The following is a 54,363-nucleotide window of genomic DNA, read 5'->3' as shown; positions in this document are numbered from 1 at the left end:
GACGGCGAGCGGCAGGCCACCATCGGCGGCGAGGGCTCTGCGCCCGGACGCGCGCCATCCCGCTCGCGCGGCAAGGTGCGGGAAGGGGCTGCTCCCTCCATGCAGCAGGGCTCGCTCTTCGACCCTTGAAGCTTCCGCCCGCATCGCGCCTTGAACCTGACCCGTTCAGTCCTTAATGACGGGGCGAGGGGCCATCCCCCGCGAGAAGGTGAGTGCCATGAACCGCCACGATCCGCGCCTGCCCATGGGCGGCGAAGCCGTCGTGCAATATCTCGATGCCGACTTTCGCGTGCTCAAGCCCGGCGCCTTCGTGCGCTGCGCCGTGACGGGCAAGCCCATCCCGCTCGACGAGCTGCGCTACTGGAGCGTCGACCTGCAGGAGGCGTATTCCTCCCCCGAGGCGGTGTTGCAGCGAATCCGGCAGCAACAGCAGCAGGGCTGAACGTCAGGTTCCGTCCCGCTGTGCCCGCCAGTGGCTGATGGCCGCCTGCAGGAGCTGGGCCACCGTCTCGGGTGCCTCGAACTGCAGCGTGACCGGCAGGGTGCCGATGCGCGACAGGACGCCGGTGCGGCTGCCGAGCGCCAGGAGGCGCACCGCATCCTTCTCCGTCGTGATCGGCATCAGCCCCTTCGCCTCCGCCTCCCTGACGAGCCCCTCGACAGTTGCGACGTCGAAGGGCTGGTGATCGGCAAAGGCATGCGCCACGGCGACCTCCGCGCCGAGGCCGCGCAGGGTGGCAAAGAACTTCTCCGGCATGCCGATGCCTGCGAAGGCGAGGACGCGCTGGCCGGCGAGGCTCGCCGCGACTGCCGGATCGGGCACGAGGCGGGCGTTGAGCACCGGCCGTCCGCGGGCAGCGGCGGCGCGTGCGATCCTGACGCCGCGCTCCCCCTCGCCGATGAGGATGACCGCATGGGCGTGGGCGAGCTGGCGGTCGAGCGGCGCACGCAGCGGCCCCGCCGGAACGCACAGGCCGTTGCCGAGGCCGAAGGCCGCATCGACGACCGCGAAGGTGAGATCCTTGGCGAGGGCGGGGTTCTGCAGCCCGTCGTCCATGACGACGACGGTGGCGCCGCGCCTGTCGGCCTCCTGCGCGCCGGCCGGCCTGTCCGCGGCGACGATGGTGAGGAAATGGCGGGCAAGGAGCAGCGGCTCGTCACCCACCTCGGTGGCCGTATGCTCGGGGCTCACGGCGACGGGACCCGTGAGGCTGCCGCCATAGCCGCGCGTGAGGAAGGCAGGATGCTCGCCGAGCCCGGCGAGAATCCGGGCGACGGCGATGGCGCTGGGCGTCTTGCCGGCGCCGCCGGCCGTGAAGTTGCCGATGCAGATGACAGGCAGGGGGGCAGGCTCACCGTCCTGCGCCATGCGGCGCACCGTGACCGCCCCATAGAGCGAACCGAAGGGGCTCAGGGCCATGGCCGCGAGCGACGGGCGCGCCTGCCACCAGAATGCCGGTGCCTTCATTGCCTCCCCCGCGATTCCGCTCGGCGCAGGATTGCCCCCCAATCGTGGCGACGCAATGGAGACCCTGCGCAGATCAGCCGTTGCTGCGCAGATCCATGTGGAGGATGTAGGGTTCTATGGCGCGCATGGTGCGCTCCAGCGCGCCGCTCAGGCTCTCGACGGTCTGCGCTGCCGCACGCGCCATCGCCCTGGTACGCGCCGTGTCCTTCAGCAGCATGGCGAGCGCATGGGCGAGGCTCTCGGCGTCGGCCACGGGCAGGGCGCCGTTGGCCCGGTCGATGGCCGCATAGATGTCGGCGAAGTTGTAGACATGCGGCCCGTGCAGGATCGCCGCGCCCAATTTCGCCGGCTCGATCGGATTCTGTCCGCCGAGCGGCACCAGCGAGCGGCCGATGAAGGCGATGGGCGCCAGGCGATAGAAGAGGCCCAGCTCGCCGATGGTGTCGGCAACGTAAACGTCGACGTCGCGCGTCGGCAGGGCGCCCTGCGAGCGCAGGGCGACGTTGAGCCCCGCCCGCTGGGCGATGTCGGCCACAGCCGGGCCGCGCTCGGGATGGCGCGGGGCAATGATGGTCAGAAGGCCCGGGCGCCTCTCCATCAGCGCCCGGTGGACAAGGGAGATGATCTCCTCCTCGCCGCCATGGGTGCTGGCGGCCACCCAGACGGGGCGGCCCGCGATTATCCCCGAAAGACTGGCCACCGCGCGCGCGTCGGCCGGCGGCGCAGGCACGTCGAACTTGAGGTTGCCGGCGATGCCGACGCGCGGCGCGCCGAGGCGCGCGAGCCGCTCGCCGTCCGCCTGCGACTGGGCGAGGCACAGGTCGAACTGCTCGAGCAGCGCCCGCGCGCTCTTGGGCGCCTGCCGCCAGCGCCGGAAGGAGCGCTCGGACATGCGCGCATTGACGAGAAGAAGCGGGATGGACCGCTCGCGCACCGCGAAGACCGCATTCGGCCAGATCTCGGATTCGGCGAAGAGCACGAGGTCCGGCTGCCAGTGGTCGAGAAAGCGGCGCAGGTAGCGCGGCACGTCGAGCGGCATGAACTGGTGCGCCGCCCCCGGCGGCAGGCGCTGGGCGAGCACGGCCGCCGAGGTGCGCGTGCCGGAGGTGACGAGGACGCGGAAGCCGCGTCGCGTCAGCCGCTCCACAATCGGCATCAGCGAGACGACCTCGCCCACGCTCGCCCCATGCACCCAGGCGAGACGCCCGGCCGGGCGCGGCAGGCCGGGGATACCGCGGCGCTCGCCGATGCGCTCGGGATCCTCCTTGCCCTTCCTGCGGCGCGAGACGAGGAGGGCCGCAGCCGCAGGCTCCAGCAGGGAGGTGCCTATGCGGTAGAGCTTCAGAGGCAGCGTCATGCGGCCGCCCATCCCTGTGCCGGCGCCGGCAGGCCCCGGCGTTCGGTGGGCCGCGCGGGGCACTTGGCCGGTCGAAGCGTGGACAACGTCTTCATCAGGCCGCCTCCGCCCGCTTGGCGCCGGGGTCGCGGGAGCCCACGAGGGCATAGGCCCGTTCGTGGACGGCATCGAGGCTGCGCTCGACCGCGAGGCGCGCCTGCTCCATGGCGCCCGGATCGGCGTCGGGCGCAACATGTATCGGCTCGCCGATGACGATGGCGCCGCGGCCGAAGGGCAGGCCGATGGAGGCATGGTCCCAGCTGTTGAAATCGATGCGGCGACTGGTGACAACGGCAACGGGCACCACCGGGCGGCCTGACAGCTTGGCCAGCAGGATGATGCCCTCGCCGCAGACGCGCGAGACCTTCGGCACGTCCGCGGTCATCACCACCATCTCGCCGTCCTTGAGTGCACGCAGGAGGTGGCGCACGGCCGCGGCGCCTCCCTTCTCGCGCACCTTGGCCCCGCGCGCGCCGGAGCCGCGGATGGCCCGGATGCCGAGGTGCTGGAGCGCAATGGCGTTGAACTCGCCATCGCCGTGGCGCGAAACGAGCGCCGCGGCCCTGTCCTGCGGACGGCGTGCGAAAGGCACCATGAAATGCTGTCCATGCCACATCGCGACGATGACGGGCATCATCGGCCCGACGCGATCATAGATATCGGCAGGCTCCATGACGAAGCGGTTGGTGCGCTGGACGAGGCGCAGATAGCCGCAGAGCAGGCGCCCGAGGGCTGCCTGCACGGGGCGTGACCGGCTGATCCGCTTGAGAAGCGCCATGGAGCCCGGCCCCGTCTCAGGCCGATGTCCCCGTCGGGTCCAGCAGGCGGTGCAGGTGGACGATGAAGTAGCGCATGTGGGCGTTGTCCACGGTCGCCTGGGCCTTGGCCTTCCAGGCCGCGTAGGCGGTTGCGTAGTTCGGGTAGATGCCGACGATGTCGAGGTTGTCGAGATCGCGGAACGTGACGCCGTCGAGGCTTTCCAGCTCGCCGCCGAAGACGAGGTGCAGAAGCTGCTTGTTCGGTGTCGTCTCGCTCATGATCTCACAGATCCCGTGATGGTCGAGGTTGATGGACAGAGGGGCCCGGCCGGGCCACGCGCGCTCACGCCGTCGCTCCTTCGGCGAGCGCGTCGAGCACGCGTGGATGAAGTGCGCCGGGAGAGGCGACAAGCGGGCTGTGCACCGGGCTCGGCCGGTTGAAGCCGGGGCGCTCGCCCGTGAGACCTGTCAGGACCACGCCGGTCTCCGACAGGATGAGGTCGCTCGCGGCGATGTCCCAGTCGTGCGCGTTGGCGGAGGCAAGGCCCACGTCGAGGGCGCCATCCGCCACGCGCGCGAGGCGCAGCGCCAGCGAGGGGATCTTGGGCACCACGTCGATGGCGCCGAAGGAGGGCAGCAGGCGCTTCGTCAGCATGGCCGGGCCGGCGACGCGCATGGGGGCATGCGCCGCTCCCTCCGCAAGACGGCGGGGCAGAGGCTCGCCGTTGCGCAGCGCGCCGAGGCCACGGTGGGCCTCATAGGTCACGCCGAGCGCGGGCGCGTGAAGGATGGCAGCGAGCGGCTCCCCGTCCTGCAGGAGAGCGATTGAGATCGCCCAGTCGGGGCCGCCCTGCATGAAGGCGCGCGTGCCGTCGATGGGATCGACCACGAAAACGAGGGATTTCGAGAGCCGCGACGGGTCGTCCGCCGTCTCCTCCGAGAGCCACCCCGCCTCGGGCATGGCCTCGCGCAGCCGCTCGGCGATGAGCCGGTCGAGCGCGATGTCGGCCTCCGTTACTGGGGAGCCTCCGGCTTTCGACCACACGTCGGCCCGAGTCGTCTGCCCGGCGCGGAAATAGGAGAGCGCCGCAAGGCCAGCCTCGCGCGCCGTCTCGCGGAAGAGGACGCGCAGCTTGGCAGCCATGTCCGGATGGGAGGCGAGCATCGTCCCCGCAGGCTCTTTGGACGTTCCTGGATGGGCGGACTTGTAAAGGCCCCCCGCCACCGCTGCAATAGCCGGGCGGCGTGCTGTCGCACGCACTCTGTGCCCAGCCGCGAACGCGCTCGGCGAGCAGAAAGGTTTCGTTGAGCATCCCCATCGAAACGCCGGCGGCAAGAAGGTCTTAACCCAACCCGTTAAGGCCTTTTGGGCCGCTGGCGCGCAATATTGCCGGCACAAGGCGCGAGTGCTCCGACAAAAGAGAGCGCCGCGCGGGAGCGTCAGAACAAGAGGCGTCGACATGGCGGCAGGAAAGCACTCGGCCGCCGGGGCGGGTTGCCATGTGCAACCCGCCACCGGCGAAGCCATTTCCTTCAACGACATCGTGATGAAGCTTCCGGGCGCGCGGGTTGTCACCACGGCTGCGACAGGCACCTTTACGGGCGTGGCCGTACGCTTCGCGCAGGACGGGGGCGATGCCGAGATGTTCGAGCTCGTGCTCGTCGGACAGGACCGGCGGCAGGACCTCGTCATCGGCCGCTGGGACGACGGCGACATTGCTGCCGTCTGGCGCGCCGTCGCTGCGGCTTCGGGCCTGCCGCTGATGCTGGAGCGCGAGGACGGGGTGCTTGTCTGCCCCCGCCCGCAGGTCGGACGGCTGCTGCTGGGGCCGATCCGCATCCGCCGCCGTCACGGGCTGCTCAGCGGCCGCCGGCCACGCTTCCTCGTGCGGCGCAAGACCGGCAAGCCGCTGCTGCGCCCCGTCCGCGTTCACGGCCGGGACATGATGGCGCGGGACTGAATGCTCAGAACGAGGCGCGCAGCAGGGCGTCGGCGGCGAGTCCGAGCGCGAGGATCAGCCCGGCGTCGCGGTTCGACTTGAAGAGGCGCAGGGCCTTCTGGGGGGTGTCGAGCTCGATGGAGCGCACCTGCCAGGCAAGGTGCAGAGCGAACGCGCCCACAGCGACAAAGGCGAGGAGGCCGCCGCCGGCCATGTGCGCTGCCAGCCCGACGAGCACCACGGCCACCGCGTAGCACACCGCCACGCCTGTCGCAGCCTCGCTGCCGAAGAGCCGCGCCGAGGACTTGATGCCCGCGATGGGATCATCCTCGATGTCCTGCAGGGCGTAGATCGTGTCGTAGCCGATGGTCCAGAAGATCGCCGCCGCATAGGCGAGATAGGCCGGCGCCGCGAGGGTTTCCGTCACCACCGCCCAGCCGATGAGGCCACCCCATGCGAAGGCGAGGCCGAGCACGAGCTGCGGCATCGACATGAAGCGCTTCATGAAGGGGTAGATGGCAACCGGGACCAGCGACAGGAAGCCGACGAGAATCGCGAAGTCGTTGAACTGCAGCAGCACGGCGAGGCCGACGAGCGCCTGCAGCACGAGGAATGCGGCCGCGCCGGCCACCTTGACCTGGCCGGAGGGCAGGGGCCGCATGCGCGTGCGCGCCACCATGCCGTCGAGGTCGCGGTCGACGATGTCGTTGTAGGTCGAGCCGGCGCCGCGCATCGCCACCGCCCCGATGAAGAAGAGCAGGGCGTACCAGAGGTTGGGGACGGTGCCGGTGGCGATGGCCGCGAGCGCGAGCGACCACCAGCACGGCAGCAGCAGGAGCCACCACCCGATCGGGCGGTCCATGCGGGCGAGCCGCAGGTAGGGTCGCGATGCAGGTGGCGCGTAGCGGTCCACCCAGTTGCCGGCTGCAGCATCCGCGACCGGCTGGTCGAAGGGCTGCGGCGCGGCTGTCATAGCGCACCCTGCGGAATACGCATCGGCCCGGTGAGGATGTCACCCCCCCCGCCGCCGAGCAGGCCCTGCTCGCGCGCCTGTTTCTCCATCTGCGCCTGCTTGGCCGCGACGCTGCAGGCCTGGCCGCGCACCTTGGTGACCTTGGCGTGGTCGGCCTTCAGCCCGTCGATGAAGTCTTGCGGAATCTGGCACCAGTCCTTGTTGGCATCGACCCATTTCATGGTCTCGTTGCCGTTCTTGGACAGGCGGGTGAGCAGGGTGCAGGCATCGGAAGCCTTGGGCTGCTTGCCGAGCTTGTTGATGCGTTCGACGATCGACTTGCGTTCGTTGAGGAAGCCGGTGATCTGCTCGCAGCCCGAGGCCTGGGCGGACGCCGGTGTGGTGCCGAGGCCGAGCATGAGCGGGGCAACGAGGGCCGCGGCGGCCATCATGCCCATCGTGAGACGCGCCCGAAAGCTGCGTACCATGACTGTCTTCCTTCCATTGACGACGGGGCGACCGCATCGGGCCCGCCGCAACAATCCGGCCGTCACCCGAAGGGGCGAGCGGGCATCGCTGTCGCGCCCACCTTCCGCCCGCCGGCTGCTTGCCCCTAGCAGGCAAATGTGGCGGCTTTTCTCGCGGGTGGCGTGCAGGCCGACTTATCACGTATTGCTGGGGCATATCCAGCCGGTGGAGATCAAAATTGCCTGACATTTCCGCGCGTGCGCCGCGCCTGTTCGTTGATTTCCCGCTTGCCGAGGGCGCAACAGTGCCGCTCGACAAGGCGCAGGCCAACTACATCGGTAACGTGCTGAGGCTCGGGGCGGGTGCCGACGTCCTCGTCTTCAACGGGCGCGAGGGGGAGTGGCACGCAAAGGTCATCGCTGGCCGCCGCCGGCCGGAGGAGCTCTCGGTCGTCGCCCGGCTGCGGCCCCAGCCCGCACCCGGCGATCTGCACTATCTCTTCGCGCCTCTCAAGCATGCCCGGCTCGACTACATGGTGCAGAAGGCGGTGGAGATGGGCGCCTCCGCCATCCGGCCCGTGATCACGCGCCATACGCAGGTGAGCCGCGTCAACATCGAACGTATGCGCGCCAACGCCATCGAGGCGGCGGAGCAATGCGGTATCCTCACCCTGCCCGAGATCGGCGAGGAGCAGCCGCTCGCGGCGGCCGTGGCGGCCCTCGGGCCCGACCGTCTTCTCGTCTTCTGCGACGAGGCCGCACCGGTCGCCGACCCGCTCGCCGCGCTTTCAGCGGCACGGAGAGGGCCGCTCGCTGTGCTCATCGGCCCCGAAGGCGGCTTCAGCGAGGAGGAGCGCACCTTCCTGAAGCGGCGCGACAATGTGCTCGTCCTGTCGCTGGGGCCGCGCATCCTGCGGGCGGACACGGCAGCCGTCGCTGCGCTCGCTCTCGTCCAGGCGACGCTGGGCGACTGGGTGCCGGGGGCCTGACACCGGGATTGCGGGGACAGGTGCGGGAGCCAATTGGCGTTCCCGCGTGTTTCCCAATTTCGCGTCGACGATGGCGCGATTCGGCTATCTCGGAAGGATGGATGATGGATCGCAGCTATGGCTTCGGCATCGAAGAGGAATACTTTCTGTGCGACGCGCTTTCGCGCGGGCCCCGGCGCAAGTCGGCGCGCGCCTTCCTCGACGAGTGCCGGGCCAGGATGGGCGAGGCGGTGCGCACCGAGATGCTGCAGAGCCAGATCGAGGTTGCGACGCCGCCCTGCGAAACGATGGGTGAGGCCCGCGCAGTGCTCGCCGAGCTGCGGCAGGAGCTTGGCGCCCTCGCGCGCAACCACGGCCTCGTCATTGTCGCCTCCGGCACGCACCCCACGGCCGTCTGGGCGCACCAGCGACACACGGAGGCCGAGCGCTACGACCGGCTGATGCGCGACCTGCAGATGCTTGGCACGCGCAACATGCTGTGCGGCCTGCACGTACATGTGGCGGTCCCGTGCCCGGAGCGGCGCGTGAACCTCATGAGCCGGCTGCTGCCCTTCGTGCCGCTGCTGCTCGGGCTCTCGACCTCGTCCCCCTTCTGGCAGGGGCGGCGCACGGGGCTGCTCGGCTACCGGCTCGCGGCCTATCGTGAGCTGCCGCGCACCTGGCTGCCAGACCTGTTTGCCGACGAGGCCGACTATCGCCGCTACGTCGAGGCGCTCGTCGCCGCCGGCGCCATCGCCAACGAGAGCTACGTGTGGTGGGTGGTGCGGCCGGCGGCGAGGCTCGGCACGCTGGAGCTCAGGATCAGCGACACCTGCACCAGCCTCGACGACGCCATCGCCATCGCGGCGCTCTATCGGGCCCTCGTACGCCACCTCGACCGCAACGATGCCGTCATGGCTGGCCTCACCGGCGCCGACCGCGCCATCGCCGCGGAGAACTGCTGGCGCGCCCAGCGCTACGGCGTACACGGTTCACTCATCGACGAGGCTGGCGGCGGAGCGCGCGCCTTCGGCGATGTGCTGGAGGACGTCATCGACCGCGTGGCGGAGGATGCCGAGGCCCTCGGCTGCACGGCCGAGATTGCCCACGCGCGCACGATCGTCAGCCGCGGCACGAGCGCCGACCGGCAGCTGGCGCTCTATCTTGAGGGCATCGGCCGCGGGCTCGACAAGCACACCGCGCTCGTCGGCGTCGTCGACTGGCTGGCGAGCGAGACCGTGAACGTCGCTCCGGCCTGAGGAGCTGCCCAGATCTCGCCACGATTGTTGCGCGGGAGCATTGCCGCGACCGGGCAGGCGGCCTATCTAGAGCCGACTCCGAACCCTCCAGGGCCGCGATGCTGCGGCAGCTCTTGAGAAAGACATTGCATGGCTCGCGACGTGTCCGACACCACCCCCATCGGCTCGCGTGACGATCTCGTCGCTTACGTGGAAGCCGGCTGCAAACCCAAGGAAGCGTGGCGGATCGGCACGGAACACGAAAAGATTCCCTTCTACACCGCAGACTTCTCCCCCGTGCCCTACGAGGGCGAACGGGGCGTGCGGCGGCTGCTGGAGGGCATGCAGGGGCTGCTCGGCTGGGAGCCCATCATGGAGGGGGACCGCCCCATCGGCCTCTATGACGTGACGGGCGGCGGCGCCATCTCGCTGGAGCCTGGTGGCCAGTTCGAGCTCTCTGGCGCGCCGCTCGAGACCGTGCATCAGACCTGCGGCGAGGTGCATGCCCACCTCGCCCAGATCAAGGAGGTCGCGCGCCCGCTTGGCATCAGCTTCCTCTCCATCGGCATGAGCCCCAAGTGGACGCGGGCGGAGACGCCCGTGATGCCGAAGAGCCGCTACGACATCATGCGCCGCTACATGCCGAGGGTCGGCAGCCTCGGCCTCGACATGATGTTCCGCACGGCGACGGTGCAGGTGAACCTCGATTTCGGCAGCGAGGTCGACATGGTGAAGAAGCTGCGTGTGGCGCTGGCGCTGCAGCCCCTCGCCACCGCGCTCTTCGCCAACTCGCCCTTCACCGAGGGCCGGCCCAACGGCTTCCTGTCGATGCGCTCGCACATCTGGCTGGATACCGATCGCGACCGCACGGGCATGCTGCCCTTCGCCTTCGAGGACGGCATGGGCTTCGAGCGCTATGTGGACTGGGCGCTCGACGTGCCGATGTATTTCGTCAAGCGCGGCGACACCTACCACGACGTCTCGGGTGCCTCCTTCCGCGACCTGCTCGAGGGCCGGCTGCCGCAGCTGCCCGGCGAGCGGGCGACGATGTCAGACTGGGCCAACCATCTCTCGACGCTCTTTCCAGAGGTGCGCCTCAAGCGGTTCCTCGAGATGCGGGGCTCCGACGTCGGGCCGACGAACATGCTCTGCGCCGAGCCGGCCTTTTGGGTCGGCCTGCTCTACGACGAGGGGTGCCTCGATGCGGCATGGGACCTGGTGAAGGGCTGGAGCGCGGCGGACAGGCAGGGGCTGCGCGAGGCCGTCCCGCGCAGCGGGCTCGCCGCCACCATCGGCGGGCGCAGCCTTGCCGAGCTCGGCCGCGAGGTTCTCGACATCGCGCGCACCGGGCTCGCCCGCCGCAGGCGGCTCGATGCCGAGGGGCGCGACGAGACCCATTTCCTCGACCCGCTCGACAGGATCGTCGCCGAGAGGCGTACGCTCGCCGAGGATCTGCTGGCCCGCTGCCACGGCCCATGGCAGGGCTCGGTCGATCCCGCCTTCGTCGAGTGCGTCTACTGATCGCATGCGCGGCGGATCCACCGATCAGCGCCGTGCATGGTTTTCATCATCGCTCCGCATTGGTCGGGGCGGACACTCGCGGCTAGCATAGCGGCGCATGCGGAATCCGGCCTTGTCTTCCGACGAAACGAGAGCAACCGGTGCGCCGGCGGGCCGTCAGGGCCTCGCGGGCGGCACGCTCGCCCTCTATGCCCTGCTCGTCTTCTGCTGGGGGACGAGCTGGTATGCCATGAAGCTGCAAGTCGGCGTGGTCGCGCCGGAGGTGTCGATCGTCTGGCGCTTCCTGCTCGCGGCGCCGGTGATGATGGCCTGGGCTGCGGCGCGTGGCATGCGCCTGCGCTATCCGCTCGCCGACCACGCCCGCTTTGCGCTGATGGGCGTGCTGATGTTCTCCAGCAACTTCATCCTCGCCTATTACGGCGCGGGGCTGCTGACGTCCGGTCTCGTGTCGGTGGTCTTCTCGCTCACCTCCATCATCAATCTCATCCTGGGCGCCATCCTCCTCGGCCAGCCCATCGAGGGGCGGGTGGCGCTCGCGGCGCTGATGGGCGCGAGTGGCGTCGGCTTGATGTTCCTGCCCGACCTCGCGGCCGCGCAGGGCGCGTCGGGCGTGCTCGCTGGCCTCGCCTTCAGCGCGGCGGCGACGCTGAGCTTCTGCCTCGGCAACATGGTCTCGGCGCGTCTGCAGAAGCGGCAGATCGCCGTCGTGCCCGCCTCGGCCTGGGGCATGTTCTACGGCACGGCCTGGGCGGGCCTCGTCGCCTGGCTGACAGGGGCGACCTTCACGGTGGAATGGACGGCGCGCTACCTCGGCTCGCTCGTCTTCCTCAGCCTGTCGGCCACAGTGCTCGCCTTCTTCGCCTATCTCACGCTGCTCGGCCGGATCGGCGCGGCGCGTGCGGGCTATGCGACGGTGATGTTCCCGGTCGTCGCACTCGGCGTCTCCACGCTGTTCGAGGGCTACGTCTGGTCACTTCCGGCTCTCGTGGGCCTGTGCCTCGTCCTTGCCGGCAATCTCGTCGTGCTGACGCGCCCGGACCGGCGCCCGGTGGATTAACCGCCGGTTCACCCTGCCGCGACGGTCGCCCGTCCGGAAACCCCGACGTTAACCTCCCGGTGAGGCCGCCCCCGCCAAGTTGCATGGCAAATGGAGGCGGTCATGTTCAAGGCGTTTCTGAAGGACGAGAGCGGGTCGACCGCGGTCGAATACGGCCTCATCGCGCTCTTCGTCATGCTGGGCATCGTCGTCAACGCCTCGCTCATCGGCGACAGCCTGTCACGGATCTTTGCCGAGACGCAGACCAGCCTGCTGCAGTGATGGCCTATTCAGCCGCCTGCAGGCGGTTGACGTTGAGGTTGTCGAGGCTCTGGACGATGTGCTCGGCGAGCGCGTTGGCCAGCGCCGTCGGGTCGTGGTGGTTGCGGACGAGCCCGATCTTGCACGCCGGCAACGCCGGCATCCCGTCCGAGGGGCCGAGCACGCGCATGCCGGGCCGAACCGCGCTTTCCGGCAGCACCGAGACGGCGAGCCCGGCGAGCACGGCCGCTCCGACAGCCGTCGAGTTCCAGCTCGCATAAAGAACGCGGAAGGGCCGCCCGGCATTTTCCAGCGCCTCGGTGGCGCTCTGCCGCCAGTTGCAGTTAGGTCGGCCCAGGGCGAGCGGAAGGGGCGTCTCGTCATGGACGCAGTGGCGCGCCGACGTGACCCACAGCAACTGCTCCACGCGGATGATCTCGGCCGAATAGTTCTTGCCGTCCACATGGGTGATGATGGCGAGGTCGAGGTCGCCGGAATTGACCCGTTCGACCAGCATCGGCGTCGGCTCGCAGACGACCGTCACCTCCACCTTGGGATTGGAGCGCGAGAAGCGCGCCAGGATCTCCGGCAGGTAGCGGTCGGCATAGTCATCAGGCACGCCGAGCCGGACGCGCCCGGCAAGGTCGACATCGCCGAAGCTCGCGAGGCACTCCATGTTCAGCCGCACGATGCGGCGGGCATAATCGAGCAGCCGGTCGCCATCCTCCGTCAGGCGGGAGTAGCGTCCGTCACGCTCGAAGATGGGCCGGCCCAGCCGCTCCTCCAGGCGCTTCATCTGCATCGACACGGCCGATTGTGTCTTGTGCACGAGGTCGGCCGCCTTGGTGAAGGACCCCGTGTCAGCAATGGCGACGAAGGTGCGCAACTGGTCGATGTCGAGCATGTGTGCCATGGCCTCGTTCCTCCCTGTGTGATCGCATTCAATCACACATCGTGATGCTTGCAATCATAAACATTCGCTTCAATGATTAAACCGGTTGGTCCATAGTCCTTCCAGCTTCACGCATTTCCTGACCGTTCTGCAACGGCGGCCGCCCGACCGAGGGGCGGGCCCGCGACGGGTTTCCTTTGCCGGAGGCGGAGCGGCGGCGTGGACACCTGCTGGAGGACGACGATGAGCGAACTGATGACGCCGAAGGGGGAGCTTTCCCCGGCGAGTGCCCCGACCCTCGGGAGCGCCGGCGCGCGTCGCGCCGGTCGAGGCCTCTGGGACAGGGTGAAGGCGGCTGCGCGGGCGTTTCTCAACCGCCGGTCGGTGTACCGCCTCGCCGAGCTGGATGATCGCACGCTGAAGGACATCGGCCTGTTGCGGACGGATGTCGACAGTGCCTTGTCACTGCCGCTCTACCAGGATCCGACGACGCTGCTCGCCGAGCGGGCCCATCATCGACGGGCGCAGGCCCGCGCCACGGCCCGGCTGATGCGCGCCCGCGAGGAGGCAGAACGCGACGGGCAGGATGGCAATGCCCAAGACGGCAACGCCCAAGACAAGGCACAGGATGGGTGGCGCACGCCGGCCGGATGCCGCCCGGTCGACCGCCCGCGACCGCAGGTCCGTAAGGGCCGGCGCGCGGACAAGCTGGCCGTGCCGGCGCCTTCGGTCTGCGCCTGCGGCTGAGGGCGGAGGCTCCGGACAGGCCCGGAGCGTCCACCGGCGCCGCGCTCATCCGCGCGGCTTGCCGAAACTGTCCAGGATGGCGCGCATCGTGGCCATCTGCTGCTCCTGGATGTCGCGCCCGGCCTGGAACATCCGGCCGATTGCCTCCCGGTCGAAGGGGGCGGACGGCTGCTGTGCCGCGGCCGCGCCGCGCTCGGCCTGCGTGCCTGCGGCGTCGGCGGGCCGGCCGGCAAGCCCGCCGAGAAAGGTGTCAAACAGCTCCTCGAGCGGGTTGCGCGGCTGCGGCGGGGCGTCCGCATCCTGCTGCTGCGGCGACTGCGCCTGCGGCTGAGCGCCCGGCATGCCGGGGAACCCGCCCTGCTGGATCATGTCGCTGAGCTGCCCGAAGATGTCGGAGCCGCCGGAAGGCTGCCGCCTCTCGGCGGAGGGCGCCGGCCCGGAGGGTGCCGGCGCGCCGAACATCTTGCCGAACTGCTCAAGGAGGCCGCCGAGCCCCTGGTTACTTGCGCCCTTCGCCAGCCCGCCCATCAGCAGGGCAGCGAGAATGGGCAGCATCTTCTTGATGATCTCCTGGCTCACGCCGCTGACGGCGGCCGCCTGGGCAGCGACCTGACGACTGACCTCGGGCGAACCGAAGATCTGCGCCAGCACGTCGTTGCCCTCGCTGCGGCCCGCCACCGAAAAGGCCTGCGCCGGATCCTCGAAGGGCGCCTGGTAGCGGCCGGCGCCCATGAGACCGAACATGCCCATGAGGCCCGACGGATCCTGAGCCGTGCGCTGCAGGCCAACGGTGAAGGCCGGCAGAAGCGCCTCGACCGCCCGCTCGACCTCGCGGTTCGAGAGACCGAACTGGCGTGCGAAGTTGTCGAGGGCCGTGCCCCCCTGAGCCGACTGGATGATCTCGAACAGGTTGAACATGGCGCGCTCCTCCCGGTCGCCTCTCATGGGCATGACTGCAGGATCATGATTCTAGAGGCTATCGCTCGCGCCCGATAGATCGGCAGGGAAGGTGGCCTCGACCCGGATGCCGCCCGCACGGGAAGGGGCGCGCGCTGGCTGCCGCCCGCGCCAGCCACGGGCGGCGGTGGCCAGGCTCGGGTCGTACTGGTCGACGAGGACAGCGTGGGGCAGGTCGCCGCCGCGCGCATTGAAACGCGGCGTCAGGCCCTCGATGAGAATGGCCTCGAAGGAGGCGAGCAGGACGTTGAGGGCTGCGTCCGGTGTGGATGGCAGCGTGGCCGGCATGATCCAGGTGGGGTTCAGCCGCTGCTCGGCCGACATGCGCGTCAGCGGGGAACGCTCCGTTTCCAGAAAGCCGAACCAGGAAAACAGGGACCAGCCGTTGCGATAGATGCCGCGGCTATGGGCGGCGAGCCGGTCACCGATCACCTTCCCACCGGTGGTGTTGCGTCGCGAAATCCCCGCCTGTCCCGCATAGACCGGTTGCAGGGGGTCGCTGTAGAGGATGTAGACGCCCTTCTGGTCGTAGAAGTTCATCTGAATGCTTTCGAGATCGAGCTTGCACCTCTTGTTGCCCTTGCCCAGCCAACCCTGTGGCTGGCCGAGCAGCAGCCGCCTGTCCCAGTCAACCGCATTCTTGTGCCAGAAAAGTCCATAGAACTTAATGAAAACATTGAGCTTAGAAGCCTCTTCCCGATCAGTATTGTAAGTATGCATCATCTGAAGCCTTTCACCTCGAGCAATGTGCCAACGAGGAGAGTTTGATCAGGCGAAGTTAATATTGGGCAATCTGGCCCTCACGCCTCTTTCGCCCGAATTTCGTGTGCAACAACGCTGGCGGATGCAGAACAAGGCGCGGCGCGCGTCAATGTCCCGGCGCCGGCGCCTGCCGTGGTCGGGAAAGGAGGCGCCGCCGGAGGGGCGTTCATCGCCGGGCGAGAGCCCCGATGGTCCAGAAGGCCGTGAGGATGCCCGCCACGCCGAAGAGGATCGCGCCCAGCGTCACGCCGACGAGAACGCCCTCCGGGCCGCCGAAGTGGGCGCCTGCGAGCGCGAAGGGCATGGTGCCGATCGTCGCCTTGGCCCAGTTGAAGCCCGTCGACATCAGCGGAAAGCCGAGGTTGTTGAATGAGGCGTTGGCGACGAACAGCAGGCCGTTGAAGAGCCACAGCACGCCGCTGATGACGCAGAAGAAGGCGACGAGCCGGCCCGTTTCCGTGCCGGCAACATCGAAGAGGAGGGGCACGGCATCACGGACGAGGGCGAGCGCGAGCCCCGCCGCGCCCACGTAGACCACGACGAGGGACAGGGCATCGCGCAGCACGCGGCGCATGCGGTCGAAGCGCTGCGCGCCCCAGTTCTGCCCGAGGATCGGGCCGACGGCGCCGGACAGGGCAAAGACGACGCCAAAGCACAGCGGCACCAGGCGGTCGACGATGGCCACGGCTGCCATCGCCTCGTCGCCGAACCGCGCCATGACGCTCGCCACGAAGGCGTTCGCCACCGGCGTCGCCACATTGGCGAGAATGGCCGGGAGTGCGATGGTGAGCATCGGCTTCAGGTCGGCGACGACATGGGCGAGCCGCGGCCTTGCCAGAAGGCCGTGCACGCGGCCAGCACCATGCAGCCCCACCGCAAGGAAGACGAGGCGCGACAGCGCCGTCGCCGTTGCCGCTCCCTCGACGCCCCAGCCGAGGCCGAGGATAAGAATGGGATCGGCCACCGCCGTCACGATCCCGCCGGAAAGCGTCACGTACATCGAGCGGCGCGCATCGCCCACCGCGCGCAGAACGCCAGAGAGCGCCATGCCGAGGCCCATGAAGATATTGGCCGGCAGGGCGATGACGAGAAAGCGCATGGCCGCGTCCTGCGCCTCACCGTGGGCGCCGAGCAGGGCGAGCAGCGGGCCGAGGAAGGGCAGGGAGCCGAGGCCGACGATGCCGGCGATGACTCCCGTCTGCACCATCCCCGAGACGGCGAGGCGCCGCGCCTTCTCCCGCTCGCGGGCCCCGAGCGCGCGCGACACGAGCGCACCCACCGCGATCATGAGGCCGATGTTGATGGAGGTGGCGAAGAAGAGGACGATGGTGGCGAAGCCGACGCCTGCGGTCAGCGTCGGCTCACCGAGCCAGGAGATGTAGAGAAGCGACAGGAAGTCGACGACGAAGACGGCTACGAGGCCGATCGCGCCGGCTGCCGTCATCACGAGCACGTGGCGCAGCGTCGAGCCCTGCGTGAACTTGCCGGCCTCGCCCCCGTCCGGAGGCGGGGCGGCGGGAGTGTCCGCGGGCTGGGCGGGACGGTCCTGCCGGGAAACCGCGCTCATTACCGGTGTGCCTCGGCGTCGGCCACGAGATCGCGCGTTTCGGCGCTCAGCCCAGCGGCCCTCTTTCGGGGTGGCGTCAGCGGCTCGGGTTTCAGCTTCGCGCCGTGCAGCAGCTCCTTCCCGCCGAGAAGGCCCTCGCTGCGCTGGAGCACGAGGCGCGCGATGTCACGCCGGCGCACATCCTCGGTGACGAGCCGGGCCTCCTCCTCGGAGACGCCGAGCCCTTCGAGGGTCGCCCGGCCGAACTGCAGGGCCGATTCGAAGGTCTCGCGGATCTGGAAATCGACCTCGAGGTTCATGAGGTCGATCGCGTGCGCCCGGTCGATGGCGCGCACATAGGTGCGGGCGCGCGGGAACTCGGCGTGGACCATCTCGGCAATCTTCAGGGCGGCGGCCGCATCGTCGATGCAGACGCAGATGACGTCGGCCGAGCCGGCGCCCGCTGCGCGCAGCACGTCGAGGCGCCCGCCATCGCCGTAATAGATCTTGAAGCCGAAGCGGGCGGCGTTGCGGATGCTGCCGACGTCGCGGTCGATCACCGTCACGTCCACCCCGCGGGCGAGGAGCACCTGGTTGACGACCTGGCCGAACCGGCCAAAGCCGACGACGATGACGCTGGCGCCGGTCTCGCCGGCGGGCAGGGTGACATCCGGCGGCGGCTCGGCCGACGCGGGCCTTCGCGCAAGACGGTTCTCGAGCAGCCGCGCGAGCAACGGGCCGAGCAGCATGGTGAGCGCCGCGAGCGCGGTGACGATCTGCACGCGCTCACTCGTCAGCAGGCCGACCTCGCCCCCGAGCGGCACCAGGACGAAGGAGAACTCGCCCGCTGGCGCGAGCAGGACGCCGATGCGCAGGGCGTCCGGCCAGGCAGAGCCGAAGCCGCGGGCAAGAACGGCGGCGATGAGGCTCTTGCCGATGACGAGGGCCGGTGCGAGGACGAGAAGCAGCAGCGCGTGCTGGCGCACGTAGGCTGCATCGAGCGACATGCCGACGCTCATGAAGAAGAGGCCGAGCAGCAGGCCGCGGAAGGGCTCGATATCGGCCTCGAGCTGGTGGCGGAAGTTCGATTCGGCCAGCAGCACCCCGGCGAGGAATGCGCCCATGGCCATGGACAGGCCCACCTGCTCCATCAGCATCGCGGCTCCGAGCACGACGAGCAGCGCTGCGGCGGTCATAACCTCGCGGCCGCCGCTGCCGGCGAGCAGGCGGAACAGCGGGTTGAGCAGGTAGCGGCCGACCACGACCACGAGCGCGACGGCGGCGAGGGCGCGCGCCGAGGCGCCGGCGGCCCCCGCCAGCGCCTGCCCGCTGCCGAGCGTCTCGGTGTTGGCCAGAAGCGGCACAAGCGCCAGGATCGGCACGATGGACAGATCCTGGAACAGGAGGATGGAGAAGGTGCGCTGGCCGTAGGGCGTGGAAAGATCGCGCCGCTCGTCCAGTACCTGCAGCGCGATGGCCGTCGCTGACAGGGACAGCGCGAGCCCGGTGACGATCATCCCCCGCGCGCTGTGGCCGAGCACGGCAGCGACCGCGGCGGTGAGGGCGCAGGTGACGACGATCTGCGCCAGGCCCAGGCCGAAGATGTCGCGCCGCATGGCGAAGAGGTTCGACACCTTCAGCTCGAGGCCGATGATGAAGAGCAGCAGCACGACGCCCAGCTCCGCCACACCGCGTACGTCCCGCGTGTCGCCGACGAGCCCCATCACCGACGGGCCAATGACGATGCCGGCGACGAGATAGCCGAGAACGGAGCCAAGCCCGAGCCTGCGGAAGAGGGGGACAGCCACCACCGCTGCGGCGCAAAAGGTCAGGATTGGCGGCATGAAGCTCGCATGTTCGGCGGTGCTGGCGGCCATGGGCAACTCGTGGCTGGCCCGCTGCCGGATCGAAGGCGGGCGAGATGGCTCGGGCAACGGCCGGCCGGCACCTGCCGGGCACCCTCGCCGAAGCAGAACCGGTCAATAACTATCTCAGGCCACACGCGAGGGGAATGCCGCCTGCCCCTTTCCCCTTCCTCCGGCTCACACCAGCCCGAGCCGGGCGAGGGCGCGCCGCAGGCCCTCGGCGCCGTCGAAAACGTGGCCTTCGAGCCCGGCCTTCACCGCACCTTCCACGTTCCAGGGCTTGTCATCGGTGAAGAACGCTTCCTCGGGGGCGACGCCGAACTCAGCGCACACGCGCCGGTAGATCTCGGGATCCGGCTTCTTGGTGCCGAAGCGGGCCGAGACGAAGACCTGGCCGTCGAAAAGCTGGCGCAGGCCGGGGAACAGCCGGTCGATCTCTTCGCCGGTGAGGAAGCCGTTGTTGGTGAGCACCGCCACCATCGCGCTCTCCTTCACGCGGTCAACGAGGGCGAGGCTGTCGGGGAAGGGCACCATGCCGACGCGACGCGCCTCCACCCATTCATCGCGCGTGATGGGATAGCCCAGGCGCTCGCCGAAGCCGGCAAGATAGGTCTCGGCATCCATCGCGCCCGCATCGGCCTCGTCCTCGAAGCCGCTCTCCCAGATGGCAGCCAGGATCTCGTCGACCCTCCGGCCCGAGAGGCGCGCGAGCGCGGCCAGGCGCCGGTCGCGGTCGTAGTGGCACAGCACGTCGTCCATGTCGAAGATGGCAAGGCGTATGGCGGACGGCATGTCTCGTCGGGTCGTCTCGGGAGGCGGAAGCTTCCGCACGCGTCGTCGCAGCGGCGAAGCCGTTCTTGACATGAGAGCCCGCCTGCCGCCACATCCCCCGCACGATCGTGACCGGTGTTTCGATGAGCGTTGCCGAAAAGCCACCCCTGAGCGTGCTGATCTGTGCCCCGCGCGGCTTCTGCGCCGGGGTTGTGCGCGCCATCGACGCCGTGGAGAAGGCGCTGGCCATCTATGGCCCGCCGGTCTACGTGCGCCACGAGATCGTCCACAACAAGTACGTGGTGGAAAGCCTGCGGCAGAAGGGTGCCATCTTCGTCGACGAGCTCGACGAGATCCCGCCGACGAACGCGCCCGTCATCTTCTCGGCGCACGGTGTGCCCAAGGCCGTCCCGGAGGATGCGCTGCGGCGTAACTTCTTTGCCATCGACGCCACCTGTCCGCTCGTCACCAAGGTGCATCGCGAGGCGGAAGTGCATCACCGCCGCGGCCGTCACGTGGTGCTCGTGGGCCATGCCGGCCACCCGGAAGTTGTGGGCACCATGGGCCAGTTGCCCGAGGGAGCCATCTCCCTCGTCGAGACGGTGGCTGACGTGGCCGCCTTCACACCCCCCGATGCCAACGCCCTCGCCTATGTGACGCAGACGACGCTGTCTGTGGACGATACGCGCGAGATCGTGGAGGCGCTCAAGGCGCGCTTTCCCACCATCGTCGGCCCGCACAAGGAGGACATCTGCTACGCGACGACCAACCGCCAGGAGGCGGTCAAGCGCGTCGCCCCGCAGGTGGACGCGATGATCGTGGTGGGGTCGCCCAACTCGTCCAACTCCCAGCGCCTGCGCGAGGTGGCCGAGCGTGCCGGCTGTGCGGCCGCGCGCCTTGTGCTGCGCGCCGAGGACATCGACTGGACGATCTTCGGCAACATCCGCCGGCTCGGCCTCACCGCGGGCGCCTCGGCGCCGGAGGTGCTGGTGGAGGAGATCATCGACGCCTTTGCCGAGCGCTACGAGGTGACGGTCGAGACCGTCTCGACAGCGGACGAGAGCGTCTTCTTCCCCCTGCCGCGCGAGCTGCGCAAGGAAGCGGCGGAGTAGGACCGTGGCAGTCTACACCGAGGTTGCCGAGGAGGAACTCGCCGCCTTCGTCGCCCGCTACGACATTGGCTCCGTCCTGGCCGTCAAGGGCATCGCCGAAGGCGTCGAGAATTCCAACTTCCTGCTCCATACAGAGCGCGGCTTCTACATCCTCACCCTCTACGAGAAGCGGGTGAGGGAGGAGGATCTGCCCTTCTTCATCGGCCTCATGCGCCACCTGGCCCAGCGGGGCATCAACTGTCCGCAGCCGGTGCTGAACCGGGAGGGCGAGGCGCTCGGCCGCCTCGCCGGCCGCCCGGCCGCCATTGTCACATTCCTCGACGGCATGTGGGTTAGGCGGCCGTCCGCCGGCCACTGCGCCGGTGTCGGCGAGGCACTGGCGCGCCTGCATCTGGCGGGGGCCGACTTTGCCATGCGGCGGGAAAATGCGCTGTCGCTCGCCTCCTGGCGGCCCCTGTTCATGCAGGCGGACGGGCGGGCCGACACGGTCTCGCCCGGCCTTGCCGCGCGCGCGCTCGCGGCCCTCGACGAGCTGGAGCGCACCTGGCCGAAGGGCCTGCCGGAGGGCGTGATTCACGCCGATCTCTTCCCGGACAACGTCTTCTTCATTTCCGGCCGGCTTTCCGGCCTCATCGACTTCTACTTCGCCTGCACGGACGCATTCGCCTACGACCTCGCCATCTGCCTCAACGCCTGGTGCTTCGAGGCGGACGGGTCGTTCAACCTGACGAAGGGGCAGGCGATGCTCGCCGCCTACGAGCGCGTGCGCCGTCTTGAGGACGCCGAGGTCGCGGCGCTGCCCGTCTTGTGTCGCGGCGCAGCCATGCGCTTCATGCTGACGCGCCTCGTCGACTGGCTCAACGTGCCACCCGGCGCGCTGGTGAAGCCGAAGGATCCGCTCGAGTACGACCGCAAGCTCGCCTTCCACCGGCGCGTGGTGAGCGCGGTCGAGTATGGCCTCGCCCGATGAGCGCGGATCGCGTGACGATCTATACGGACGGTGCCTGCTCGGGCAATCCGGGCCCCGGCGGCTGGGGTGCGCTCCTCATCTACCAGGGCAAGGAGAAGGAGCTCTCCGGCGGCGAGCCCGAAACCACCAACAACCGCATGGAGCTGATGGCGGCCATCATGGCGCTGGAAGCCCTGAAGCGCCCTTGCGCGGTCGACCTCTTCACCGATTCGCAGTATGTGCGCCAGGGCATCACCGAATGGATGCAGGGCTGGAAGGCCCGCGGCTGGAAGACTGCCGACAAGAAGCCGGTGAAGAACGAAGACCTCTGGCGCCGCCTCGACGAGGCCCGCCAGCGCCATGACGTGACCTGGCACTGGGTGCGTGGCCACGCCGGCCATGCCGAGAACGAGCGCGTCGACGCCCTCGCACGCGCCGGCATGGCGCCCTTCAAGGAAAAGGGGTCTGTTCGCTCATAGCCGGTGATTCGCTGCCCGCGCACCGGCTGCCCGGCCTGCTCACGCCCCGTCATCTGCGGCGGGACCGGGGCGGCACTTCGGAAACAGTGAATTGCGCGTTCCTGCCGGCTGCGACCGGTCTTTCGGTTAGGCAAATATTGCAGCCCCAAAACGGCACATTACGCCATTAACCACGTTCAACCTCGCCTTTACCGATCGTCGGCATGATCCGGTTCGTCAGTAGCGTAACCGGTAAAGACGACATGGGTATTTCGCGTACCGGTGCCGTCGGCGCCGCGCCCCGGATCAAGGTCTCGCGTACCGGGGCGCCCGCGCCGGCGGGTCGGGTGAACAGGGCCATCCCCGTCGACCGCATCATCCTCGACGATTGCATCGCCGGGCTGCGCAGCCTGCCGGATGAAAGCGTCGATCTCGTCTTCGCCGATCCGCCCTACAATCTCCAGCTCGAGGGGGCGCTGACGCGCCCGGACAACAGCCTCGTCGACGCCGTCGACGACGACTGGGACAAGTTCTCGAGCTTTGCCGAATACGATGCCTTCACCCGTGCCTGGCTCGCCGAGTGCCGGCGCGTGATGAAGAAGAACGCGACGCTCTTCGTCATCGGCTCCTATCACAACATCTTCCGCGTCGGAACGGCGCTGCAGGATATCGGTTACTGGATCCTCAACGACATCGTGTGGCGCAAGGCCAACCCGATGCCGAACTTCCGCGGCCGTCGCTTCACCAACGCGCACGAGACGCTGATCTGGGCCGCGCGCGGACCAGAGGCGAAGAACTACACCTTCCATTACGAGGCGCTGAAGGCCGGCAACGAAGACACGCAGATGCGCTCCGACTGGTTCATCCCGCTGTGCACCGGCGAGGAGCGCCTGAAGGACGCCGAGGGCCGCAAGCTGCACCCCACCCAGAAGCCCGAGGCGCTGCTCGCCCGGGTGCTGCTGGCCGCCACCAATCCGGGCGACCTCGTGCTTGATCCATTCTTCGGCTCGGGCACGACGGGCGCCGTTGCCAAGAAGCTCGGCCGCCATTTCATCGGCATCGAGCGCGACCCGGCCTATGTGGCCGCCGCCGAGGCCCGCATCGCTGCTGCCAGGCCCATCGATCCGGCTGCCGTCGCGGCGGCTCCGGCCAAGCGCACCGAACCGCGCATTCCCTTCATCGCTGCCATCGAGGCCGGCCTCATCGCCCCCGGCTCGGTGCTGACGGATGCGCGGCGCCGCTGGCAGGCGACGGTACGCGCCGACGGCACGCTGAGCGTGCCGCCCGCTGTCGGCTCCATCCACAAGATTGGTGCCCTCGTCCAGGGGCTGCCGTCCTGCAACGGCTGGACTTTCTGGCACGTCGAACAGAACGGCGAACTCGTCGTCATCGACACGTTCCGTAGCGTGCTCAGGGCGGCCATGGCCGAAGCCGCCTGAGGTGCCGTGCCGGAATTGCAAGTCGTCCGGTGCTGCGAGCGCGTTGACTTTCTCCTGCGTGCCGCGCACTCCCCAACCTGATCGTTCGGCCGCCGACAAGAAGAAGAGGTTCGACAAAGGTGGCCCGGTTGCCTGACAGTGGGGCGGCAGTTGCGGCCGCACCACAGGGGAGAATGGCATGCTCGCGTTTCTCGATGACCTGCTGTGGGGCAAGATCCTCGTCGTCGGCCTGGTCGCCCTCGGCCTCGTCTTCACCGTCCGCTCACGCTTCGTGCAGTTCCGCTATTTCGGGCGCATGTTCGGCGTGTTCGGCGAGGCGGTGCGCCGGCAACCGGGCCAGATCAGCTCCTTCCAGGCCCTGATGCTGAGCGTTGCGGGGCGCGTGGGCGCCGGCAACATCGCGGGCGTTGCAGTGGCCATCGCGCTCGGCGGCCCCGGCGCCGTCTTCTGGATGTGGGTCGTCGCGCTCGTCGGCATGGCGACGAGCTATTTCGAGTGTACGCTGGCCCAGCTCTACAAGCAGCCGGAGCCTGACGGCAGCTATCGCGGCGGGCCGGCCTTCTACATCGCCCGCGGCCTGCGGCAGCGCTGGCTGGCGATGGTCTTCTCGGTGCTGCTGCTCGTCACCTTCGGCTTCGGCTTCAATGCCGTCCAGTCCTACACGGTGGCCACGTCCCTCAACGATGCGTTCGGCATTCCCACGTACTGGACGGGGATCGCCCTGGTGGCAGTGCTGGGCATCATCATCTTCGGCGGCATCTCGCGCATTGCCCAGGCGGCCGACGTGCTCGTGCCGGTGATGGCCTGCGGCTACATCCTGCTCACGCTCTTCGTGGTCGTGACCCGCCTGCCCGAGGTGCCGGGCGTCCTCGCGCTCATCTTCAAAAGCGCCTTCGGCCTCGAGCCGGCCATCGGCGGGGGTATGGGCGCGGCCATCCTCCTCGGCGTCAAGCGTGGCCTCTTCTCCAACGAGGCGGGGCTCGGTAGCGCGCCCAACGTGGCTGCCGTCGCCCATGTTCCGCACCCGGCCTCTCAGGGGATCGTGCAGGCGTTCAGCGTCTTCATCGACACCATCATCATCTGCAGCTGCACCGCCTTTATCATCCTCCTGTCGCCGACCTTCGTGCCCGGCGCGGAACAGGCCGGCGTCGCGCTCACCCAACAGGCGATGGCGGGCTATGTCGGCGAATGGGGGCGGATCTACGTGAGCATCGCCCTGATGCTCTTCGTCTTCACCTCCATCATCTACAACTACTATCTCGGCGAGACGAGCATCGACTTCTTCGCCGGCAACAACCGGGTGGCCTTCAGCATCTTCCGCATCGCGGTGATGGTCCTCGTCTTCTGGGGTTCGGTGCAGGACCTCAGCACCGTCTTCGCCTTCGCCGACATCACGATGGGCCTCCTCGCGGTGGTCAACCTGCTCGCCGTCACGCTGCTCTTCCGCACGGGCCTGCGCATCATGCGGGACTACGACCGGCAGATCGCCGAGGGCATCGACAACCCGGTCTTCGATTCCGGGCGCTTCTCGGATCTCGACATCGACCGCGGGGCCTGGCCCGCGCGCGGCTGACGGGTCACGGCTTCGCCACTGTGCTGCGCTAGCATCGCGCCTCGGACAGCTCTTGAGGAGGCAGTGTCGGACAGCTCTTGAGGAGGCAGTGATGGCGGAACGGCAGGACAAGGTGCGTATCATTCCCTTCCTGCGCTATCGGGATGCACACACGGCCATCGGTTGGCTGTGCGAGGCCTTCGGCTTCGAGCGCCATGCCGTCTATGAGGACGAGGTCGGCAAGGTCGCTCATGCCGAGCTGTCCTACGGCGGCGGTTTCATCATGCTAGGCGAGATGAAGGACGACGCGCTCGGCATGCGCTCGCCGACCGAGCTCGGTGCCGTGAACCAGGGCATCTATGTCGTCGTCGACGACGCCGATGCCCACTATGCGCGCGCCAGGGCGGCCGGTGCCGAGATCGTCCTCGACATCAAGGACCAGCCCTACGGCTCGCGGGAGTACACGGTCCGCGACCTCGAGGGAAACCTGTGGAGCTTCGGTACCTACGCGCCCCGGACGGACACGGATTGAGGCGAAGCCGGCCCGCCGGCGCGGCGTCGGCGCTCAGCTCTCCAGCGCCTTCTCGAGCACCTTGCGCATGACGTTGGGCAGCGCCTCGCCGGCGAGGCTGTGCCGGGGCACCCAGCGCCCGCCCGCCGGCGCCTCGGTGTCGACGGCAAAGCTCGCGGTAAAGACGGCGAGCTCCAGCGGGAAATGCGTGAAGACGTGGCGCACCATGCCCGGCTTGCGGCGCCAGACCCCTGGCAGCGGCGCATCCCGCAGCGCCTCGCGGATCTCATAGTCGTGCCGCCACTCGCTCACCGGCACCTCGGCCATGCCGCCGAGGAGCCCCTTCGGCGGGCGTGTGCGCAGGAGGACGTGGCCGTCGGTGCGCAGCGCGACGAAGGCGGCGCCTCGGCGCAGACGTCCGGCGGTCTTCGCCTCCTTGCGCGGGAAGGTCTCCGCCGTCCCCTCGGCGCGGGCGCGGCACGGGGAGGAGAGGGGGCACAGCACGCAGGCCGGCTTCTTCGGCGTGCAGATGGTGGCGCCGAGATCCATCAGCGCCTGCGCGAAGTCGCCCGGTCGGTCCTGCGGCACCATCGCCAGCGCCAGCTCCCGGACGAGCGGCTTGGCGCCGGGCAGGGGCTCCTCGACGGCGTGGAGGCGCGTGATCACGCGCTCGACATTGCCGTCCACCGCCACGGCGACCTTGTTGAAGGCGATGGCGGCGATGGCCCCGGCCGTATAGGCGCCGATGCCGGGCAGGGCGAGCAGCGCCTTCTCGTCGGCGGGAAAGCGTCCGCCGTGCAGGGCGACGACCATCCTGGCGCAGGCGTGCAGGTTGCGGGCGCGTGAATAGTAGCCGAGGCCGGCCCAGGCCTGCATCACCGCCTCCTGGGGCGCCTGCGCCAGCGCCTCGACGGTCGGGAAGCGGGCGAGGAAGCGCTCATAGTAGGGCCTCACCGCCGCCACCGTCGTCTGCTGCAGGATGATCTCCGACAGCCAGACCCTGTAGGGATCCGGCGTCTCGCCGGGGGCAGCCCGCCAGGGCAGGGTGCGCCTGTGACGGTCATACCACGCGAGGAGGGCCGCGGCGCTTGCGGTGCTGTCGGTCTTGGACGGCGCGATGAGGGCGGATACCATAGCCCTCTCATAACCGGCCGTCCCGGCCGCGCAAGCACCGGCATCGCTCTGCATGGCGTCTCCCAAGCACCTGTCCGACCTGGTCGAAAGCTGCATCGCGCCCGCGCTGGCCGCCCAGGGCTTCGCCTCCTCGGACATCATCCTCTCCTGGCCGGAGATCGTCGGCGAGCGACTCGCCCGCTTCACCGAGCCGATGCGCCTCGAATGGCCGCGCCGCCGCCGGCACATGGCGCCCGACGAGCTGCCCGAGCCGGCGACGCTCGTGGTGCGCGTGGTGTCGAGCTTCGCCCTCGAGCTGCAGCACATGGCCCCCGTCGTCATCGAGCGGGTCAACGCCCATTTCGGCTGGCGCTGCGTCGGTCGTCTCGTGATGCGTCAGGGCCCCATCGCGCGCCCCGCGCCGCCCCGCCCCGCTCCACCCGTGGACGAGGCGACGAGGCAGGGCGTGGCCCGCCAGCTGCAGGACGTGGAGGACGAGAAGCTGCGCGCCGCGCTTGAGCGGCTCGGTTGCGCCGTCCTGTCGCAGGGGCGGGACACGAAGGCGTGAAAGGACGGCGGTGACGTATCTCTTGCCACATTCGGCGCCGTCCTTATGGTGACGCGACCTTCAGCCGGGCAGCATTGCCGGCAAGTATTCGGGAGACTGACGAGATGACGACGACCAGGCGTCGTGCGATCGTGAACCTGGCGGCTGGCGCCGCCCTCGCCGTCCTCGGCGGGCTTGCCGCTCTGCCGGCTCAGGCCCAGTCCTTCAGCGCGAGCGAGCTGGCCGTCGAGGGGCCGCTCGGCGACGTTGTGCTCGGCAAGGCGGACGCGCCGGTGACCATCATCGAATATGCATCGGTCACCTGCTCGCACTGCGCGACCTTCCACGCCCGGACCTTCCCGACGCTGAAGGAGAAGTACATCGACACCGGCAAGGTGCGCTTCATCCTGAGAGAGTTCCCGCTCGACCCGCTGGCCACGGCCGGGTTCATGCTGGCCCGCTGCGCCGGCAAGGAGAAATACTATCCCGTCACGGACATGCTGTTCGACAAGCAGCAGGTGTGGGCCTTCTCCGACAAGCCGCTCGACGCGCTGCTGCAGCTCATGAAGCAGGCGGGTTTCACACAGGAAAGTTTCGAGGCCTGCTTGAAGGACCAGAAGGTCTATGATGCCGTCAACGCGGTGAAGAACCGCGGGGTGGAGACCTTCGGCGTCAACGCCACGCCGACCTTCTTCATCAATGGCCAGAAACAGTCGGGGGCGCTGACTGTTGAGGAACTCGAGAAGATCCTCACGCCTCTCGTCGGTGGCTGATCGGAGCGCGCCGGCTATGCGCCCGCGCGCCGTGGGCGCCTGCGGCTCACGGGGGGCTGGCCCATGAAGCTCACGCGCCTCCGGATCGTGGGCTTCAAGTCCTTCGTCGAGCCGGCCGATTTCCTCATCGAGCCGGGGCTGACGGGTGTCGTCGGTCCCAACGGCTGCGGCAAGTCGAACCTCGTTGAGGCCCTGCGCTGGGTGATGGGCGAGAGTTCGCACAAGTCCATGCGTGCCTCGGGCATGGACGACGTCATCTTCGCCGGCTCCGGCAACCGCCCTGCGCGCAACAGCGCAGAGGTCATCCTCACCATCGACAACAGCGACCGCACCGCGCCGGCCGCCTTCAACGATTCGGACACGCTCGAGGTCTCGCGCAAGATCGTGCGCGAGACGGGCTCCACCTATCGCATCAACGGGCGCGAGGTGCGGGCCCGCGACGTGCAGCTGCTGTTTGCCGACGCGGCGACCGGGGCCCGCTCGCCCGCCATGGTGCGCCAGGGCCAGATCGGCGAGCTGATCGCGGCCAAGCCACAGGCGCGCCGCCGCATTCTCGAGGACGCGGCCGGCATCGCCGGCCTGCACACCCGCCGCCATGAGGCCGAGCTGCGCCTGCGCGCTGCGGAGGACAACCTGCAGCGGCTCGAGGACGTGCTTGGCGAGATCGGCGGGCAGATCGAGGGCCTGCGCCGCCAGGGCCGGCAGGCCCAGCGCTACCGCGCGCTTTCCGCCGAGATCCGCAAGCTGGAGGCGATGCTGGCGCTCATCGCCTACCGCGAGGCGCGCGACCAGGCCGCCGCTGCCGAGCGGGAGCTGGAAGCCCAGGTGCGCGACGTGGCCGAGGCGACACGCGAGCAGGCCGAGACCGCGCGGCTGCAGGCCATCGCCGCCCACGAGATGCCGAAGCTGCGCGAGGCTGCCGCCGCGGCGGCAGCTGCGCTGCAGCGTCTCGTCAACGCCCGCACCGAGCTTGACAACGAGGAGCGGCGCGCGAGGGAGCGCACGGCCGAACTGGCGCGCCGCAAGGCCGAACTCGATCGTGACCTCGCCCGCGAGACGGCGCTCGCCGCCGACGCCGCCGCCTCCGCCGAGCGCCTCGGAGAGGAGGATGCGGCTCTTGCCGCCGAAAGCGAGGACGGGGCGGCCCTGGTGGAGGAGGCGCAAGCCGCGCTCGTCGATCTCGAGAGCGATCTCGTCGAGGCCGAGGCGGCGCTCGCCGCCCTGCAGCAGCAGGTGTCCGACCTCAACGCCCACCGAGCCGGCCTGGAACGGGCCGCGCGCGAGGAGGCTGCCCGGGCCGAGCGTCTGGCCACGGAGCGCCGGCGCATCGAGGCCGAGCGCGCCGCGCTCGATGCCGAGGGCGCCGCGCCCGAGCTTCTCGCCCGTCTTGCCGAGGAGGTGGCGATCGCCGAGGACCGGCTCGAAGAGAGCGAGATCGCCGCTGCCGAGGCGCGCGAGGCCCTGGCGGCCGCTCGCGAGGCCGAGGCCCGCCTGCGGGGCCCGGCGAGCGAGGCTGCGCGCCATGCCGACCGGCTGGAGGCGGAGGCGGCGACGCTCGCCAAGCTCTTCGCCGCCCCGGCAGAAGGCACGTTCGCCCCTGTGGTTGACGCCCTCGTCGTCGACAAGGGTTTCGAGGCGGCGCTCGGGGCGGCGCTCGGCGACGATCTTGATCTGTCGACCGACCCGGCCGCGCCGGCCCGCTGGACGAACCTGCCCGCTGCTGCAGACGATCCGGCGCTGCCCGCCGGAGCGCGGCCTCTTGCGGCGCATGTGCGTGGCGTGCCCGAACTCTCGCGCCGCCTCGCGCAGGTTGGCGTCGTGGCGGCAGAAGATGGCGCGCGCCTCAGCCGGGCGCTTAAGCCGGGCCAGACGCTGGTCTCGCCCGAGGGCGCCGTGTGGCGCTGGGACGGGCTCGTGGCCGAGGCCGGCGCTCCGACAGCGGCGGCCCGGCGCCTTGCCGAACGCAACAGGCTCAACGACCTCGTGGCAGCCGCCGCCGCCGCGCGCGAGGAGGCGGAGGCTCACCGCACGGGGCTGGAGCGTGCCCAGGCGGCGATTCGCGAGGCGTCGCAGCGCGAGGCCGATGCGCTCGAGGCCGCGCGCGCGGCGCGGCGTGCGCTTGACGGAGCGCGCGAGCGGCTCATCGCCGCCGAGCGCCGGGCGGCGCAGGTCGCGACCCGCCGCTCCGCCCTCGACGAGGCGCTGGCCCGCATCGTCGCCGACGAGGAGGAGGCGCAGCGCCGAATGGAGGAGGCGCGTGAGGCTCTCGCGCATGGCAACGATGTGTCGGCCCTCGAGAAGGAGGTCCTTGAGGCGCGCACCCGGGTCGCCGAGCGGCGCAGCGCGGCCGCCCAGGCCCGGGCCGCGGCCCAGACCCTGCAGCGCGAGGCTGAGCTGAGAGCCCGTCGGCGGGAGGCGATCGCCGCCGAGATCCGGGCGTGGAAGGAGCGGCGCACGCGCGCGCTCAACGCCATTGCGGAGATCCAGCAGCGGATTGAGGAGACCGTGATCGAGCAGGCGGCGCTCGAGGAGGCGCCGCAGGACTTCGAGCAGCGCCGCCGCGCGCTCGCGGAGCAGATCGAGGCGGCAGAGGAACAGCGGCGCGAGGCGAGCGACCGGCTGGCGGAGGGGGAGACCCGGCTCGCCGAGGCCGACAAGGCGGCGAGGGCGGCGCTGGAGCGGCTGTCGGCGGTGCGCGAGGCGCGGGCCGGCACCGAGGCGCGGCTCGAGGCGGCCCGGGCACGCCTCGCCGATGTCGTGCGCCAGATTGGCGATACGCTCGATTCGACCCCCGCGGCGCTGCACGAGCTGGCCGGTGTCGTGGCCGATGCCGCCTTGCCGGCGGCGCCGGACGTCGAGGCGCGCATCGCCCAGCTCAAGGCCGACCGGGAGCGCCTCGGCGCCGTCAACCTGCGCGCCGACATCGAGCTGGAGGAGGCGGAGGGCAAGCGCGATGCGCTCGTCCAGGAGCGCGACGACCTGTCGGAGGCGATCCGACGCCTGCGGCAGGCCATCGCCAGCCTCAACAAGGAAGGGCGCGAGCGTCTGCTCGCCGCCTTCGACGTGGTCAACGGCCATTTCCAGCGCCTGTTCACCACGCTCTTCGGCGGCGGCTCGGCCGAGCTGTCGCTGGTCGATTCCGACGACCCGCTGGAGGCGGGGCTCGAGATCTTCGCCCGCCCGCCGGGCAAGAAGCCGCAGGTGATGACCCTGCTTTCCGGCGGCGAGCAGGCGCTGACGGCGACGGCGCTCATCTTCGCCGTGTTCCTCACCAATCCCTCGCCCATCTGCGTGCTCGACGAGGTGGATGCGCCGCTCGATGACGCCAATGTGGAGCGTTACTGCGACCTTCTGCAGGACATGGTGCGCCAGACGCAGACACGCTTCCTCGTCATCACCCACAATCCCATCACCATGGCGCGGATGAACCGGCTCTTCGGCGTGACCATGGCCGAGCGCGGCGTGTCGCAGCTCGTGTCGGTCGATCTTGCGGCCGCCGAGCAAATTCTCGAGGCCGTTTGACCCGGCAAACGGGCGCGGCAATTGTTCATGAGTAGCGACACATTGCCGTACGAATCGGAATTTTCTTTTTATTTCAATTGGTTGATAGTTTCTGCCGCATTCTTGACAGGGGTGGGGCACGACAATATGGTGCGCCCGGCTTCAAGGCCGGGTTTTTGGTGCACTTTCAACCGCACGGGAGGATCGCGTGGCGAAGCCCGACGAGCGGAAGGACGGCACCGGAAAGCCGGCCGACGGTGGAACGGCCGATCTTTCGGCAAGGCTCAGGCATCTGGACGAAGGGCTCCGGCGGATTTCCGCCAATCAGCCGAAGGATGCGGAGCCTGCGTCGGGGGCGATGTCGAACCAGAGCGCGCTCGGGCAGGTCTTCCGGCTGTCCGCGGAGTTCGTGTCGGGCGTGATCGCCGGCGGGCTGCTCGGTTGGATCATCGACCGACTGGCCGGCACGGCACCGTGGGGTCTCGTTGTCTGCCTCCTGCTCGGCTTCTGCGCCGGCATGCTCAATCTGGCGCGCGCCTCCGGTGCGCTTCCCGGGTGGGGCGGGAAGAGCGGGCAGAAGTGACGTTTCCAAGGCCCGTCGGCATTCGCCGCCGGGCGATCCGCGCAGGGACAGAAGGTCAGCGATGGCTGCGAACCCGATCGAGCAGTTCGAGATCAAGAATCTCATCCCTCTCGGCCATATCGGCGGGCAGGAGATCGCTTTCACCAACTCGGCGCTCTTCATGGTCGGCGCTGTTGCGCTGATCACGATCGGCCTGTCGGCTGCGACGGCCCGCCGCTCGCTGGTGCCGGGCCGGGCCCAGGCGGCGGCCGAGATGCTCTACGAGTTCGTCGCGGGCACGCTCCGGCAATCGGCCGGCGAGAAGGGGATGAAGTTCTTCCCCTTCGTGTTCTCGCTCTTCATGTTCGTGCTGACCTGCAACATGCTCGGCATGATCCCGGGCTTCTTCACGGTCACCAGCCACGTCGTCATCACCTTCGCCCTGGCGATGCTGGTCATCGGCACGGTGATCGTCTACGGCTTCCTCAAGCACGGCACCCACTTCCTCGGGCTCTTCGTGCCGTCGGGTGTTCCCGGCTGGCTGCTGCCGTTCATGGTGGTGATCGAGCTCATCTCCTTCCTGTCGCGCCCCATCTCGCTGTCGCTGCGCCTGTTTGCGAACATGCTGGCCGGCCACGTGGCGCTCAAGGTCTTCGCCGGGTTCATCGTTGCCCTCGGTGGGCTGGCCGCCAGCGGCGGCATGACGGGCGTCCTCGGCGTTGCGGGGGCGGCTCTGCCGCTCGCGATGGCGGTGGCGCTCACGGCTTTCGAGTTCCTCGTCGCTTTCCTGCAGGCCTACGTCTTCACGATCCTGACCTGCATCTACCTTCACGACGCGTTGCATCCGGGGCACTGACAGGGCGCGTCGGTAGTCTTGAAACCAGCCTCATACGAACCTCAGGAGACCTTGTGATGGATCCCGTTGCTGCGAAGTACATCGGCGCCGGCCTCGCCTGCCTTGGCATGGGTCTTGCCGCCATGGGCGTGGGTAACATTTTCGGCAACTACCTGTCGGGCGCCCTGCGCAACCCGTCGGCTGCCGATGCGCAGTTCGGCCGCACCTTCATCGGTGCCGCTCTTGCGGAAGGTCTCGGCATCTTCGCGCTCGTCGTCGCGCTGGTCCTGCTCTTCGTCGCGTAACGCGGCACAGGATCTGCCGATCAACGGGTTGGAAGGGCGCCTCGCGCGCCCTTCGCTGAGAGACTGAACTGCCATGGCTCAACCGATCACCGCGCAAGTCGACGTGCCGGGCATCGAGGGCGAGGGTGCAAACTTCCCGCCTTTCGACGTCAACACCTTCGGCTCACAGCTCCTCTGGCTGGCGATTACCTTCGCCGTCCTCTATCTGCTGATGTCGCGGGTGATCGTGCCGCGGCTCTCCGGCATCCTGGAGGATCGCCGCGAGCGGATCGCCGGCGATCTCCGGATCGCCGCCGAATCCAAGGCGCGGGCCGAGGAGGCCGGCGAAGCCTACGAGAAAGCGCTTGCGGAAGCACGCGGCCGGGCCCATGCCCTGGCGCAGGAGACGCGTGACAGGCTCGCGGCCGAGGCGGCGGAAAAGCGCGCCGCGCTCGAGGCGGAGCTGGCGCGCAACCTCGCCGACGCCGAGGCCCGCATCACCGCGAGCAAGGAAAAGGCCATGGGCAATGTCGAGGCCATCGCCAGCGATGCCGCGGCCGCCATCGTCGAGCGCCTGACGGGTCAGGCGCCGGCGGCGGACGTGGTGGCGGCGGCCGTTGGCAAGGCAATGGCGCAGTGAGGGCGGTCTGATGCTTCACAACACCACCTTCTGGGTCGCCGTCGCTTTCGTCATCTTCCTCGCCATCGTGCTGCGCGTCGGCGGCCACAAGATCGCCGGCAAGGCGCTCGACGAGCGCGCCCAGCGCATCAAGGCCGAGCTGGAGGAAGCCGCGCGCCTGCGCAGCGAGGCCGAAGCGCTCCTCAAGGAATACGAGGCCAAGCGTCAGGCGGCGGAAGCCGAAGCCGAGGCCATCGTGACGAATGCCCGCGAGGAGGCCGAGCGCGTCGCCAAGGAGGCGCACGAGCGCATCGCCGAGTTCGTCGCCCGCCGCACGGCGGCGGCCGAGGCCAAGATCGCCCAGGCCGAAGCCCAGGCCGCGGCCGAGGTTCGCGCCGCTGCCGCCGAGGCAGCCGTCAAGGCTGCCGAACAGATCCTGCGCGACACTGTCAAGGGCAAGCTCGCCGAGGACATCTTCGCCAAGGGGCTGGGCGAGGTGAAGAGCAAGCTCAACTGAGCTGCTCCAACCGGTGAGCGACAAGGCGGCCGCCCTTGAGGCGGCCGTTTTCTTTTGCGCCGACCCGGCCAAGCCGCGGCGCCCGGGCCTTGATCAGGCGGTTCGCCTGTGGATTGATGGCAGCTTGATCGTTCGGGGAACGGACATGGCACGCACGGCTTGCCGCATCGTGGCACTCATCGTCGCGGGCGCCGCCATCGCCGCGGGCGCGCCGTCGGCAGGCGCCGACGAGCGGATGCGCCTGCCTCCGCCCTCACGGGGCAGCTCGGTGGGCCATTGCGCCATCCATGGCCCGGGATTCGTGCAGATCGCCGGCACAGACACCTGCGTGCGTCTCGGCGGGCAGGTGCGGGCCGAAGGGCTCACCCGCAACGGCACGAGCGGCACACTGACCCGCGGCCGTGCAACGCTCGACGTGCGCATACCGACCGGCCTCGGTCCGATGCGCGGCTATGTCAGCGGCACCGTGAACGGCAACTGAACCCGTCCCCCCTCCCGCGAGGGGAGGGGGCGGGCAGCTTCAGACTGTCGAGGGGAAAGGCGGCGGCTGCGGGGGGCCTATTCCGCTGCTTCCGGGACCGGCGCCGGCGGCGTCCAGCGCAGAACGGGCTGGCGGGCCGCGCGCGTCTCGTCGAGGCGCCGGCGCGGTGCGTGGTAGGGCGCACCCGTGAAGCGCGCCGTGTCGCCGTCGCGCACGGCAAAGGCGAGGTCGCGCAGCGTGGCGATGAACAGATCGAGCGAGGCCTTCGATTCGCTCTCGGTGGGCTCGATGAGCATGGCGCCATGCACGACGAGCGGGAAATAGACCGTCATCGGGTGGTAGCCCTCGTCGATCAGCGCCTTGGCGAAGTCGAGCGTCGTCACGCCCGTGCCCTTGAGCCAGGTGTCGTCGAACAGGACCTCATGCATGCAGGGGCGGTTGCCGAACGGCAGCGACATCACGTCGGCGAGCGAGGCGCGGACGTAATTGGCGTTGAGCACCGCATCTTCTGAAGCCTGCTTCAGCCCCTCGGCGCCATGCGACAGCATGAAGGCGAGCGCCCGTACGAACATGCCCATCTGGCCATGGAAGGCCGTGAGGCGCCCGAGCGGGGACTGGTCGGAGGCCGACGGATGCTCGACGAGCGAGAAGCGCCCCTCGTCGAGCCGCACATGGGGCAGAGGAGCGAAGGCGGCGAGCCTCTGCGACAGGACGACCGGCCCTGCGCCAGGCCCGCCGCCGCCATGCGGCGTGGAAAAGGTCTTGTGCAGGTTGATGTGCATGGCATCGACGCCGAGGTCGCCCGGCCGCGCCTTGCCGACGATGGCGTTGAAGTTGGCGCCGTCGCAGTAGAAGTACCCGCCCGCGTCGTGAATGACGCGCGCGATCTCGACCACGTCGCGCTCGAACAGGCCGCAGGTGTTGGGATTCGTCAGCATGATAGCGGCGGTGTCGGGGCCGGCGCGCTTGGCCACTTCCGCCGGATCCACCGTGCCGTCCTCCCGCGCCGGCACCGGCTTCACCGTGAAGCCGATGAGCGCGGCGGTGGCCGGATTGGTGCCGTGGGCCGAATCGGGAACCAGCACGACCTTGCGCGTGTCCGCCTCGCCCCGGGCCGCGATCGCCGCCTTAATGGCGGCCATGCCGGCAAGCTCGCCGTGCGCGCCGGCCTTCGGCGAGAGCGTCACGGCCGGCATGCCCGTCAGCTCCTTGAGCCAGTGGGCGAGTTCGTCCATGAGCGCCAGCGCCCCCTGGACGGTGGAGACCGGCTGCAGCGGGTGCACGTCGGCGAAGCCGGGCAGGCGCGCCATCTTCTCGTTGAGGCGCGGATTGTGCTTCATCGTGCATGAGCCGAGCGGGAACAGGCCCGTGTCGATGCCGTAGTTCTTCTGCGAGAGGCGCACGTAGTGGCGCATCGCCTCCGGCTCGGAGAGGCCGGGCAGGCCAATGGGCTCCTTGCGCCCGAGGCCGCCGAGGCGGTCGGCGACGGGCGCCGGCTCATCAAGATCGACCCCGGTCACGTCCGTGCGGCCGAACTCGAAGATCAGCGCCTCCTCCTGCTGGAGCGCGCGGTTGCCGGTAAAGGTCGCATGGCCGTTCGCGGCGCCCGCGCCCGGCGCGGTGGGACGTCCCTGACGGTTCAGCATCACAGCACCTCCGTAAGGGCGGAGACGAAGGCCGCCCGGTCGGCGTCGGTATTCACTTCGGTGGAGGCGACGAGCAGCAGGTCGTCGAGGCCGGCGCCGGGCAGCAGGCGCGACACCGGCACGCCGGCGAGCACGTGGCGGTCAGCCATGGCCTCCACGACAGCAGCCGCAGGCTTGGGAAGCCGCAGCGTGAACTCGTTGAAGAAGGTCTCGTTGAGCACCTCGACGCCCGGCACAGCCGAGACGGCGTCGGCCAGCTTCACCGCATTGGCGTGGTTGATGCGGGCGAGCCGCGTCAGCCCCTCTTCGCCCAGCAGCGACAGATGGATGGTGAAGGCGAGGCAGCACAGGCCCGAGTTGGTGCAGATGTTCGACGTGGCCTTGTCGCGGCGGATGTGCTGCTCGCGCGTGGAAAGCGTCAGCACGAAGCCGCGCCGCCCCTCGGCATCCACGGTCTCGCCGGCCAGGCGGCCAGGCATCTGGCGCACGAACTTCTGCCGGGTGGCAAAGAGGCCGACATAGGGGCCGCCGAAGGACAGGGCATTGCCAATGGACTGTCCTTCGCCCACCACGATGTCGGCGCCCATGGCGCCGGGCGCCTCGACGACGCCCAGCGACACGGCCTCGGTGAAGACGGCGACGAGGAGCGCGCCGTGCGCGTGCGCCTTGTCGGCCACAGCCCGCAGATCACGCAGGTTGCCGAAGACGTCGGGCGTCTGCACGACGACGCAGGAGACGCTGTCGTCGATGGCCGTCAGCAGGTCCTCCTTCGCCGTGACATCCGGCGTGAGGCGCTGGACCTCGTGGCCGGCGAGGCGGGACAGGGTCTCGACGACCTCGGCGTAATGGGGATGCAGCCCGCCGGAGAGCACGGCCTTGTGCCGCCGAGTCACGCGGTGCGCCATCAGCACGGCCTCGGCCGTGGCGGTGGAGCCGTCGTACATGGAGGCGTTGGCCACCTCCATGCCGGTGAGCATCGCCACCTGCGTCTGGAACTCGAAGAGGTACTGCAGCGTGCCCTGTGCGATCTCGGGCTGGTAGGGCGTGTAGCTCGTCAGGAATTCCGACCGCTGGATGAGATGGTCCACCGTCGCCGGCACATGGTGCTTGTAGGCGCCGGCGCCGATGAAGAAGGGTACGGACGAGGCCGGCACGTTGCGCGCGGCCATGGCGCCCAGGTGACGCTCCACTTCCAGCTCGCCCTTGGCCCGCGGCAGGTCGGCCGGGGCCTTCATGCGCATGCGTTCGGGGATGTCGGTGAAGAGCTCGTCGATGGAGGCGACGCCGATGCGCGCAAGCATCTCGCTGCGGTCGGCGTCGGTTAGCGGCAGGTAGCGCATGCGGCTTCGTCCCAATCGCCCGTTCGCAGTCAGGAAATCGTCTTGAGATAGTCTTCGTACTGCTCTTCGGTCATCAGCTCCTGGAGCTCGCCGGCGTTGCTGAGGCGAATCTTCAGGAACCAGCCGTCGCCGAGCGGATCCTCGTTGACCGTGGCGGGCGTCTCCTCGATGGCGCTGTTGACGGCGATGACCTCGCCGGAGACCGGGGCATAGACCTCGCTCGCCGCCTTGACGCTCTCGACGACGGCGGCTTCGGCGCCCTTCGTCAGCGTCTTGCCGACGGCGGGCAGCTCGACGAACACCACGTCGCCCAGCTGGCTCTGGGCGTAGTCGGAAATGCCCACCGTGCCGGTGTCGCCCTCGACGCGGATATATTCGTGGTCCTTGGTGTAGTAGGTGGTCATCTGTCGATCCTCTGAAAGCTGTCAGGCCCTTGCGGGGCGGTTCTCGCGTCAGCGCTTGTAGCGATGCGCGACGAAGGGCATCGGCACGACTTGCGCCGGAATCTCCTTGCCGCGGACGACGAGGGTGAGCTGCGTGCCCTCGCGGGCGAAGTCGCTCGCCACGTAGCCCATGGCCACGGGGGCACCGAGCGTCGGGGCGAAGCCGCCGGACGTCACCTCGCCCACGAGCTCTCCCGCAGCATCCTTGATCTCCGTGCCCTCGCGCGCCGGCATGCGCCCCTCGGGCTGCAACCCGATGCGCCTGCGCAGCGGGCCGTTCTCCAGCTCCTCCAGGATGCGGTGGGAGCCGGGGAAGCCGCCCTCCTGCCGCCGGCGCCGCTGGATCGACCAGGCGAGGCCCGCCTCGACGGGCGATGTTTCCTCGTTGATGTCGTGGCCGTAGAGGCACAGGCCCGCTTCGAGGCGCAGCGAATCACGCGCGCCGAGCCCGACGGGCTCGACCTCCGGCTCGGCGAGGAGCAGGTCCCACAGCGCGCCGGCCCGGTCGGCCGGCACAGAGATCTCGAAGCCGTCCTCGCCCGTGTAGCCGGAGCGCGAGACGTGGCAGGCGCTTCCGGCGACCTGCATCGGGGCAGCCGTCATGAAGGAGAGATTCCTGGCCTCCGGCGCATGGCGGGCGAGTACCGCCTCGGCCTCCGGGCCCTGCAACGCAAGGAGCGCGCGGTCGTCGAGGACCTCGAGGCCAACGCCCTCCGGCAGGTGCTGCCGGATGTGGCGGATGTCCCCTTCCTTGCAAGCGGCGTTGACGACGAGGAGCAGGCGGTCGTCGCTGTCGAGGGGCCGGGTCACCATCAGGTCGTCGATGATGCCGCCCTGGTCGTTGAGAAGCTGGCTGTAGCGCTGCTGGCCGGGGACGAGGCCGAGGATGTCCGCCGGCACCAGTGCCTCAAGCGCGCGGGAGACGCTGGCATGGTCCGGGCCGACGAGGGCGAGCTGGCCCATGTGCGACACATCGAACAACCCGGCCGCTTTGCGGGTATGCTGATGCTCGGCAATGATGCCCTTGGCATATTGCACCGGCATGTCGTAGCCGGCAAAGGGCACCATGCGGGCGCCGAGCGCCACGTGTCGGCTGTGCAGCGGCGTATGCCGGAGCGGGGCAGAGCCCGGGGGTGAAGACGCCATCGACGGTTCCTCGCGCGACAGGATTCGCGATCGGGCAGATGCCCGCTCGCGCCCCCTCTGTCCGGGAACCTGAGAGATTTCCCCGGCTGGCCGGGTTACCCCCTTCGGTGGGGCCTGCCGCTGGACAGGCCCGCTCTCCAGAGTGTCAGCTCCCGCGCGGTCCTTGGGCCTGAGCGTGTCCGGGGCGGTTGCGCCTTCGGCGTCGCGCGTGCCAGGCACGCGGCGAACTCTCCCGCGGGGATCATCGACGTTGACGCGCCAGTCATGAAGCGCGGCGCCGGTCCTGTCAACGGGCAGGGCGGGGGCTTGACAGGAGCCGCCCCGCCCGTGTCCGGGCCATCAGCGCCGGCGGGTGCTGCGCGCGGGAGCGGCCTGCGACGGGCCGCGGCCGAAGCCGACCTCGATGATGACGTTGTCGCTCATGGCGTCCGGCGGCACGGTGAAGCCGTCCTCCACGAACATGTATTCGCCCTGCGTCTGGCCGCGCGGAACAGTGACGGAGACGGTGCGCGAGCGCGAGGCGAGGATGCGGTTGCCATCACGGATGGTGACGTGGAAGGGCGAGGAGAAGGTGCCCGGTCCGCCCGCGGGGCCGAGGAGCGCGAGGCCCTGCACGCCGACCTTGATCGTCATGCCGCCGTTCGGCAGCGCCGTGCACTCGCGCGCCGTCTCGGAAATCGTGAGCTGGTAGCGCAGGGAGGCATTGCTCTCGCCGCCCACGCGCACGGCCGACCCACCGTCGGAGATGAAGACATAAGGGCAGATGACGTCGTCCGGCGGCGCCTGACGCTGCTCGGGCAAGGTGGTGCTGCCATAGCGCAACAGATTGCTGAGCGCAGAACCGCCCTCGGCCGATCCGCCGTCGGAGGTTGAACTGCATGCCGCAAGCAGACCCGCGAGGGAGACCAGCAAAACCGCAGACCGCATCGTTTCCACCCGTCTTCTATTGATCCGTCCGTGCCGTCGCGCCCCTCAGGGCAGCTTGTCGAAGCCGGCGCCGAAGCCGTCGAGTGACACCGGGATACCGATGCCCTCCTCCGGTGTCTGGAAGACGACGAACGTGGCCGTCTTGCCGGCGCGCAGCTGGCCGAGCAGGTTGTCGTCCATCAGCACCTCGGCAATGCAGCCCGTGTTGAGGCAGCGCACGAAACCGGCACGGCCGATGTCCGTGTCGTCGATCTTGAGGCCCAGGCCCGCCGGCAGCAGCACGCCGAGCGGCGCCACCACGCGCAGCAGGCGGCTCTGGCCGTCCGCCGTCTTCAGCACAATGACGACCAGCGTCACGTTGGGCCGGTCCTCGGCCGCGACACTCTGCACGATGGCGCACTGCTCCTTCTGCGCGCCCGGCGGAGTTTCGCAGCGCGTCTGCCAGTGGCCGGTCGTATCCCTGATGGCGCCCTGGGCGAGAGCGGCCTGGCCACTCACGAGGATGCCCGCAAGTGCAGCGGCCAGGGCTGCGGCACGGGGCAGGAGACGCGGAGCAGATGAACGGCGCAACATTCGCGTGGCTTTCTCTCGAGACGGTTTGGGCCGGACATTGCGGCCGCGTGCGAACGATTCGCACACCCGGCGGCCGCGCCTGCTGCTATCGTTGAAGGATGTTTCCGAACATGCCTTGCCTGCGGCTGTCAAGAACGGTGGGCCTTCCGTGGCACCGCAAGCCATCACTTTGGCGAAACAAACGGGAAAATGCGGGGAGAACGTGGCTCGCGCGTTTATGCCGCATGGAATGATTTTAACGACACCGTTGCGCCGCACGCCGGGTTGTGGTCTTTGCTCTGGATCAAAGACAGGGGGCGTCGTGTGCGCCGCCCGTCGTTTTGCGTATCACGGAACGATGGCGGACGGTTCGTCGAGACGAGAGACCGGGAACCGCGCCCCGCCGACCACGGGAGCTCCGGACGACCGATGCGGATCGATTTTCTTCGTTTTCGGCCCTTGTTTGCGCTGACGCTCGCCTTCGCCGCACTGGCGCAGCCGGCGCTTGCTGGCGTCGGCCAGCCCTCGCCCTGGCAAATGGGCCTCCAGGTGCCGGTGACCGAGGTCGCCCACTACATCGGCCAGTTCCATAACGGCCTCCTGTGGCTGATCAGCGGCATCGTGCTCTTCGTTCTGGCGCTCCTCGTCTACGTGATGGTGCGCTTCAACGAGAAGGCGAACCCGACCCCCTCGAAGACGACGCACAACACGATGATCGAGGTGATCTGGACCGTGGTGCCGGTCCTCATCCTCATCGTCATCGCGGTGCCGTCCTTCCGCCTGCTCAAGCTGCAGCTCGTGCCGCCGCAGGCCGATCTCGTGATCAAGGCGACGGGGCATGCCTGGTACTGGTCCTACGAGTATCCCGGCAACGAGGGCGAGGCTTTCAGCTTCGACGCCAACATGGTGCCGGACGACCAGCTGCAGCCCGGCCAGCCGCGCCTGCTCGCCACCGACAACGAGGTTGTCGTGCCGGTGAACAAGAACATTCTGGTGCAGGTGACGGCCGCTGACGTGATCCATTCCTTCGCGGTGCCGTCCTTCGGCATCAAGATCGACGCCGTGCCGGGCCGCCTCAACGAGACCTGGTTCCGGGCCGAGCGCGAGGGCGTCTACTATGGCCAGTGCTCTGAGCTGTGCGGGCAGAACCACGCCTTCATGCCCATCGCCATCCGCGTGGTGAGCGAGGAGGAGTATTCCGCCTGGCTCGCCGAGGCGAGGCAGAAGTTTGCCGCCACGGGCCGTCCCGTGACGGTGGCGAGCCGCGTGCCCGCGGCCGAATGATCCGTCGAACCGTCGCGGCCCATTACGGCCGACAACAAGAAACAATGGCCTGACGAGGAGCTGAGCAAATGGCTTCGCCGGCAACATCCCACGAAGCGCACGACCACGGCCACGACCTGCCGCGTGGCTGGCGGCGGTGGATGAATTCAACCAACCACAAGGACATCGGCACGCTGTACCTGATCTTCGCGCTCTTCGCGGGTCTCGTCGGTGGTGCACTGTCCATCGGCATGCGGCTCGAGCTCCAGGAGCCGGGCATGCAGATCTTCTCGAACCCGCAGACGTTCAACGTCTTCGTCACGGCCCACGGCCTCATCATGGTGTTCTTCATGGTGATGCCGGCGCTTATCGGCGGGTTCGGCAACTGGTTTGTGCCGCTCATGATCGGTGCGCCGGACATGGCGTTCCCGCGCATGAACAACATCTCCTTCTGGCTCACCGTGGCAGCCTTTGGCCTGCTGGTGGTGTCGCTGTTCATGGAGGGTGCGCCCGGCTCGCTCGGCTTCGGTGGCGGCTGGACGGTCTATCCGCCGCTGGCCGTTCAGGGCCATCCGGGCCCGGCGCTCGACTTCGGCATCCTGGCGCTGCACCTCGCCGGTGCGGCCTCGATTCTCGGTGCCATCAACTTCATCACCACCATTCTCAACATGCGCGCGCCGGGCATGACGCTGCACAAGATGCCTCTCTTTGCCTGGGGCGTGCTGGTGACGGCGTTCCTGCTGCTGCTGTCGCTGCCCGTGCTGGCCGGCGCCATCACCATGCTGCTGACGGACCGCAACTTCGGCACGACCTTCTTTGACCCGGCCGGTGGCGGTGACCCGATCCTCTACCAGCACCTGTTCTGGTTCTTCGGCCACCCCGAAGTGTACATCATGATCCTGCCGGCCTTCGGCGTGATCAGCCACATCGTGTCGACCTTCTCGAAGAAGCCGATCTTCGGCTACCTCGGCATGGCCTACGCCATGGTGGCGATCGGCATCGTCGGCTTCATCGTGTGGGCGCACCACATGTACACGGCGGGCCTGTCGCTCGACACGCAGCGCTACTTTGTCTTCGCGACGATGGTCATCGCCGTGCCGACGGGCGTGAAGATCTTCTCCTGGATCGCCACGATGTGGGGCGGCTCCATCCGCTTCACCGCGCCGATGGTGTGGGCGATCGGCTTCATCTTCCTGTTCACGATCGGCGGCGTGACGGGCGTCGTGCTGGCCAACGCCGGTGCCGACCGCGCTCTGCACGACACCTACTACGTCGTGGCCCACTTCCACTACGTGCTGTCGCTCGGCGCCGTCTTCGCCCTCTTCGCGGGCTGGTACTACTGGTTCCCGAAGATGTCGGGCTACGTGATCCCGGACTGGATCGGCAAGCTGCACTTCTGGGTGGCGTTCATCGGTGCGAACATGCTGTTCTTCCCGATGCACTTCCTCGGCCTCGCCGGCATGCCGCGCCGCTATGCGGACTATCCGGACGCCTATGCCGGCTGGAACATGATCTCCTCGATCGGTTCCTACATCTTTGCCGCGGGCCTGCTGATCTTCTTCTACGGCGTGGCACTCGCCTTCATCCGCAAGCAGCGGGCAGGCGACAACCCGTGGGGCGTGGGCGCGACGACGCTGGAATGGACGCTGTCCTCGCCGCCTCCGTTCCACCAGTACGAGACGCTGCCGAAGATCACGAGCTCCAGCCACTGATCTTCAGGCTTCGAGACAGGCGTGCGGCCGGGCAGGTCCCGGCCGCCGCTTCTCCGCCGGAGGCCGAGATGCGGCCTCCCGCCGAGAGGCGGAGGCACCGGAAGGTGCCGGAAGCGTTGAACCGAATGGGTATGGCGTTATGTCGATGATCAGCGACCGACTGGCCGAGACGGGCCGCCGCGAGGCGGCCGGCGCGGGGCATGCGTCGGTCTATGGAGGCAGCGTCGGCGACTACATCGCGCTGCTGAAGCCGCGCGTGATGTCGCTCGTCGTCTTCACGGCGCTCGTCGGCATGGTGACTGCGCCCGGCCACATCAACCCGGTGCTCGGCTTCGCTTCGCTGCTCGCCATCGCCATCGGTGCCGGCGCCTCGGGCTGCCTCAACATGTGGTGGGATGCCGACATCGACGCGGTGATGACGCGCACGGCACAGCGGCCCATCCCGGCCGGCCGCATCGCGCCTGGCGAGGCCCTGGCCTTCGGCATGACGCTGTCGGTCGGCTCCGTGCTCGTGCTCGGCCTTGCGTCGAACTGGTTCGCGGCGGCCTTCCTCGCCTTCACCATCTTCTTCTACGCCGTCGTCTACACGATGTGGCTCAAGCGGGCGACGCCGCAGAACATCGTCATCGGCGGCGCGGCGGGCGCCTTCCCGCCCATGATCGGCGAGGCGGCTGTGACGGGGCACGTCAGCCTCGACGGGCTCGCGCTGTTCGCCATCATCTTCCTGTGGACGCCGCCGCACTTCTGGGCGCTCGCCCTCGTCAAGGCCGGGGACTACGCCCGCGCCGGCGTGCCCATGATGCCGAACGTCGCCGGCGCGGACGCGACGCGCCGGCAGATCATGCTCTACACGCTCCTGCTCGCCCCTGTGGGCCTTGCGCCGGTGGCGCTCGGTTTCGGCGGCGCGGTCTATGCCACGGTGGCCGGCATCACCGGCCTCGGCATGGTGGCGCTCGCCTGGCGCGTCCTGCGTTGCCGCGAGGGAGAGGCGGCGGTGAAGGCGGCGCAGCAGCTCTTCGCCTTCTCCGTGCTCTATCTCTTCCTTCTCTTCGCGACGCTGCTCGCCGAGCAGTCGCTCGGCTTTGGCAGCCTGTTCACCGGTTGGGGACGCTGATGAACGATCGTGACCCCAACGACGACAGGGAGCGCGCTGTGGAGGGAGGTCCGCCCCAGATGTCGCCCGAGGAGGCCAGGCGCCGCCGCGGGCGCAACATCGCGATCGGTGTCGTTCTCGGGCTGCTCGCCGTGCTGTTCTATGCCATGACGATCGCGCGGCTCGGCGAGAATGTCCTGAACAGGCCGCTGTGAGGTTGGCATGGGCAGCAACGGGCAGGATCCCAGGGTGAACGCAGCCGTGCGGCGCACGGCCCTCATCTGTGCCGGCGTGGCCGTCGGCATGGTCGGCCTCGCCTACGCCGCGGTGCCGTTCTATGAGCTCTTCTGCCGCGTCACCGGCTACGGCGGCACGCCGCAGGTGAGCGTCGGCCCGTCCACGCGCCAGTCTGAGCGCGAGATCACCGTGCGCTTCGATTCGAATGTCGCGCCGGGCATTTCCTGGCGCTTCACGCCCGAGGCCCGGGAGGTCACCGTCAAGCTCGGCGAGACGAAGACGGTGATGTACAAGTTCACCAACACGAGCGACCGTCCGACGACGGGCATCGCCACGTTCAACGTCCAGCCCGAGCTGGCGGGGGCGTATTTCAACAAGATCCAGTGCTTCTGCTTCTCGGAGCAGACACTGCAGCCGGGCGAGACCGTGGAGGCGCCGGTCGTCTTCTATGTCGATCCCGACATCGTCAACGAGCGTGACATAGCGGACATTCGCGCTATCACGCTTTCCTACACCGTCTTTCCCGCCAAGGGGGGCGCGCCGGTGACGGCCGCCAGCCAGGCGGCAGACAAGTCGAGCCTTTGAACGCTTAACGCGCCTACGCGAGCAAGGACCGAGGGACCCGGAGACAACACAAATGGCCGAAGCTCACGCCAAGAATCACGACTACCATCTCGTCGATCCGAGCCCGTGGCCGCTCCTCGGTTCGGTCAGTGCCTTCGTCATGGCCTGCGGCGCCATCATGCTGATGAAGGACCTGTCGATGGCCGGCCTCAAGGCGGGGCCCTATGTCTTCGGTGCCGGCCTCATCGGCGTGCTCTACACCATGATGAGCTGGTGGACCGACGTGGTGCGCGAGGCCGAGAGGGGCGACCACACCCGAGTCGTGCAGCTGCACCACCGCTACGGCATGCTGCTGTTCATCGCCTCGGAGGTGATGTTCTTCGTTGCCTGGTTCTGGGCCTATTTCGACGCCAGCCTGTTCCCCGGCGAGGCCATCCAGTTCGAACGTGCCGAGTTCACCGGCGGGCACTGGCCGCCCAAGGGCATCGAAACCTTCGACCCCTGGCACCTTCCGCTGCTCAACACGCTGATCCTGCTCACCTCGGGCACGACGGTCACCTGGGCGCACCATGCGCTGCTGCACAACGACCGCGCCGGCGTGAAGCAGGCGCTGTGGCTGACGGTGGCGCTCGGCCTGCTCTTCACCGTCGTGCAGGCCTACGAGTACTCGCACGCCACGTTCGACTTCTCGGGCAACATCTACGGTGCCACCTTCTTCATGGCGACGGGCTTCCACGGCTTCCACGTCATCGTCGGCACCATCTTCCTGGCCGTCTGCCTGCTGCGCGTCTACCTTGGCCACTTCACGCCGAAGCAGCACCTCGGCTTCGAGTTCGCGGCCTGGTACTGGCACTTCGTCGACGTGGTGTGGCTGTTCCTCTTCGCCGCCATCTACGTCTGGGGTGCGGGCGCGCCCGCCGCGCACTGACGCACAGACCGGTTCCGGCGCAGAGCCGTGATGCGACGGGAGGGGCGGCCGCAGCCGCCCCTCTTGCGTTGGAAGGGCAGGCCGCCCGAGGCCGTAATCGAGGAGGATGAGACATGGCCCACGACGATCACGCGCCCCAGTCCCCCGTCGCGACGGGCCTCAGCGGGCGCTGCCCCCGCTGCGGGCAGGGGCGCCTGTTCAGCGGCTTCCTCAAGGTCGCGCCGAGGTGCAGCGCCTGCGGGCTCGATTACAGCTTCGCCGATTCGGCCGATGGGCCGGCGGTCTTCGTCATGCTGCTCGGCGGCTTCATCGTCTGCGGTTTCGCGCTCTGGCTCGAGCTGACCTATGAGCCGCCGTTCTGGCTGCATCTGGTCCTGTCGCTGCCGCTGGCGCTCGTCGTGTGCCTCGGCATGCTGCGTCCGCTCAAGGGCGTGCTCATCGCCCTGCAATACCATCACAAGGCCGCGGAAGGCCGGCTGGAGAAATAGCCGTGGCGGCACGCTGGCGTGGCCTCATCCTTCCCGGTGTCCTGACGCTCCTTGCGCTTGCGGTGCTGCTGTCGCTGAGCGCCTGGCAGTTCTCGCGCAAGGAGTGGAAGGAGGCGCTGCTCGCGCGCATCGAGGCCCGCATTGATGCCGAGCCCGTCCCGCTGCCGCCCGAGGCGGACTGGCCGGCCTGGCGGGCGGAGAACGACGAATACCGCCCGGTCGTCGTGCAGGGCCGCTTCCTGCACGACAGGGAGGTGCTGGTGCACGGCAACACGCCGCGCGATGAGCATGGCCGCGTCGGAGCCGGCTATTACGTGCTCACCCCGCTCGTCCGTCCGGACGGCTCGATCGTCATCGTAAACCGCGGCTTCGTGCCGCTCGTCAACCGGGATCCCGCAACCCGCGCTGCCGGCCAGGTGGAGGGCGAGGTGGTGGTGCGCGGCGTCATGCGCGAGCCCCAGGAGCGCGGCTGGTTCGTGCCCGCCGACGACCCGGCCCGCGGCGAGTGGTTCACGCGCGATCCGGCCGCCATCGCCGCCGCGTTCGGCCTTTCGCGCGTCGCCCCCTTTATCGTGGAGGCGGACGGGACTCCCAACCCCGGCGGCCTGCCGCTCGGCGGCTTGACGCGCGTGAGCTTTCCCAACAACCACCTCGAATATGCGCTGACATGGCTCGGGCTTGCCATCGGGCTTGTCGGCGTCTTCGTCGCCTTCGCCATCCGGCGGCTGAAGGGGAAGACCTAGGCCGGGAGCCGGGGCAGGGAGGAGGTGCGTTTGTCCCCCCGCGGCTGCGCGCCCCGTCCTTGTCTCGCCATCCTTCGCGGCTTACTGTCCGCCGTCCCACGAGGAGATAGGTTCGGTGCTGCACGTCTCGACCCGCGGGGAGGCACCCGCGATTGCCTTCAACGAAGCGCTTCTGACTGGCCTTGCCCGGGACGGCGGGCTCTATGTGCCCGAGACCTGGCCGCAGTTCACGCGCGAAGCGATCGCCGCCCTGGCCGGCAAGTCCTATGCCGCTGCCGCCAACGAGATCGTGGGGGCGCTCGTCGACGGCGACGTTCCGGCTGACGCCCTGTCGGCCATGGTTGCGGATGCCTATGCCACCTTCCGCCATCCGGCGGTGTGCCCGCTGACCCAGGTGGGCGACAACCTCTTCGTGCTCGAGCTCTTCCACGGGCCGACGCTCGCCTTCAAGGACGTCGCCATGCAGCTGCTCGCGCGGCTGATGGACCACGTGCTGAAGCAGCGCGGCGCGCGCGCGACCATCGTCGGCGCGACCTCGGGCGACACCGGATCGGCGGCCATCGAGGCCTTCGCCGGGCTCGACCAGGTCGACGTGTTCATCCTCTTCCCGCACGGGCGGGTGTCGGAGGTGCAGCGCCGGCAGATGACCACCGTCGCCTCGCCCAACGTGCACGCCATCGCGCTCGAGGGCACATTCGACGACTGCCAGGGCATCCTCAAGGGGCTGTTCAACAATCACCGCTTCCGCGACGAGCTGGCCCTCTCGGGCGTCAATTCCATCAACTGGGCGCGCATCGCGGCGCAGGTGGTGTACTACTTCACCGCCGCCGTCTCACTCGGCGCGCCGCACCGGCCGGTCTCCTTCACCGTGCCCACGGGCAATTTCGGCGACATCCTGGCGGGCTACGTGGCCAAGCGCATGGGCCTGCCGGTTGGCCGGCTCGGCATCGCCACCAACGTCAACGACATCCTGGTGCGGACGCTGGCCACCGGGCGTTACGAGCCGGCCGGGGTTGCCGCCACCACCTCGCCCTCCATGGACATCCAGGTGTCGTCGAACTTCGAGCGCCTGCTTTTCGAGGCAGGCGGGCGCGACGCTGCCGCCGTGCGGCGCATGATGACGGGGCTCGTCCAGTCTGGCGCCTTCACGGTGGAGGAGCCGCTGCTTTCCGCCATCCGCCGGGACTTCTTCGCCGGCCGGGCGGACGAGGCCGAGGTGGCGGCCGAGATCGGCATCACCTGGCGCGAGGCAGGCTATCTGCTTGATCCGCACACCGCCGTCGGCATGGTGGCCGCGCGGCGTGCGCTGAAGGAGGATGCGGTGACGCCGATGGTGGTGCTGTCCACAGCGCATCCTGCCAAGTTCCCGGATGCAGTGCAGGCTGCGAGCGGCGTGCGCCCGCCGCTGCCGACCCATCTCGCCGACCTCTACGAGCGGCCGGAGCGGTTCGACGTCGTCGCCAACGACATTGCCGCCGTCGAGGCCTACGTGCGTGCGCGGGCCCGCGCGGCACGGGGGGCTGCGGCATGAAGGCAGCCGCCGTCGCGGGCGGGGGGAACGGGCCGAACATCTCGACGCTCGCCAGCGGGCTGAGGGTGGTGAGCGAGCGCATGCCGCAGGTCGCCACCGTGGCGGTGGGCGTGTGGGTTGGCGCAGGAGCGCGCAACGAGAGGCCGGAGGAACACGGCCTCTCGCATTTTATCGAGCACATGGCCTTCAAGGGCACCGAGCGCCGCTCGGCCCGCGCCATCGCCGAGGCCATCGAGGCCGTGGGCGGCGACTTCAATGCCGAGACGGGTATCGAGTACACGTCCTATACCGTGCGTCTGCTGCCGCAGGACATCGACCTCGCGCTCGACATCCTCGCCGATATCCTGATGCATTCGCGCTTTGCGCCCGAGGAGATCGCCCGCGAGAAGTCCGTGATCCTGCAGGAGATCAGCGCCGTCGAGGATACGCCCGAGGATCTCGTCAACGACCTCTTCATGAGCGCAGCGTTCTCCGGCCAGCCGCTCGGCCGGCCCATCCTCGGCACGGCGGAGAGCGTGCGCGGGCTCACCCGCGAGCGGCTCCTCGGCTACCTGCGGCGGGAATATCTGGCCTCGCGCATGGTCGTCGCCGCGGCCGGAGCCGTCGATCACGAGCGACTTGTCGCCGGCGTCGAGCGCTTCTTCGCCGGCATCGGCACGGGTGAGGCTCCGGCGGTCGAGCCGGCGCGGTTCACCCCGGGCGAACTTTTCGTCGAGCGCGACATCGAGCAGGTGCAGCTCATGCTCGGCTGGCCGGGCAGGGCGCTCGGCGATGCGGCGTATTATAGCTTGCAGGTCTTCGCCAACCTGCTCGGCGGGGGCATGTCCTCGCGCCTCTTCCAGGAGGTGCGCGAGGAGCGGGGCCTCGCCTATGCGGTCGATGCCTTCCATTGGCCCTTCACGGACACCGGCGTCTTCGGCCTTGGCGCCGGCACCGCGCCGGAGGATGTCGACGAGCTGCTGCCCGTGGCTCTCGGCTGCCTGCGCGATGCGGCGCTCGCTGCCACGCCGGAGGAACTCGGCCGCGCGCAGGCGCAGATGAAGGTGGCCCTGCTGACCGCGAGCGAATCAGCCAGCAGCCGGGCCGACCAGCTCGCCCGGCAGATCCTCGCCTTCGGCCGGCCGGTGTCGCAGGAGGAGATCGTCGCCCGGCTCGATGCCCTGACCGTCGAGGATATACATGCCGCCGGCCGCAGCCTGCTAGAATGCCGGCCGGTCGTGGTGGGGCTGGGGCCGGTGGCTGAACTGCCGGCGTCCACTGCGGTCCAGACGATGCTCGCCGAAAGGTGAAGGCCATGGTGCTGTTCCGCTTCGTGCCCGCCAACGAGGCCCTGCCGGTCGTGCGAGGCGAAGGGCTCTATCTGCGGGCGCCGCAGATGGCCGATTTCGCTCAGTGGGCGGCGCTGAGGGCGGAAAGCCGCCGGTTTCTCGAGCCGTGGGAGCCGCTGTGGCCGAGCGATGACCTGACGCGCACCTCCTTCCGCCGCCGCGTGCGCCGCTACGCCCAGGAGATCGCCAGCGACACCGCCTATCCCTTTCTCATCTTCCGGCAGGAGGACGACGTGCTGCTCGGCGGCCTCACGCTCGGCTTCGTGCGGCGCGGTGTCGCCCAGACCTGCACGCTCGGCTACTGGATCGGCGAGCGCCATGCCCGCCAGGGGTACATGACGCGCGCGGTGCGGGCTGCCGTTGGATTTGCCTTCCGCAACCTCGCCCTGCGTCGTGTCGAGGCCGCCTGCCTGCCGTCCAACGCCGCTTCCATCCGTCTCCTCGAAAAGGTCGGATTCAGCCGCGAAGGGTACGCGCGCCGCTACCTGTGCATTGCGGGCACGTGGCAGGACCACCTTCTCTATGCCCTGTTGAGCGATGACACAGTCTCGTGAGAGCGACATAACCCGGCCGGCAGGCTGGGCGCGCCGGGGCGCCTGCGAGCGGCAGGCGGTCCGGCAGGGGGGCATCTGCCTCGGGTCGCGGCTCTTGCTCTCATCCGGCCGGCCCGGTACGACTCGGCAGCCCTTCGACGCGCCCACCCGCGAGACTCACGCGTTGCATCTCCTGCGTAGACTGACGCTCCTTCTGTCGGCCCTCGTCGCCCTCGTCGCCCTGGCGACGCCGGCTGCGGCCGTGGAATCGGTGCGCGTGACGCTGGACGCGCAGGCCATCGACCTGATGCCCGCGGTCGAGTTCTACAAGTCGGAAGGCGATCTCATCCAGATTCCCATCGCGCCGGGGCCGGACGGTATCGTGCGCCGCATCGCCGTGAAGGCGCGTGACGGCGGCACGCGGCCGGACTGGATGGTCTTCGCGCTCACCAACGATACGGACGAGCAGATCGACCGGCTGCTGGTCGCGCCCCATTACCGCCTCGTCGGCTCGGGTGTCATCTGGCCGGATCTTGGCGCCTCGCGCATCACCGCCATCACCGCGAGCCAGGGCATCCGGCCCGAGCGTGAGGAAAGCCCCGATGCCGATGTCTTCACGCTGACGCTTGACCCCGGCACCACCGTCACCTTCGTGGCCGAGCTGCGCACGCCGAACCTGCCGCAGCTCTATCTGTGGGAGCCGGAGGCCTACAAGAAGAAGATCAACGGCCTCACGCTCTACAAGGGAATCATCATCGGCATCGCCGGCCTTCTCGCCCTCTTCCTCACCATCGTCTTTGTGGTGAAGGGGGCGGTCATCTTCCCGGCCGCGGCGGCGCTCGCCTGGGCGGTGCTGGCGTATGCCTGCATCGATTTCGGCTTCCTGCAGCAGATTTTCCCGGCGACATCCTCGGCAGACCGCATCTACCGCGCGGCGGCAGAGGCCGTGCTCGCCGCCACCTTGCTCGTCTTCCTCTTCGCCTATCTCAACCTCAACCGCTGGCACGTGCGCTACAGCCACGTGACGGCCGCGTGGCTGGCCTTCCTTGCCGCGCTCGTCGGGCTCGCCGTCTTCGATGCGCCGGTCGCGGCGGGCGTGGCGCGCATTTCCATCGCGGCGGTGGCAGCCGTCGGTTTCGCACTCGTCATCCACCTGGCGAGCCACGGCTACGACCGCGCGGTGATGCTCATCCCCACCTGGCTGCTGCTGCTCGTCTGGGTGACAGCCGCGGCCTTCACCGTCCTCGGCCAGCTTTCGCGTGACCTCGTGCCGCCGGCGCTCATCGGCGGGCTGGTGCTCATTGTCATGCTGATCGGCTTCACGGTGATGCAGCATGCCTTCGCCGGCGGGGCCATCGCACAGGGCCTGGTGAGCGACACGGAGCGCAAGGCGCTGGCGCTTGCCGGGGCGGGCGACTTCGTCTTCGACTGGGACGTGCAGGCCGACAAGGTCTTCGTGAGTTCCGAGCTGGAGCAGCAGCTCGCGTTGAAGCGCGGCTCGCTCGAAGGGCCGGCGTCCACCTGGCTCGAGGTGATGCATCCCTTCGACCGCGACCGCTATCGTGCCACGCTCGACGCCGTACTGGAGCAGCGGCGCGGCCGCGTCGTGCAGGATTTCCGGCTGCGTTCGGGGAGCGGCCAGTACCACTGGTTCAACCTCAAGGCACGGCCCGTCGTCGGCTCCGACGGGGAAGTCATCCGCGTCGTCGGCATCCTGGCGGACGTCACGGACGCGCGCACGGCCGAGGAGCGGCTGTTGCATGACGCGGTCCACGACAACCTCACGGGCCTGCCCAACCGCGAGCTGTTCTACGACCGGCTCGAGGCGGCGCTCGTCTTTGCCCAGGGCGACGACAGCATCCGTCCGACGGTCATCGTGGTCGATCTCGACCGCTTCAAGCAGGTGAACGAATCGGTCGGCCTGTCAGCCGGCGATTCGATCCTGCTCACGATCTCGCGCCGACTCGGCCGCCTGCTGCGCCCGCAGGACACGCTGGCCCGCATCTCCGGCGACGAGCTCGCCATCATTCTCGTGTCCGAGCGCGAGCCCGACCGCATCATCTCCTTCGCCGGCATGATCCGCCGGGCCGTCACCACGCCCGTGACCTTCGCCGAGCGCGAGATCTTCCTCACCGCCTCCATCGGCATCGCCCTGCACGATCCGCAGGCCGAGGCGCGCAGCGAGGAGATGCTGAAGAACGCCGAGATCGCCATGATCCACGCCAAGAAGCAGGGCGGGGATCGCATCGAGGTGTTCCGCCCGACGATGCGCGCCGAGCGCTCGGACAAGCTGACGATCGAGAGCGACCTGCGCCGCGCGCTCGATCGTGGCGAGATGAAGGTCTTCTTCCAGCCCATCGTGCGGCTGGACGACCGCACGGTCGCCGGCTTCGAGGCGCTGTTGCGCTGGGACCACCCGCGCCACGGCCGGCTCGGCCCGCAGGACTTCATCCCCATCGCCGAGGAGACGGGGCTCATCGTCGACCTGGGGCTCTTCGCTCTGGAGCGTACGGCGCGCGAGCTGGCCGCCTGGCAGCGGGCGCTTGATGTCGAGCCGCCTATCTTCGCCAGCGTCAACATCTCGAGCCGCCACCTGCTGCGGCACGACCTGCTGCACGACGTGAAGACCGTCCTCGCGCGTTTCGCCGTCCATCCAGGCTCGCTCAAGCTGGAGCTGACCGAAAGCCTGGTGATGGAGAATCCGGAATATGCGGCGCAGATGCTCACGCGCATCCGCGACCTCGGGGCGGGCCTGTCGCTCGACGATTTCGGCACAGGCTACTCGGCGCTGTCCTATCTGCAGCGCTTTCCCTTCGACACGATCAAGATCGACCAATCCTTCGTGCGGCAGATGGCGAACGGCGGCCGGCCGGTCATCCTGCGCTCCATCGTTACGCTGGCGCACGACCTCGGCATGGATGTGGTGGCGGAGGGCGTGGAGGATGAGGCCGATGCCGTCGCCCTGCAGCAGATCGGCTGCGAGTATGCGCAGGGCTATGCCTTCGGCGAGCCGATGAGTGCTCTGGAGGCGCGCAAGCTGGTCGGTGCGGCGCACGAGGCCGCCTGACGCGCGAGACCGTCCGACATTCTT

The 54,363-nt window shown here is 69.0% G+C and carries 56 protein-coding genes and 1 riboswitch (1 of these 57 cut by a window edge); of the genes, 36 read left to right on the top strand and 20 right to left on the bottom strand.

The genetic code is table 11. From position 1 onward, the window contains the following. Both xseA and HNQ73_RS10925 read left to right on the top strand, forming a co-directional pair. Positions 1 to 129, top strand: the final stretch of a protein-coding gene (gene xseA, locus HNQ73_RS10930) for an exodeoxyribonuclease VII large subunit (protein ID WP_183334868.1). It extends 1,464 nt beyond the left edge of the window; 129 of the gene's 1,593 nt are visible here — the last part of the coding sequence; the start codon falls outside the window, past its left edge; the stop codon is at positions 127 to 129. 88 nt (positions 130 to 217) lie between these two features. Then, positions 218 to 442 carry a DUF2093 domain-containing protein gene (locus tag HNQ73_RS10925; RefSeq protein WP_183334867.1) on the top strand — a complete coding sequence of 75 codons (225 nt, stop codon included), beginning with the start codon at positions 218 to 220 and terminating at the stop codon, positions 440 to 442. A gap of 3 nt (positions 443 to 445) precedes the next feature. On the opposite strand, the gene lpxK is transcribed toward HNQ73_RS10925, so the two are convergent. The 5 genes from lpxK to HNQ73_RS10900 form a co-directional block, all read right to left on the bottom strand. Further along, positions 446 to 1,468: a tetraacyldisaccharide 4'-kinase gene (lpxK, locus tag HNQ73_RS10920; RefSeq protein WP_183334866.1), complete on the bottom strand. Its 1,023-nt coding sequence runs from the start codon at positions 1,466 to 1,468 to the stop codon at positions 446 to 448. 73 nt (positions 1,469 to 1,541) lie between these two features. Further along, complete coding sequence (locus tag HNQ73_RS10915) at positions 1,542 to 2,825, bottom strand: 3-deoxy-D-manno-octulosonic acid transferase (RefSeq protein WP_244650105.1); 1,284 nt, start codon at positions 2,823 to 2,825, stop codon at positions 1,542 to 1,544. Positions 2,826 to 2,919: 94 nt separating this feature from the next. Next, complete coding sequence (locus tag HNQ73_RS10910) at positions 2,920 to 3,642, bottom strand: lysophospholipid acyltransferase family protein (protein ID WP_183334864.1); 723 nt, start codon at positions 3,640 to 3,642, stop codon at positions 2,920 to 2,922. A 16-nt stretch (positions 3,643 to 3,658) separates the two neighbouring features. Next, positions 3,659 to 3,901 carry a DUF4170 domain-containing protein gene (locus tag HNQ73_RS10905; RefSeq protein ID WP_183334863.1) on the bottom strand — a complete coding sequence of 81 codons (243 nt, stop codon included), beginning with the start codon at positions 3,899 to 3,901 and terminating at the stop codon, positions 3,659 to 3,661. 64 nt (positions 3,902 to 3,965) lie between these two features. Further along, complete coding sequence (locus tag HNQ73_RS10900; RefSeq protein ID WP_183334862.1) at positions 3,966 to 4,787, bottom strand: 3'(2'),5'-bisphosphate nucleotidase CysQ; 822 nt, start codon at positions 4,785 to 4,787, stop codon at positions 3,966 to 3,968. A gap of 295 nt (positions 4,788 to 5,082) precedes the next feature. Between HNQ73_RS10900 and HNQ73_RS10895 the strand changes: the two genes are divergently transcribed. Beyond that, a complete protein-coding gene (locus tag HNQ73_RS10895; protein WP_183334861.1) occupies positions 5,083 to 5,583 on the top strand; it encodes a DUF6101 family protein in 501 nt (166 codons plus the stop codon). Positions 5,584 to 5,587: 4 nt separating this feature from the next. Here the strand turns inward: HNQ73_RS10895 and ubiA are convergent, their stop codons facing one another. Further along, complete coding sequence (gene ubiA / locus HNQ73_RS10890) at positions 5,588 to 6,535, bottom strand: 4-hydroxybenzoate octaprenyltransferase (protein ID WP_183334860.1); 948 nt, start codon at positions 6,533 to 6,535, stop codon at positions 5,588 to 5,590. After that, complete coding sequence (locus HNQ73_RS10885) at positions 6,532 to 7,002, bottom strand: hypothetical protein (protein WP_183334859.1); 471 nt, start codon at positions 7,000 to 7,002, stop codon at positions 6,532 to 6,534. The genes ubiA and HNQ73_RS10885 overlap by 4 nt, the downstream gene beginning before the upstream one ends. 218 nt (positions 7,003 to 7,220) lie before the next feature. On the opposite strand from HNQ73_RS10885, the gene HNQ73_RS10880 reads away from it, so the two are divergent. The 5 genes from HNQ73_RS10880 to HNQ73_RS10860 all read left to right on the top strand — a co-directional run bounded on the left by HNQ73_RS10880 (position 7,221) and on the right by HNQ73_RS10860 (position 12,026). After that, a complete protein-coding gene (locus HNQ73_RS10880; protein ID WP_183334858.1) occupies positions 7,221 to 7,970 on the top strand; it encodes a 16S rRNA (uracil(1498)-N(3))-methyltransferase in 750 nt (249 codons plus the stop codon). 104 nt (positions 7,971 to 8,074) lie between these two features. Continuing rightward, positions 8,075 to 9,208 (top strand): carboxylate-amine ligase, encoded by a 1,134-nt coding sequence (locus HNQ73_RS10875; protein WP_183334974.1) that lies wholly within the window; start codon positions 8,075 to 8,077, stop codon positions 9,206 to 9,208. Positions 9,209 to 9,337: 129 nt separating this feature from the next. Beyond that, positions 9,338 to 10,708 carry a glutamate--cysteine ligase gene (locus tag HNQ73_RS10870; protein ID WP_183334857.1) on the top strand — a complete coding sequence of 457 codons (1,371 nt, stop codon included), beginning with the start codon at positions 9,338 to 9,340 and terminating at the stop codon, positions 10,706 to 10,708. Positions 10,709 to 10,820: 112 nt separating this feature from the next. After that, a complete protein-coding gene (locus HNQ73_RS10865) occupies positions 10,821 to 11,765 on the top strand; it encodes a DMT family transporter (RefSeq protein WP_244650101.1) in 945 nt (314 codons plus the stop codon). A gap of 102 nt (positions 11,766 to 11,867) precedes the next feature. Continuing rightward, positions 11,868 to 12,026: a Flp family type IVb pilin gene (locus HNQ73_RS10860; RefSeq protein WP_244650099.1), complete on the top strand. Its 159-nt coding sequence runs from the start codon at positions 11,868 to 11,870 to the stop codon at positions 12,024 to 12,026. A gap of 4 nt (positions 12,027 to 12,030) precedes the next feature. Here the strand turns inward: HNQ73_RS10860 and HNQ73_RS10855 are convergent, their stop codons facing one another. Next, positions 12,031 to 12,918, bottom strand: a complete 888-nt coding sequence (locus HNQ73_RS10855; protein ID WP_183334854.1) for a LysR substrate-binding domain-containing protein — start codon at positions 12,916 to 12,918, stop codon at positions 12,031 to 12,033. A gap of 222 nt (positions 12,919 to 13,140) precedes the next feature. On the opposite strand from HNQ73_RS10855, the gene HNQ73_RS10850 reads away from it, so the two are divergent. After that, positions 13,141 to 13,644, top strand: a complete 504-nt coding sequence (locus HNQ73_RS10850; RefSeq protein WP_244650097.1) for a DUF1127 domain-containing protein — start codon at positions 13,141 to 13,143, stop codon at positions 13,642 to 13,644. A gap of 45 nt (positions 13,645 to 13,689) precedes the next feature. Here HNQ73_RS10850 and HNQ73_RS10845 read toward each other — a convergent pair whose 3' ends face one another. The 5 genes from HNQ73_RS10845 to HNQ73_RS10825 form a co-directional block, all read right to left on the bottom strand. After that, positions 13,690 to 14,595: a DUF937 domain-containing protein gene (locus HNQ73_RS10845; RefSeq protein WP_183334853.1), complete on the bottom strand. Its 906-nt coding sequence runs from the start codon at positions 14,593 to 14,595 to the stop codon at positions 13,690 to 13,692. An 18-nt stretch (positions 14,596 to 14,613) separates the two neighbouring features. Next, positions 14,614 to 15,324, bottom strand: coding sequence for a hypothetical protein (locus HNQ73_RS10840; protein WP_183334852.1), 711 nt, complete (start codon positions 15,322 to 15,324; stop codon positions 14,614 to 14,616). A gap of 205 nt (positions 15,325 to 15,529) precedes the next feature. Then, positions 15,530 to 16,930 (bottom strand): MATE family efflux transporter, encoded by a 1,401-nt coding sequence (locus tag HNQ73_RS10835; protein WP_244650095.1) that lies wholly within the window; start codon positions 16,928 to 16,930, stop codon positions 15,530 to 15,532. Further along, positions 16,930 to 18,786 carry a monovalent cation:proton antiporter-2 (CPA2) family protein gene (locus HNQ73_RS10830; protein WP_183334851.1) on the bottom strand — a complete coding sequence of 619 codons (1,857 nt, stop codon included), beginning with the start codon at positions 18,784 to 18,786 and terminating at the stop codon, positions 16,930 to 16,932. Before HNQ73_RS10830 ends, HNQ73_RS10835 begins: the two co-directional genes overlap by 1 nt. A 165-nt stretch (positions 18,787 to 18,951) precedes the next feature. Beyond that, positions 18,952 to 19,566 carry an HAD family hydrolase gene (locus HNQ73_RS10825; RefSeq protein WP_183334850.1) on the bottom strand — a complete coding sequence of 205 codons (615 nt, stop codon included), beginning with the start codon at positions 19,564 to 19,566 and terminating at the stop codon, positions 18,952 to 18,954. A gap of 122 nt (positions 19,567 to 19,688) precedes the next feature. Between HNQ73_RS10825 and ispH the strand changes: the two genes are divergently transcribed. The 6 genes from ispH to HNQ73_RS10795 all read left to right on the top strand — a co-directional run bounded on the left by ispH (position 19,689) and on the right by HNQ73_RS10795 (position 25,587). Further along, positions 19,689 to 20,657, top strand: a complete 969-nt coding sequence (gene ispH / locus HNQ73_RS10820) for a 4-hydroxy-3-methylbut-2-enyl diphosphate reductase (protein WP_183334849.1) — start codon at positions 19,689 to 19,691, stop codon at positions 20,655 to 20,657. Between the two features lie 4 nt (positions 20,658 to 20,661). After that, positions 20,662 to 21,627, top strand: coding sequence for a homoserine kinase (locus tag HNQ73_RS10815; RefSeq protein ID WP_183334848.1), 966 nt, complete (start codon positions 20,662 to 20,664; stop codon positions 21,625 to 21,627). Further along, a complete protein-coding gene (gene rnhA, locus HNQ73_RS10810) occupies positions 21,624 to 22,085 on the top strand; it encodes a ribonuclease HI (RefSeq protein WP_183334847.1) in 462 nt (153 codons plus the stop codon). Before HNQ73_RS10815 ends, rnhA begins: the two co-directional genes overlap by 4 nt. Before the next feature lie 242 nt (positions 22,086 to 22,327). Then, a complete protein-coding gene (locus HNQ73_RS10805) occupies positions 22,328 to 23,503 on the top strand; it encodes a site-specific DNA-methyltransferase (protein WP_244650093.1) in 1,176 nt (391 codons plus the stop codon). A 178-nt stretch (positions 23,504 to 23,681) separates the two neighbouring features. Then, a complete protein-coding gene (locus HNQ73_RS10800; protein ID WP_183334846.1) occupies positions 23,682 to 25,076 on the top strand; it encodes an alanine/glycine:cation symporter family protein in 1,395 nt (464 codons plus the stop codon). Positions 25,077 to 25,167: 91 nt separating this feature from the next. Continuing rightward, positions 25,168 to 25,587 (top strand): VOC family protein, encoded by a 420-nt coding sequence (locus HNQ73_RS10795; RefSeq protein WP_183334845.1) that lies wholly within the window; start codon positions 25,168 to 25,170, stop codon positions 25,585 to 25,587. Between the two features lie 33 nt (positions 25,588 to 25,620). On the opposite strand, the gene mutY is transcribed toward HNQ73_RS10795, so the two are convergent. Then, entirely contained in the window at positions 25,621 to 26,700 is a 1,080-nt protein-coding gene (gene mutY / locus HNQ73_RS10790) for an A/G-specific adenine glycosylase (protein ID WP_183334844.1), read from the bottom strand. Between the two features lie 52 nt (positions 26,701 to 26,752). On the opposite strand from mutY, the gene HNQ73_RS10785 reads away from it, so the two are divergent. The 9 genes from HNQ73_RS10785 (at position 26,753) to HNQ73_RS18155 (ending at position 34,798) form a co-directional block, all read left to right on the top strand. Beyond that, positions 26,753 to 27,247: a DUF721 domain-containing protein gene (locus HNQ73_RS10785; protein ID WP_183334843.1), complete on the top strand. Its 495-nt coding sequence runs from the start codon at positions 26,753 to 26,755 to the stop codon at positions 27,245 to 27,247. A 104-nt stretch (positions 27,248 to 27,351) separates the two neighbouring features. After that, on the top strand, positions 27,352 to 27,999 hold the full coding sequence (locus HNQ73_RS10780) for a DsbA family protein (protein ID WP_183334842.1): 648 nt from the start codon (positions 27,352 to 27,354) through the stop codon (positions 27,997 to 27,999). Between the two features lie 63 nt (positions 28,000 to 28,062). Continuing rightward, positions 28,063 to 31,521 (top strand): chromosome segregation SMC family protein, encoded by a 3,459-nt coding sequence (locus HNQ73_RS10775; RefSeq protein ID WP_183334841.1) that lies wholly within the window; start codon positions 28,063 to 28,065, stop codon positions 31,519 to 31,521. Between the two features lie 187 nt (positions 31,522 to 31,708). Beyond that, a complete protein-coding gene (locus HNQ73_RS10770; RefSeq protein ID WP_183334840.1) occupies positions 31,709 to 32,083 on the top strand; it encodes an AtpZ/AtpI family protein in 375 nt (124 codons plus the stop codon). A gap of 61 nt (positions 32,084 to 32,144) precedes the next feature. Next, on the top strand, positions 32,145 to 32,918 hold the full coding sequence (locus HNQ73_RS10765) for a F0F1 ATP synthase subunit A (protein ID WP_183334839.1): 774 nt from the start codon (positions 32,145 to 32,147) through the stop codon (positions 32,916 to 32,918). Positions 32,919 to 32,974: 56 nt separating this feature from the next. Beyond that, complete coding sequence (locus HNQ73_RS10760; RefSeq protein ID WP_183334838.1) at positions 32,975 to 33,202, top strand: F0F1 ATP synthase subunit C; 228 nt, start codon at positions 32,975 to 32,977, stop codon at positions 33,200 to 33,202. A gap of 73 nt (positions 33,203 to 33,275) precedes the next feature. After that, complete coding sequence (locus tag HNQ73_RS10755) at positions 33,276 to 33,821, top strand: F0F1 ATP synthase subunit B family protein (protein WP_183334837.1); 546 nt, start codon at positions 33,276 to 33,278, stop codon at positions 33,819 to 33,821. A 10-nt stretch (positions 33,822 to 33,831) separates the two neighbouring features. Next, positions 33,832 to 34,317: a F0F1 ATP synthase subunit B family protein gene (locus HNQ73_RS10750; RefSeq protein WP_183334836.1), complete on the top strand. Its 486-nt coding sequence runs from the start codon at positions 33,832 to 33,834 to the stop codon at positions 34,315 to 34,317. Positions 34,318 to 34,330: 13 nt separating this feature from the next. Further along, positions 34,331 to 34,798 (top strand): porin, encoded by a 468-nt coding sequence (locus HNQ73_RS18155; RefSeq protein ID WP_183334835.1) that lies wholly within the window; start codon positions 34,331 to 34,333, stop codon positions 34,796 to 34,798. 77 nt (positions 34,799 to 34,875) lie between these two features. Here the strand turns inward: HNQ73_RS18155 and gcvPB are convergent, their stop codons facing one another. The 6 genes from gcvPB to HNQ73_RS10715 form a co-directional block, all read right to left on the bottom strand. Then, the gene (gcvPB, locus tag HNQ73_RS10740; protein WP_183334834.1) at positions 34,876 to 36,444 is read right to left on the bottom strand and encodes an aminomethyl-transferring glycine dehydrogenase subunit GcvPB; all 1,569 of its coding nucleotides are present in this window, start codon (positions 36,442 to 36,444) and stop codon (positions 34,876 to 34,878) included. Continuing rightward, positions 36,444 to 37,784 (bottom strand): aminomethyl-transferring glycine dehydrogenase subunit GcvPA, encoded by a 1,341-nt coding sequence (gcvPA, locus tag HNQ73_RS10735; RefSeq protein ID WP_183334833.1) that lies wholly within the window; start codon positions 37,782 to 37,784, stop codon positions 36,444 to 36,446. The genes gcvPB and gcvPA overlap by 1 nt, the downstream gene beginning before the upstream one ends. Positions 37,785 to 37,813: 29 nt before the next feature. After that, positions 37,814 to 38,188 (bottom strand): glycine cleavage system protein GcvH, encoded by a 375-nt coding sequence (gene gcvH, locus HNQ73_RS10730; RefSeq protein WP_183334832.1) that lies wholly within the window; start codon positions 38,186 to 38,188, stop codon positions 37,814 to 37,816. 48 nt (positions 38,189 to 38,236) lie between these two features. Continuing rightward, positions 38,237 to 39,373, bottom strand: a complete 1,137-nt coding sequence (gene gcvT / locus HNQ73_RS10725) for a glycine cleavage system aminomethyltransferase GcvT (RefSeq protein ID WP_183334831.1) — start codon at positions 39,371 to 39,373, stop codon at positions 38,237 to 38,239. A gap of 147 nt (positions 39,374 to 39,520) precedes the next feature. Then, a riboswitch (glycine riboswitch) is annotated at positions 39,521 to 39,618 on the bottom strand. Between the two features lie 94 nt (positions 39,619 to 39,712). Continuing rightward, positions 39,713 to 40,174, bottom strand: coding sequence for a hypothetical protein (locus HNQ73_RS10720; RefSeq protein WP_183334830.1), 462 nt, complete (start codon positions 40,172 to 40,174; stop codon positions 39,713 to 39,715). A 171-nt stretch (positions 40,175 to 40,345) separates the two neighbouring features. Further along, entirely contained in the window at positions 40,346 to 40,873 is a 528-nt protein-coding gene (locus tag HNQ73_RS10715; protein WP_183334829.1) for an invasion associated locus B family protein, read from the bottom strand. A gap of 408 nt (positions 40,874 to 41,281) precedes the next feature. On the opposite strand from HNQ73_RS10715, the gene coxB reads away from it, so the two are divergent. The 12 genes from coxB to HNQ73_RS10655 all read left to right on the top strand — a co-directional run bounded on the left by coxB (position 41,282) and on the right by HNQ73_RS10655 (position 54,339). Next, complete coding sequence (gene coxB / locus HNQ73_RS10710) at positions 41,282 to 42,136, top strand: cytochrome c oxidase subunit II (RefSeq protein WP_183334828.1); 855 nt, start codon at positions 41,282 to 41,284, stop codon at positions 42,134 to 42,136. 68 nt (positions 42,137 to 42,204) lie between these two features. Next, positions 42,205 to 43,827, top strand: coding sequence for a cytochrome c oxidase subunit I (gene ctaD / locus HNQ73_RS10705; protein WP_183334827.1), 1,623 nt, complete (start codon positions 42,205 to 42,207; stop codon positions 43,825 to 43,827). A gap of 139 nt (positions 43,828 to 43,966) precedes the next feature. Beyond that, positions 43,967 to 44,941 carry a heme o synthase gene (locus HNQ73_RS10700; RefSeq protein WP_183334826.1) on the top strand — a complete coding sequence of 325 codons (975 nt, stop codon included), beginning with the start codon at positions 43,967 to 43,969 and terminating at the stop codon, positions 44,939 to 44,941. Further along, a complete protein-coding gene (locus HNQ73_RS10695) occupies positions 44,941 to 45,135 on the top strand; it encodes a hypothetical protein (RefSeq protein WP_183334825.1) in 195 nt (64 codons plus the stop codon). Before HNQ73_RS10700 ends, HNQ73_RS10695 begins: the two co-directional genes overlap by 1 nt. 7 nt (positions 45,136 to 45,142) lie before the next feature. Continuing rightward, a complete protein-coding gene (locus tag HNQ73_RS10690; RefSeq protein WP_183334824.1) occupies positions 45,143 to 45,742 on the top strand; it encodes a cytochrome c oxidase assembly protein in 600 nt (199 codons plus the stop codon). 52 nt (positions 45,743 to 45,794) lie between these two features. Beyond that, positions 45,795 to 46,649 carry a cytochrome c oxidase subunit 3 gene (locus HNQ73_RS10685; RefSeq protein ID WP_183334823.1) on the top strand — a complete coding sequence of 285 codons (855 nt, stop codon included), beginning with the start codon at positions 45,795 to 45,797 and terminating at the stop codon, positions 46,647 to 46,649. A 113-nt stretch (positions 46,650 to 46,762) separates the two neighbouring features. After that, positions 46,763 to 47,137, top strand: coding sequence for a DUF983 domain-containing protein (locus tag HNQ73_RS10680; protein ID WP_183334822.1), 375 nt, complete (start codon positions 46,763 to 46,765; stop codon positions 47,135 to 47,137). Next, positions 47,134 to 47,880, top strand: coding sequence for an SURF1 family protein (locus HNQ73_RS10675; protein ID WP_183334970.1), 747 nt, complete (start codon positions 47,134 to 47,136; stop codon positions 47,878 to 47,880). The genes HNQ73_RS10680 and HNQ73_RS10675 overlap by 4 nt, the downstream gene beginning before the upstream one ends. A 115-nt stretch (positions 47,881 to 47,995) precedes the next feature. Further along, positions 47,996 to 49,411: a threonine synthase gene (thrC, locus tag HNQ73_RS10670; protein WP_183334821.1), complete on the top strand. Its 1,416-nt coding sequence runs from the start codon at positions 47,996 to 47,998 to the stop codon at positions 49,409 to 49,411. Continuing rightward, on the top strand, positions 49,408 to 50,700 hold the full coding sequence (locus HNQ73_RS10665; protein WP_183334820.1) for a M16 family metallopeptidase: 1,293 nt from the start codon (positions 49,408 to 49,410) through the stop codon (positions 50,698 to 50,700). Before thrC ends, HNQ73_RS10665 begins: the two co-directional genes overlap by 4 nt. Positions 50,701 to 50,705: 5 nt before the next feature. Further along, complete coding sequence (locus HNQ73_RS10660) at positions 50,706 to 51,293, top strand: GNAT family N-acetyltransferase (RefSeq protein ID WP_183334819.1); 588 nt, start codon at positions 50,706 to 50,708, stop codon at positions 51,291 to 51,293. Positions 51,294 to 51,465: 172 nt separating this feature from the next. After that, a complete protein-coding gene (locus tag HNQ73_RS10655) occupies positions 51,466 to 54,339 on the top strand; it encodes an EAL domain-containing protein (RefSeq protein ID WP_183334969.1) in 2,874 nt (957 codons plus the stop codon). Positions 54,340 to 54,363: the final 24 nt, after the last annotated feature.

The organism is Chelatococcus composti, from assembly GCF_014201415.1.
Taxonomy (GTDB): domain Bacteria; phylum Pseudomonadota; class Alphaproteobacteria; order Rhizobiales; family Beijerinckiaceae; genus Chelatococcus_A; species Chelatococcus_A composti.
The sequence above is the reverse complement of the archived record's forward strand: the minus strand, read 5'-3'. Positions and strand labels throughout refer to the sequence as shown.

What these genes read in the sequence shown, in the direction of transcription:
- HNQ73_RS10695 (WP_183334825.1), top strand. Translation starts at nt 44,941, where the DNA reads ATGAACGATCGTGACCCCAACGACGACAGGGAGCGCGCTGTGGAGGGA.
- HNQ73_RS10765 (WP_183334839.1), top strand. Translation starts at nt 32,145, where the DNA reads ATGGCTGCGAACCCGATCGAGCAGTTCGAGATCAAGAATCTCATCCCT.
- rnhA (WP_183334847.1), top strand. Translation starts at nt 21,624, where the DNA reads ATGAGCGCGGATCGCGTGACGATCTATACGGACGGTGCCTGCTCGGGC.
- HNQ73_RS10910 (WP_183334864.1), bottom strand. Translation starts at nt 3,642, where the DNA reads ATGGCGCTTCTCAAGCGGATCAGCCGGTCACGCCCCGTGCAGGCAGCC.
- HNQ73_RS10755 (WP_183334837.1), top strand. Translation starts at nt 33,276, where the DNA reads ATGGCTCAACCGATCACCGCGCAAGTCGACGTGCCGGGCATCGAGGGC.
- HNQ73_RS10900 (WP_183334862.1), bottom strand. Translation starts at nt 4,787, where the DNA reads ATGCTCGCCTCCCATCCGGACATGGCTGCCAAGCTGCGCGTCCTCTTC.
- gcvPB (WP_183334834.1), bottom strand. Translation starts at nt 36,444, where the DNA reads ATGCTGAACCGTCAGGGACGTCCCACCGCGCCGGGCGCGGGCGCCGCG.
- HNQ73_RS10830 (WP_183334851.1), bottom strand. Translation starts at nt 18,786, where the DNA reads ATGGCCGCCAGCACCGCCGAACATGCGAGCTTCATGCCGCCAATCCTG.
- gcvH (WP_183334832.1), bottom strand. Translation starts at nt 38,188, where the DNA reads ATGACCACCTACTACACCAAGGACCACGAATATATCCGCGTCGAGGGC.
- HNQ73_RS10895 (WP_183334861.1), top strand. Translation starts at nt 5,083, where the DNA reads ATGGCGGCAGGAAAGCACTCGGCCGCCGGGGCGGGTTGCCATGTGCAA.
- HNQ73_RS10850 (WP_244650097.1), top strand. Translation starts at nt 13,141, where the DNA reads ATGAGCGAACTGATGACGCCGAAGGGGGAGCTTTCCCCGGCGAGTGCC.
- ispH (WP_183334849.1), top strand. Translation starts at nt 19,689, where the DNA reads ATGAGCGTTGCCGAAAAGCCACCCCTGAGCGTGCTGATCTGTGCCCCG.
- gcvPA (WP_183334833.1), bottom strand. Translation starts at nt 37,784, where the DNA reads ATGCGCTACCTGCCGCTAACCGACGCCGACCGCAGCGAGATGCTTGCG.
- HNQ73_RS10885 (WP_183334859.1), bottom strand. Translation starts at nt 7,002, where the DNA reads ATGGTACGCAGCTTTCGGGCGCGTCTCACGATGGGCATGATGGCCGCC.
- HNQ73_RS10660 (WP_183334819.1), top strand. Translation starts at nt 50,706, where the DNA reads ATGGTGCTGTTCCGCTTCGTGCCCGCCAACGAGGCCCTGCCGGTCGTG.
- HNQ73_RS10680 (WP_183334822.1), top strand. Translation starts at nt 46,763, where the DNA reads ATGGCCCACGACGATCACGCGCCCCAGTCCCCCGTCGCGACGGGCCTC.
- HNQ73_RS10855 (WP_183334854.1), bottom strand. Translation starts at nt 12,918, where the DNA reads ATGGCACACATGCTCGACATCGACCAGTTGCGCACCTTCGTCGCCATT.
- HNQ73_RS10925 (WP_183334867.1), top strand. Translation starts at nt 218, where the DNA reads ATGAACCGCCACGATCCGCGCCTGCCCATGGGCGGCGAAGCCGTCGTG.
- HNQ73_RS10905 (WP_183334863.1), bottom strand. Translation starts at nt 3,901, where the DNA reads ATGAGCGAGACGACACCGAACAAGCAGCTTCTGCACCTCGTCTTCGGC.
- HNQ73_RS10875 (WP_183334974.1), top strand. Translation starts at nt 8,075, where the DNA reads ATGGATCGCAGCTATGGCTTCGGCATCGAAGAGGAATACTTTCTGTGC.
- HNQ73_RS10700 (WP_183334826.1), top strand. Translation starts at nt 43,967, where the DNA reads ATGTCGATGATCAGCGACCGACTGGCCGAGACGGGCCGCCGCGAGGCG.
- HNQ73_RS10860 (WP_244650099.1), top strand. Translation starts at nt 11,868, where the DNA reads ATGTTCAAGGCGTTTCTGAAGGACGAGAGCGGGTCGACCGCGGTCGAA.
- HNQ73_RS10870 (WP_183334857.1), top strand. Translation starts at nt 9,338, where the DNA reads ATGGCTCGCGACGTGTCCGACACCACCCCCATCGGCTCGCGTGACGAT.
- HNQ73_RS10760 (WP_183334838.1), top strand. Translation starts at nt 32,975, where the DNA reads ATGGATCCCGTTGCTGCGAAGTACATCGGCGCCGGCCTCGCCTGCCTT.
- ctaD (WP_183334827.1), top strand. Translation starts at nt 42,205, where the DNA reads ATGGCTTCGCCGGCAACATCCCACGAAGCGCACGACCACGGCCACGAC.
- HNQ73_RS10825 (WP_183334850.1), bottom strand. Translation starts at nt 19,566, where the DNA reads ATGCCGTCCGCCATACGCCTTGCCATCTTCGACATGGACGACGTGCTG.
- HNQ73_RS10915 (WP_244650105.1), bottom strand. Translation starts at nt 2,825, where the DNA reads ATGACGCTGCCTCTGAAGCTCTACCGCATAGGCACCTCCCTGCTGGAG.
- HNQ73_RS10665 (WP_183334820.1), top strand. Translation starts at nt 49,408, where the DNA reads ATGAAGGCAGCCGCCGTCGCGGGCGGGGGGAACGGGCCGAACATCTCG.
- HNQ73_RS10785 (WP_183334843.1), top strand. Translation starts at nt 26,753, where the DNA reads ATGGCGTCTCCCAAGCACCTGTCCGACCTGGTCGAAAGCTGCATCGCG.
- HNQ73_RS10800 (WP_183334846.1), top strand. Translation starts at nt 23,682, where the DNA reads ATGCTCGCGTTTCTCGATGACCTGCTGTGGGGCAAGATCCTCGTCGTC.
- HNQ73_RS10685 (WP_183334823.1), top strand. Translation starts at nt 45,795, where the DNA reads ATGGCCGAAGCTCACGCCAAGAATCACGACTACCATCTCGTCGATCCG.
- gcvT (WP_183334831.1), bottom strand. Translation starts at nt 39,373, where the DNA reads ATGGCGTCTTCACCCCCGGGCTCTGCCCCGCTCCGGCATACGCCGCTG.
- HNQ73_RS10690 (WP_183334824.1), top strand. Translation starts at nt 45,143, where the DNA reads ATGGGCAGCAACGGGCAGGATCCCAGGGTGAACGCAGCCGTGCGGCGC.
- lpxK (WP_183334866.1), bottom strand. Translation starts at nt 1,468, where the DNA reads ATGAAGGCACCGGCATTCTGGTGGCAGGCGCGCCCGTCGCTCGCGGCC.
- mutY (WP_183334844.1), bottom strand. Translation starts at nt 26,700, where the DNA reads ATGGTATCCGCCCTCATCGCGCCGTCCAAGACCGACAGCACCGCAAGC.
- ubiA (WP_183334860.1), bottom strand. Translation starts at nt 6,535, where the DNA reads ATGACAGCCGCGCCGCAGCCCTTCGACCAGCCGGTCGCGGATGCTGCA.
- HNQ73_RS10840 (WP_183334852.1), bottom strand. Translation starts at nt 15,324, where the DNA reads ATGATGCATACTTACAATACTGATCGGGAAGAGGCTTCTAAGCTCAAT.
- HNQ73_RS10805 (WP_244650093.1), top strand. Translation starts at nt 22,328, where the DNA reads ATGGGTATTTCGCGTACCGGTGCCGTCGGCGCCGCGCCCCGGATCAAG.
- coxB (WP_183334828.1), top strand. Translation starts at nt 41,282, where the DNA reads ATGCGGATCGATTTTCTTCGTTTTCGGCCCTTGTTTGCGCTGACGCTC.
- HNQ73_RS10835 (WP_244650095.1), bottom strand. Translation starts at nt 16,930, where the DNA reads ATGAGCGCGGTTTCCCGGCAGGACCGTCCCGCCCAGCCCGCGGACACT.
- HNQ73_RS10795 (WP_183334845.1), top strand. Translation starts at nt 25,168, where the DNA reads ATGGCGGAACGGCAGGACAAGGTGCGTATCATTCCCTTCCTGCGCTAT.
- HNQ73_RS10775 (WP_183334841.1), top strand. Translation starts at nt 28,063, where the DNA reads ATGAAGCTCACGCGCCTCCGGATCGTGGGCTTCAAGTCCTTCGTCGAG.
- HNQ73_RS10780 (WP_183334842.1), top strand. Translation starts at nt 27,352, where the DNA reads ATGACGACGACCAGGCGTCGTGCGATCGTGAACCTGGCGGCTGGCGCC.
- HNQ73_RS10715 (WP_183334829.1), bottom strand. Translation starts at nt 40,873, where the DNA reads ATGTTGCGCCGTTCATCTGCTCCGCGTCTCCTGCCCCGTGCCGCAGCC.
- HNQ73_RS10750 (WP_183334836.1), top strand. Translation starts at nt 33,832, where the DNA reads ATGCTTCACAACACCACCTTCTGGGTCGCCGTCGCTTTCGTCATCTTC.
- HNQ73_RS10845 (WP_183334853.1), bottom strand. Translation starts at nt 14,595, where the DNA reads ATGCCCATGAGAGGCGACCGGGAGGAGCGCGCCATGTTCAACCTGTTC.